At 67.6% G+C, this 56,359-nt stretch carries 54 protein-coding genes and 1 pseudogene (2 of these 55 running past the window's edge); 24 read left to right on the top strand and 31 right to left on the bottom strand.

Features of this window, described 5'->3' with window-relative positions:
• From GO308_RS05225 to GO308_RS05185, 9 genes are all read right to left on the bottom strand, one after another.
• On the bottom strand, positions 1 to 363 hold the 5' portion of the coding sequence (locus GO308_RS05225) for a class I SAM-dependent RNA methyltransferase (RefSeq protein ID WP_240884284.1). It extends 849 nt beyond the left edge of the window; only the first 363 of its 1,212 coding nucleotides appear in the window; its start codon is at positions 361 to 363; its stop codon lies beyond the left edge, outside the window.
• On the bottom strand, positions 360 to 1,757 hold the full coding sequence (locus GO308_RS05220) for an NAD(P)H-hydrate dehydratase (RefSeq protein WP_240884282.1): 1,398 nt from the start codon (positions 1,755 to 1,757) through the stop codon (positions 360 to 362). The genes GO308_RS05225 and GO308_RS05220 overlap by 4 nt, the downstream gene beginning before the upstream one ends.
• Complete coding sequence (locus GO308_RS05215; protein WP_240884281.1) at positions 1,754 to 2,140, bottom strand: hypothetical protein; 387 nt, start codon at positions 2,138 to 2,140, stop codon at positions 1,754 to 1,756. The genes GO308_RS05220 and GO308_RS05215 overlap by 4 nt, the downstream gene beginning before the upstream one ends.
• Positions 2,121 to 3,842 carry a dihydroxy-acid dehydratase gene (gene ilvD / locus GO308_RS05210; protein WP_240884278.1) on the bottom strand — a complete coding sequence of 574 codons (1,722 nt, stop codon included), beginning with the start codon at positions 3,840 to 3,842 and terminating at the stop codon, positions 2,121 to 2,123. Before ilvD ends, GO308_RS05215 begins: the two co-directional genes overlap by 20 nt.
• 9 nt (positions 3,843 to 3,851) lie before the next feature.
• Positions 3,852 to 4,580 (bottom strand): N-formylglutamate amidohydrolase, encoded by a 729-nt coding sequence (locus GO308_RS05205; RefSeq protein WP_240884276.1) that lies wholly within the window; start codon positions 4,578 to 4,580, stop codon positions 3,852 to 3,854.
• A complete protein-coding gene (locus GO308_RS05200; protein WP_240884273.1) occupies positions 4,577 to 5,356 on the bottom strand; it encodes an enoyl-CoA hydratase/isomerase family protein in 780 nt (259 codons plus the stop codon). Before GO308_RS05200 ends, GO308_RS05205 begins: the two co-directional genes overlap by 4 nt.
• 127 nt (positions 5,357 to 5,483) lie before the next feature.
• Positions 5,484 to 6,323 (bottom strand): 4-(cytidine 5'-diphospho)-2-C-methyl-D-erythritol kinase, encoded by an 840-nt coding sequence (locus tag GO308_RS05195; RefSeq protein ID WP_240884271.1) that lies wholly within the window; start codon positions 6,321 to 6,323, stop codon positions 5,484 to 5,486.
• A gap of 4 nt (positions 6,324 to 6,327) precedes the next feature.
• On the bottom strand, positions 6,328 to 7,887 hold the full coding sequence (locus GO308_RS05190) for a tetratricopeptide repeat protein (protein ID WP_240884269.1): 1,560 nt from the start codon (positions 7,885 to 7,887) through the stop codon (positions 6,328 to 6,330).
• 55 nt (positions 7,888 to 7,942) lie between these two features.
• Positions 7,943 to 9,598 carry an electron transfer flavoprotein-ubiquinone oxidoreductase gene (locus GO308_RS05185; protein ID WP_240884267.1) on the bottom strand — a complete coding sequence of 552 codons (1,656 nt, stop codon included), beginning with the start codon at positions 9,596 to 9,598 and terminating at the stop codon, positions 7,943 to 7,945.
• A 143-nt stretch (positions 9,599 to 9,741) separates the two neighbouring features.
• Here GO308_RS05185 and GO308_RS05180 point away from each other — a divergent pair, with 143 nt between their 5' ends.
• Genes GO308_RS05180 through moaB form a run of 3 tightly spaced genes read left to right on the top strand, consistent with a single transcriptional unit; the run spans position 9,742 to position 12,771 of the window.
• On the top strand, positions 9,742 to 10,464 hold the full coding sequence (locus tag GO308_RS05180; protein WP_240884265.1) for a uracil-DNA glycosylase family protein: 723 nt from the start codon (positions 9,742 to 9,744) through the stop codon (positions 10,462 to 10,464).
• A 35-nt stretch (positions 10,465 to 10,499) separates the two neighbouring features.
• Positions 10,500 to 12,254 (top strand): lytic transglycosylase domain-containing protein, encoded by a 1,755-nt coding sequence (locus GO308_RS05175; RefSeq protein ID WP_240884263.1) that lies wholly within the window; start codon positions 10,500 to 10,502, stop codon positions 12,252 to 12,254.
• The gene (moaB, locus tag GO308_RS05170) at positions 12,244 to 12,771 is read left to right on the top strand and encodes a molybdenum cofactor biosynthesis protein B (protein ID WP_240884261.1); all 528 of its coding nucleotides are present in this window, start codon (positions 12,244 to 12,246) and stop codon (positions 12,769 to 12,771) included. The genes GO308_RS05175 and moaB overlap by 11 nt, the downstream gene beginning before the upstream one ends.
• Positions 12,772 to 12,998: 227 nt before the next feature.
• Here moaB and GO308_RS05165 read toward each other — a convergent pair whose 3' ends face one another.
• Both GO308_RS05165 and GO308_RS05160 read right to left on the bottom strand, forming a co-directional pair.
• Positions 12,999 to 13,544, bottom strand: coding sequence for a YbjN domain-containing protein (locus GO308_RS05165; protein WP_197419069.1), 546 nt, complete (start codon positions 13,542 to 13,544; stop codon positions 12,999 to 13,001).
• A gap of 89 nt (positions 13,545 to 13,633) precedes the next feature.
• Complete coding sequence (locus GO308_RS05160) at positions 13,634 to 13,978, bottom strand: VOC family protein (protein ID WP_066479305.1); 345 nt, start codon at positions 13,976 to 13,978, stop codon at positions 13,634 to 13,636.
• A 55-nt stretch (positions 13,979 to 14,033) separates the two neighbouring features.
• Between GO308_RS05160 and GO308_RS05155 the strand changes: the two genes are divergently transcribed.
• The gene (locus tag GO308_RS05155; protein ID WP_066673971.1) at positions 14,034 to 15,104 is read left to right on the top strand and encodes a PA0069 family radical SAM protein; all 1,071 of its coding nucleotides are present in this window, start codon (positions 14,034 to 14,036) and stop codon (positions 15,102 to 15,104) included.
• Here the strand turns inward: GO308_RS05155 and GO308_RS05150 are convergent, their stop codons facing one another.
• The 5 genes from GO308_RS05150 to GO308_RS05130 all read right to left on the bottom strand — a co-directional run bounded on the left by GO308_RS05150 (position 15,105) and on the right by GO308_RS05130 (position 22,917).
• Complete coding sequence (locus GO308_RS05150; protein WP_240884260.1) at positions 15,105 to 15,752, bottom strand: hypothetical protein; 648 nt, start codon at positions 15,750 to 15,752, stop codon at positions 15,105 to 15,107.
• A gap of 42 nt (positions 15,753 to 15,794) precedes the next feature.
• Positions 15,795 to 17,390, bottom strand: a complete 1,596-nt coding sequence (locus GO308_RS05145) for a long-chain fatty acid--CoA ligase (RefSeq protein WP_240884258.1) — start codon at positions 17,388 to 17,390, stop codon at positions 15,795 to 15,797.
• A 21-nt stretch (positions 17,391 to 17,411) separates the two neighbouring features.
• On the bottom strand, positions 17,412 to 20,909 hold the full coding sequence (dnaE, locus tag GO308_RS05140; protein WP_240884256.1) for a DNA polymerase III subunit alpha: 3,498 nt from the start codon (positions 20,907 to 20,909) through the stop codon (positions 17,412 to 17,414).
• Between the two features lie 84 nt (positions 20,910 to 20,993).
• Positions 20,994 to 21,674 carry an ABC transporter ATP-binding protein gene (locus GO308_RS05135; protein ID WP_240884254.1) on the bottom strand — a complete coding sequence of 227 codons (681 nt, stop codon included), beginning with the start codon at positions 21,672 to 21,674 and terminating at the stop codon, positions 20,994 to 20,996.
• Positions 21,667 to 22,917, bottom strand: a complete 1,251-nt coding sequence (locus GO308_RS05130; protein ID WP_066673977.1) for a lipoprotein-releasing ABC transporter permease subunit — start codon at positions 22,915 to 22,917, stop codon at positions 21,667 to 21,669. Before GO308_RS05130 ends, GO308_RS05135 begins: the two co-directional genes overlap by 8 nt.
• A 482-nt stretch (positions 22,918 to 23,399) precedes the next feature.
• Between GO308_RS05130 and GO308_RS05125 the strand changes: the two genes are divergently transcribed.
• Positions 23,400 to 23,864, top strand: a complete 465-nt coding sequence (locus GO308_RS05125) for an Hsp20 family protein (RefSeq protein ID WP_066479348.1) — start codon at positions 23,400 to 23,402, stop codon at positions 23,862 to 23,864.
• Positions 23,865 to 23,993: 129 nt separating this feature from the next.
• Here GO308_RS05125 and GO308_RS05120 read toward each other — a convergent pair whose 3' ends face one another.
• Positions 23,994 to 25,625, bottom strand: coding sequence for a CTP synthase (locus GO308_RS05120; protein ID WP_066479291.1), 1,632 nt, complete (start codon positions 25,623 to 25,625; stop codon positions 23,994 to 23,996).
• 83 nt (positions 25,626 to 25,708) lie between these two features.
• Positions 25,709 to 26,101: a preprotein translocase subunit SecG gene (gene secG / locus GO308_RS05115; protein WP_197417112.1), complete on the bottom strand. Its 393-nt coding sequence runs from the start codon at positions 26,099 to 26,101 to the stop codon at positions 25,709 to 25,711.
• 204 nt (positions 26,102 to 26,305) lie between these two features.
• Between secG and GO308_RS05110 the strand changes: the two genes are divergently transcribed.
• The 9 genes from GO308_RS05110 to GO308_RS05070 all read left to right on the top strand — a co-directional run bounded on the left by GO308_RS05110 (position 26,306) and on the right by GO308_RS05070 (position 34,529).
• A complete protein-coding gene (locus tag GO308_RS05110) occupies positions 26,306 to 26,671 on the top strand; it encodes a MarR family transcriptional regulator (protein ID WP_066546147.1) in 366 nt (121 codons plus the stop codon).
• A gap of 76 nt (positions 26,672 to 26,747) precedes the next feature.
• Entirely contained in the window at positions 26,748 to 27,338 is a 591-nt protein-coding gene (locus GO308_RS05105; protein WP_197419166.1) for an NlpC/P60 family protein, read from the top strand.
• Complete coding sequence (gene argC, locus GO308_RS05100) at positions 27,335 to 28,267, top strand: N-acetyl-gamma-glutamyl-phosphate reductase (protein WP_240884251.1); 933 nt, start codon at positions 27,335 to 27,337, stop codon at positions 28,265 to 28,267. Before GO308_RS05105 ends, argC begins: the two co-directional genes overlap by 4 nt.
• Before the next feature lie 152 nt (positions 28,268 to 28,419).
• A complete protein-coding gene (zwf, locus tag GO308_RS05095; RefSeq protein WP_240884249.1) occupies positions 28,420 to 29,877 on the top strand; it encodes a glucose-6-phosphate dehydrogenase in 1,458 nt (485 codons plus the stop codon).
• Positions 29,878 to 29,926: 49 nt separating this feature from the next.
• Positions 29,927 to 30,631 carry a 6-phosphogluconolactonase gene (pgl, locus tag GO308_RS05090; RefSeq protein WP_066546156.1) on the top strand — a complete coding sequence of 235 codons (705 nt, stop codon included), beginning with the start codon at positions 29,927 to 29,929 and terminating at the stop codon, positions 30,629 to 30,631.
• Between the two features lies 1 nt (position 30,632).
• Entirely contained in the window at positions 30,633 to 32,450 is a 1,818-nt protein-coding gene (gene edd, locus GO308_RS05085; protein ID WP_240884248.1) for a phosphogluconate dehydratase, read from the top strand.
• A gap of 13 nt (positions 32,451 to 32,463) precedes the next feature.
• Positions 32,464 to 33,435 (top strand): glucokinase, encoded by a 972-nt coding sequence (gene glk, locus GO308_RS05080; protein ID WP_066479279.1) that lies wholly within the window; start codon positions 32,464 to 32,466, stop codon positions 33,433 to 33,435.
• A complete protein-coding gene (gene eda / locus GO308_RS05075) occupies positions 33,432 to 34,043 on the top strand; it encodes a bifunctional 4-hydroxy-2-oxoglutarate aldolase/2-dehydro-3-deoxy-phosphogluconate aldolase (protein ID WP_066546164.1) in 612 nt (203 codons plus the stop codon). Before glk ends, eda begins: the two co-directional genes overlap by 4 nt.
• 3 nt (positions 34,044 to 34,046) lie before the next feature.
• On the top strand, positions 34,047 to 34,529 hold the full coding sequence (locus GO308_RS05070; RefSeq protein ID WP_066673983.1) for a DUF5946 family protein: 483 nt from the start codon (positions 34,047 to 34,049) through the stop codon (positions 34,527 to 34,529).
• Between the two features lie 4 nt (positions 34,530 to 34,533).
• Here the strand turns inward: GO308_RS05070 and mltG are convergent, their stop codons facing one another.
• The 3 genes from mltG to GO308_RS05055 all read right to left on the bottom strand — a co-directional run bounded on the left by mltG (position 34,534) and on the right by GO308_RS05055 (position 37,143).
• Entirely contained in the window at positions 34,534 to 35,502 is a 969-nt protein-coding gene (gene mltG / locus GO308_RS05065) for an endolytic transglycosylase MltG (RefSeq protein ID WP_240884239.1), read from the bottom strand.
• A gap of 20 nt (positions 35,503 to 35,522) precedes the next feature.
• Positions 35,523 to 36,782, bottom strand: coding sequence for a beta-ketoacyl-ACP synthase II (fabF, locus tag GO308_RS05060; RefSeq protein ID WP_240884238.1), 1,260 nt, complete (start codon positions 36,780 to 36,782; stop codon positions 35,523 to 35,525).
• A 124-nt stretch (positions 36,783 to 36,906) separates the two neighbouring features.
• Positions 36,907 to 37,143, bottom strand: a complete 237-nt coding sequence (locus GO308_RS05055) for an acyl carrier protein (protein WP_066479272.1) — start codon at positions 37,141 to 37,143, stop codon at positions 36,907 to 36,909.
• 150 nt (positions 37,144 to 37,293) lie between these two features.
• Between GO308_RS05055 and GO308_RS05050 the strand changes: the two genes are divergently transcribed.
• On the top strand, positions 37,294 to 38,538 hold the full coding sequence (locus tag GO308_RS05050) for a glycosyltransferase family 87 protein (RefSeq protein WP_240884236.1): 1,245 nt from the start codon (positions 37,294 to 37,296) through the stop codon (positions 38,536 to 38,538).
• Here GO308_RS05050 and fabG read toward each other — a convergent pair.
• From fabG to GO308_RS05005, 9 genes and pseudogenes are all read right to left on the bottom strand, one after another.
• Positions 38,492 to 39,232: a 3-oxoacyl-[acyl-carrier-protein] reductase gene (gene fabG / locus GO308_RS05045; RefSeq protein ID WP_240884234.1), complete on the bottom strand. Its 741-nt coding sequence runs from the start codon at positions 39,230 to 39,232 to the stop codon at positions 38,492 to 38,494. The two genes, GO308_RS05050 and fabG, sit on opposite strands and share 47 nt — an antisense overlap.
• Positions 39,232 to 39,663: pseudogene (locus tag GO308_RS05040) on the bottom strand (GxxExxY protein). The gene fabG and the pseudogene GO308_RS05040 overlap by 1 nt, the downstream one beginning before the upstream one ends.
• 47 nt (positions 39,664 to 39,710) lie before the next feature.
• Positions 39,711 to 40,646, bottom strand: a complete 936-nt coding sequence (fabD, locus tag GO308_RS05035) for an ACP S-malonyltransferase (RefSeq protein WP_240884232.1) — start codon at positions 40,644 to 40,646, stop codon at positions 39,711 to 39,713.
• A gap of 93 nt (positions 40,647 to 40,739) precedes the next feature.
• Complete coding sequence (locus tag GO308_RS05030) at positions 40,740 to 41,879, bottom strand: cobalamin-independent methionine synthase II family protein (RefSeq protein ID WP_066479260.1); 1,140 nt, start codon at positions 41,877 to 41,879, stop codon at positions 40,740 to 40,742.
• Positions 41,880 to 41,920: 41 nt separating this feature from the next.
• The gene (locus GO308_RS05025; RefSeq protein WP_240884230.1) at positions 41,921 to 42,757 is read right to left on the bottom strand and encodes an alpha/beta hydrolase; all 837 of its coding nucleotides are present in this window, start codon (positions 42,755 to 42,757) and stop codon (positions 41,921 to 41,923) included.
• Positions 42,758 to 42,798: 41 nt separating this feature from the next.
• Positions 42,799 to 43,341, bottom strand: coding sequence for a VOC family protein (locus tag GO308_RS05020; RefSeq protein WP_066479256.1), 543 nt, complete (start codon positions 43,339 to 43,341; stop codon positions 42,799 to 42,801).
• Between the two features lie 66 nt (positions 43,342 to 43,407).
• A complete protein-coding gene (locus GO308_RS05015) occupies positions 43,408 to 45,606 on the bottom strand; it encodes a TonB-dependent receptor (RefSeq protein WP_240884227.1) in 2,199 nt (732 codons plus the stop codon).
• A gap of 194 nt (positions 45,607 to 45,800) precedes the next feature.
• On the bottom strand, positions 45,801 to 46,607 hold the full coding sequence (locus tag GO308_RS05010) for an IclR family transcriptional regulator C-terminal domain-containing protein (RefSeq protein ID WP_240884225.1): 807 nt from the start codon (positions 46,605 to 46,607) through the stop codon (positions 45,801 to 45,803).
• A gap of 69 nt (positions 46,608 to 46,676) precedes the next feature.
• On the bottom strand, positions 46,677 to 47,825 hold the full coding sequence (locus GO308_RS05005) for a CoA transferase (protein ID WP_240884223.1): 1,149 nt from the start codon (positions 47,823 to 47,825) through the stop codon (positions 46,677 to 46,679).
• Between the two features lie 119 nt (positions 47,826 to 47,944).
• Between GO308_RS05005 and GO308_RS05000 the strand changes: the two genes are divergently transcribed.
• The 5 genes from GO308_RS05000 (at position 47,945) to GO308_RS04980 (ending at position 51,165) form a co-directional block, all read left to right on the top strand.
• Positions 47,945 to 48,736 carry a citryl-CoA lyase gene (locus tag GO308_RS05000; protein WP_240884221.1) on the top strand — a complete coding sequence of 264 codons (792 nt, stop codon included), beginning with the start codon at positions 47,945 to 47,947 and terminating at the stop codon, positions 48,734 to 48,736.
• 151 nt (positions 48,737 to 48,887) lie between these two features.
• A complete protein-coding gene (gene rpsF, locus GO308_RS04995; protein ID WP_066479243.1) occupies positions 48,888 to 49,301 on the top strand; it encodes a 30S ribosomal protein S6 in 414 nt (137 codons plus the stop codon).
• 11 nt (positions 49,302 to 49,312) lie between these two features.
• Positions 49,313 to 49,537, top strand: a complete 225-nt coding sequence (rpsR, locus tag GO308_RS04990; protein WP_010543816.1) for a 30S ribosomal protein S18 — start codon at positions 49,313 to 49,315, stop codon at positions 49,535 to 49,537.
• Between the two features lie 13 nt (positions 49,538 to 49,550).
• A complete protein-coding gene (rplI, locus tag GO308_RS04985; RefSeq protein ID WP_066479241.1) occupies positions 49,551 to 50,153 on the top strand; it encodes a 50S ribosomal protein L9 in 603 nt (200 codons plus the stop codon).
• 367 nt (positions 50,154 to 50,520) lie between these two features.
• Positions 50,521 to 51,165 carry a CAP domain-containing protein gene (locus GO308_RS04980; protein WP_240884220.1) on the top strand — a complete coding sequence of 215 codons (645 nt, stop codon included), beginning with the start codon at positions 50,521 to 50,523 and terminating at the stop codon, positions 51,163 to 51,165.
• Between the two features lie 3 nt (positions 51,166 to 51,168).
• Here the strand turns inward: GO308_RS04980 and mutL are convergent, their stop codons facing one another.
• Complete coding sequence (gene mutL, locus GO308_RS04975) at positions 51,169 to 52,944, bottom strand: DNA mismatch repair endonuclease MutL (protein WP_240884218.1); 1,776 nt, start codon at positions 52,942 to 52,944, stop codon at positions 51,169 to 51,171.
• Positions 52,945 to 53,092: 148 nt separating this feature from the next.
• On the opposite strand from mutL, the gene GO308_RS04970 reads away from it, so the two are divergent.
• The 4 genes in view from GO308_RS04970 to mrdA are tightly spaced (at most 14 nt apart) and all read left to right on the top strand, a layout consistent with a single transcriptional unit that may run on beyond the window.
• A complete protein-coding gene (locus GO308_RS04970) occupies positions 53,093 to 54,133 on the top strand; it encodes a rod shape-determining protein (RefSeq protein ID WP_066479234.1) in 1,041 nt (346 codons plus the stop codon).
• A gap of 14 nt (positions 54,134 to 54,147) precedes the next feature.
• Complete coding sequence (gene mreC, locus GO308_RS04965; protein ID WP_240884216.1) at positions 54,148 to 55,029, top strand: rod shape-determining protein MreC; 882 nt, start codon at positions 54,148 to 54,150, stop codon at positions 55,027 to 55,029.
• The gene (locus tag GO308_RS04960; RefSeq protein ID WP_066546216.1) at positions 55,026 to 55,535 is read left to right on the top strand and encodes a rod shape-determining protein MreD; all 510 of its coding nucleotides are present in this window, start codon (positions 55,026 to 55,028) and stop codon (positions 55,533 to 55,535) included. Before mreC ends, GO308_RS04960 begins: the two co-directional genes overlap by 4 nt.
• A protein-coding gene (gene mrdA, locus GO308_RS04955; RefSeq protein ID WP_066673146.1) for a penicillin-binding protein 2 crosses the window boundary here: on the top strand, positions 55,532 to 56,359 show its beginning. 1,152 nt of this gene lie beyond the right edge of the window; only the first 828 of its 1,980 coding nucleotides appear in the window; the start codon lies at positions 55,532 to 55,534; the stop codon falls past the right edge of the window. The genes GO308_RS04960 and mrdA overlap by 4 nt, the downstream gene beginning before the upstream one ends.

Genomic DNA, 56,359 nt, shown 5'->3' with positions numbered 1-56,359 from the left:
CAGATGCACCTGGCGACCGCGCCGCTCGGCGTGGAGCGTCGCGCGGCGGCGGCTGTGCGGCGGCGACAGGATCGGCGCACGGACCGGTGCCTCCAGGTCCTGGGCGGCGAGCGCGGTGGTCACGCGCGCGGCGACGAAGGCCGCGTAGGCAGCATCGTCGAGATGCTGGAGCTGGCAGCCGCCGCATTCGGGAAAGTGCCGGCATGGCGGCGTCTGGTGATGCGGACCGCGCACCAGCGTGCCGTCCGGCGCAACGTGATCGCCCGGCGCGGCGTGGCCGACATGGCGGCCATCGGCGGTCACGCCCTCCCCCCGCGCGGCGACGCGCACGACCGTCGCGGCGGCAGGATCGGGATCGGTCATCGACATTCGGCGATCGCTCCGGGGATCAGGGCTATCAGGTCGTCGGCGGCAAAGGCAGGATCGGCGGTGCGCGCGGCGTGGCCGTGCAGCCACGTCGCGGCGGCTGCCGCCTCTAGCGCGCGATCCGGCGTGACGGCAAGGCGGCTGGCGATCAGGCCGGCGAGCACGTCCCCCGTCCCTGCCGTCGCCAGCCATGGCGTCGCGGCGGCCGCGACGATCACCCGGCCCTTCGGATCGGCGATGACGGTATCGGGCCCCTTGTGCACGACGACCGCACCGCTGGCCCGGGCGGCGGCGAGGGTCGCGTCGATCTTGCTGCCGCGCCACGCCCCGAACAGCGCCGCGAACTCGCCGCCATGAGGCGTCAGGATCGTCGGCGCGACGCGGCGCTTCAACTGGTCGGGACTGCACAGCCCCAGCGCATCGCCGTCGAGCACCAGCGGGCGGTCCCCGGCGATCGCGGTCTCGACCAGCGCGCGCGCGGCCTCGCCCCGCCCCAGGCCGGGTCCGATCAGGAGGACGCGCAGCCGGTCGTCGGCCAGCCACGCAGCCAGCGCCCCGCGATCGACCGCGGCGCGGCCGACTACCGCAGCGTCGCGAGCGATGCCGCCGGCCACCACGACATAGCCCGCCCCGCCGCGCGCCGCCGCGCCCGCAGCCAGCGCGGCCGCGCCCGGCATCGCGCCCGCGACGATGCCGACCAGCCCGCGACGATATTTGTGCGCGTCATGGCGTGGCGGTGCGATCACCGGCCGGGCGATGCTGTGCCAGTCGCTATCGACTGCGATGCCCAGTCCATCGCGCAGGACATGCCCGCATGCCGCGACGCCGAAGGACAGGAGGTGCGCGGGCTTCAGCGCGCCGAGCGCAAGGGTTGCCGACACCCGCGCCGCGCCCAGGTCGTCGCCGCTGTCGGCGTCGAGCCCCGACGGCAGGTCGATCGCGAGGCTGAAGCGCGCAGCCGGAACCAGCTTGCGCAAAGGATCGCGGATCGCGGGGGGGAGCGGGCGGGTCATCCCGGTGCCGAACACGCCGTCGATCAGCATGGCGCGCGGCTGCGCATCGGCAAGCGCCACGACCGGCCCCGTCCAGCGCGCACGCATCTCCAGCGCAGCGGAAGATCTGGGCAAATCGGCCACTGCCACCATGACGTCATGGCCCCATTCGCTCAGGTGGCGCGCGGCGACATAGGCGTCGCCGCCGTTGTTGCCCGGCCCGGCGAGGACCAGCACCGGCGCGCCGGCCGCGAAGCGTCGGGCCGTCCATGCCACCGCAAGCCCCGCTTGTTCCATCAGGTCGGTCTGGGCAACGCCCATGGCAAAGGTCGCGGCCTCGGCGGCGCGCATCGCTCCCGCCGTCAGGATGGGTGCCCCGGCGGGGCAGACCCGGCTCATCGCCCGGCGGCGATCGTCGCCGGCAACTGATAGCGCGCACCGCCGATCGCGACTTCGATCCGCTTGTCGCCGATGATCCGGACCCGCGCGGGTTCGGCGCCGTCGGCGGCGACCACGCCGCGGCCGTCATCGCTCACGCGCAGCCGGTGGAAACCGCCATCGCCACGCGTCACGACCAGGATCGCGCCTTCCGGCCCCTCCCGGCGCTCAAGGGTGCAGCTCGCCGTGAAACGGTCGCTGCCCGGATCGGCGCACGCGATCCGGTCGGCGGGCGCCGGTGCCGCCGCCGCGACGACATTCGATGCTTCGGGCGGCGCCGGGTCGCAGCCCGCCAGCGCCAGCAGCAGCGCGGCAACCGGTCGGCTAGATATCCGCGTAGACATGACGTTCGGCGCTGGCCCCCGGGTGCGTGACCGCGCCCTTATAGGCCGGACCAACCGTCTGCGAATAGCGCCACAACGCGCCCGCCTGATAGTCGTTGACGCGCGGCCGCCAGGCCTCCCGACGCGCGGCGAGCACCTCCTCCGCAACGTCGAGGTCGATCGTGCCCGCCTCTGCATCGATACGGATGACGTCGCCGTCCTCGATCAGCGCGATCGGCCCGCCCTCCGCCGCCTCCGGGCCGACATGGCCGATGCAGAAGCCACGGGTCGCACCCGAAAAACGGCCATCGGTGATGAGCGCGACCTTCTCGCCCAGCCCCAGGCCGTAGAGCGCGGCGGTGGTCGACAGCATCTCGCGCATCCCCGGCCCGCCCTTCGGCCCTTCGTAGCGGATGACGATCACGCTGCCCTCTGCGATGTCGCGCGCCTCGACGGCGGCGAAGGCATCCTCCTCGCAATCGAAAACACGCGCGGTCCCGGTGAATTGCAGCCGCTGCATCCCCGCCACCTTGACGATCGCCCCATCGGGCGCGAGCGAGCCGCGCAGGCCGACGACGCCGCCCGTGGCGGTGATCGGCGTCTTCACGTCATAGATGACCTTCTGGTCGGGGTTCCACGTCACCTCGTCGATATTCTCGCCCAGCGTCCGCCCGGTCACGGTCATGCAGCTCCCGTCCAGGAAACCGCCGTCGAGCATCGTCTTCATCAGCATGTAGACGCCGCCAGCCTCGTACATGTCCTTGGCGACATATTTGCCACCGGGTTTCAGGTCGGCGATGTAAGGTGTTGATTTGAATGCATCTGCGACGTCGAACAGATCGAAGTCGATGCCGGCCTCGCTCGCCATGGCGGGCAGGTGCAGCGCCGCATTGGTCGAGCCGCCGGTCGCCGCCACCACGCGCGCGGCGTTGATGAAGGCTTCGCGGGTGCAGATGTCGCGCGGGCGCAGGCTGCGCGCGATCAGCGCCATGACCTGTTCGCCGGCGGCGACAGCGATCTCCTCGCGGCTGCGATAGGGGGCGGGAACCATGTTGGAATTGGGTAGCGACAAGCCGATCGCCTCGCCGACGCACGCCATGGTGTTGGCGGTGAACTGGCCACCGCACGCGCCGTGGCCGGGACACGCGACCTTTTCCAGCGCGGTCAGGTCATGCAGCGGGCACGTACCGGCGGCGTATCGACCCACCGCCTCGAACACATCGACGACAGTCACGTCGCGATCCTCATAGCGTCCGGGCAGGATCGAGCCGCCATAGACGAAGATCGACGGGACGTTCAGGCGAAGCATCGCCATCATCATGCCAGGCAGCGACTTGTCGCACCCGGCAAAGCCGACCAGCGCGTCGTAGCAATGGCCGCGCATGCTGAGCTCGATCGAATCTGCGATGACCTCGCGACTGACCAGCGACGATTTCATCCCCTGATGACCCATCGCGATGCCGTCAGTAACGGTGATCGTGTTGAAGCGGCGCGGCATTCCCCCGCCCTGAACCACCCCGGCGCGCGCGGCATCCGCCTGGAAATCCAGGGTCGTGTTGCACGGCGCGCTGTCGTTGCCGGCGCTGGCGATACCGACAAAGGGCTTGGCGATGTCCGCCTCGGCAATGCCCATCGCATAGTAATAGCTGCGATGCGGTGCGCGCTCGGGCCCGACCGAAACGTGACGGCTGGGCAGGCGGGACTTGTCGAATTGATGGCTCATGGCGCACGCCTATGTCGCGGTAGGCGCCTGCGGCGCAAGTCTGTTGCGCACATCATCGATCATTTTGCCGACGATCCCGCGCCAACGCGCGACGCCGGCGGGGTCGGCAAGCTGGTCGTTGCACACCTCGATCGCGAGGTAGGGGATGCCGTGCGCCTCGCCGTGCCGGTTGAGCGTCGCATTGAGCAGCCGCCCCGAATAGGGCTGGTTGTCGCCGGTCTCGATCCCCTGCGCACGCAGCGACGCAATCGCCGGGGCGGCGGCGCGCGCGTCGCGGTTGTAGAGGATCCCCGCGTCCCAGACCCGGCGTGCGGTGTCGCCATGCGCCAGCCGGCGCGTGAAGCTGTGAATCGACACGATCAGCGCCGGACGATGCGCGGCGATGTGACGCGCGATCGCGCGGTGATAGGGGGCGTGAAAGCGGGCGATGCGGGCCGAGCGGTCGACATCTCGATTACCGGGAATGTCGTGCCCGTCGCTCACCAGCGGGATCAGCGCCGGATGGTCGGGCTGTCGGTGAAGATCGATCACAAGCCGCGACACCGTCCCCAGAAATGCCAGTGCGCCCGATTGCGCCGCCAGTGCGCGCGTCAGCGCCGCCGCGCCGAGATCGACCGCGATGTGCAGGTCGAGCAGCGCCGGATCGATCGCCAGATCGATGTCGTCGGGCACCCTATTCGATGCGTGATCGCACAACAGCAGCAGCCGGCGATCGGCGCCGTCGATAAACTCCGTCATCCGCGTCCCTCGCGCGCCGCAAAGGCCGCAAGTCCGGCGGCAAACGCGTCGCTGCCGAAACGCGCCAGAAACGCCGCGCGGTGGCCGGGATCGGCGGGGCGGGCCAGCATCGCCTTCAACCCGCGCACCGCGTCCGGATCATTGGCGGCAACGGTCGTTGCAAAGTGCGCGGCAGACGCCGACGCATCGTCCGCAACCTGCTCGACCAGGCCGATCCGCTGTGCCTCCACCGCATCGATCGCGTCCCCGGCGAACAACAGGCGGGCGGCATGGCCGGCCCCGACCTGCGCGGCGAGCCGCGTCACATCCTCGACGGGATAGAGCAGTCCGAGCCGCGCGGGCGGCACCGCGAAACGCGCGCCCGGCCCGGCGATCCGAAGGTCGCAGGCCAGTACGAGCGCGACCGCCGCGCCATGGCATCCCCCGTCGATCACCGCCACGGTCGGGACGGGCAACGCCGCAAGTGCGTCGATCGCCGCCCGCATCGCGTCGAGAAACGCCGGACGCGCGGCCACATCGTCGCGCAGGCGCGCCAAATCGCCGAGATCCGCGCCGGCCGAGAAGATACCGGGCACCAGCGAGCGCAGCACGACGACGCGGGTATCGTTGGACGAAATGGCTGCCAATGTGTCGGCAAGTTCGCGCCAGTGCGGGGTGGCGAGCGCGTTGCGCCGGGCCGGACGGTCCAGCCCGATCGACAGGACCGCGTCGTGACGCGTACACCGGATCACCGGCAGCAATCCGGTCGGGATGGCGCCGGCCTGCGCCAGGACCATCCCCGGACGTTTCGCTCCCGGCGATCGATCCGTGCGTCACGCCCAACAACTTCCGTGCCAGCCGAGCAAAGCCGCCATTTTCCGGGATCGATTGCCCGGCCGGGTGCCGGAACGGGACGACCGGCTGTCACGTCAGCACCGTTTCGAGACACCACCAGTCCGGGTGCCGGTCGCGCGTCATGGTGGCCGCCGCCGCGCATGCCGCGCGATCGTCGAACAGCGCGAAACAGGTCGCGCCCGATCCCGACATCCGCGCCATCGCGGCGCCGGGTAACGCCGACAGGTGACCGAGTACATCAGCGATGACCGGCGCGATCGCACAAGCCGCCGGCTGCAGGTCGTTGCGGCCGGCCTGCGCAATGTCGATCAGCGGGCCTTCGCCGATGCCGCCGCGATCCACACCGTCCCACCCGGCAAACACCCGTGCCGTCGACACCGCGACACCCGGGTTTACCAGCAGCACCGGCCGCCCGGGCAAGCCCGCAATCTCGATCAACTGCTCGCCCCGCCCCGACCCGCGCGCCGCACGGCCAAGGAGACAGGCCGGGACGTCGGAACCGAGCCGCCCGGCAACCGCGTCCAGCCGGGCATCGTCAGGTGCGATTCCCGTCAGTCGGGCAAGCGCGCGCAGCGTCGCGGCGGCATCGGCCGATCCGCCGCCGATGCCGGAAGCAACGGGCAGGCGCTTGATCAGTTCGATCGCTACCGGCGGCGCCGGGGCAATTTCCCGGCGAAACAGGTCGCGCGCCCGCGTCACCAGATTGTCGGCGGCCGGGTCGAGCGCGCTGGCGAACGGCCCGGTGATCGTGAACCGGTCGGCGTCGGCCGGGACGATGCGAAGATCATCGCCGTCGCGCACGAACACGAACAGCGTGTCGAGCTCATGATAGCCGTCGTCGCGCCGGGCGCGCACGTGCAGCGCCAGGTTCAGCTTGGCCGGCGCCACCTCCACGATCTCCACGGTCAATCGCTCAGCGCGCTGCGATCGTGGGACCGGAGGCGAGCTTCATCGCGATCCGGTCGGCATGTTCCCCGGTCGCGTAGAGCGCCGCTGCGCGCCAGGCATAGCGCGCCTCATAGCGCCGCCCCACCCGCCAATAGGCATCGCCCAGATGCTCCTGGATCGTCGGGTCGGCCGGTTCGCCACGCGCCGCGCGTTCGATCAACGGCAGCGCGCGTGTCGCAAAGCCATTTTGGAAATAGGCCCAGCCGAGCGAGTCGGTGATCGCTGCATCATTGGGCTGCAAGGCGCTGGCGCGTTCGAGCAGCGCGAGCGCCTCGGTCAGGTTTTCGCCCCGCTCCGCCTGTGCATAGCCGAGATAATTGAGCGCGGTCGCCTCGTTGGGCGCCAGCTCGACCGCTTTCTTCAGGAACGGCAGCGCCTCGGCCCAGCGCCCCGCGCGTTCGAGCGCGCCGCCGCGCTGCAGCTGCGTCACCCATGCCGGCCCCGCCCCGCCGCGTGTCATCACCAGCGCATAGGCATCCGCGGCCTCGGCAAAGCGTTCGGCGTCGAACAGCAGGTCGGCGTAGGTCCGCGCATCATTGGCCGACGCATCCGGTGCCGTCGCCAGTCGCTGGGCCAGCGCGAGGCTTTCGGCGCCTCGTCCGGCGCGCTGCAGCACAAAGATCTCCGCGACCCGGGCAGGATGCGCGAACAGGCTTTTCGGTCCGATTTCGGCGATCGTCGCCAGCGCACCCGCCTCCGCACCCTCGCGCGCCAGGCCGTCGACGAGGATCAGGCGCGCGCGGTCGTCGGTCGGGTCGAGACGCAGGGCCGAGCGCGCGAGAGCGATCGCCAGCGCCTGGGTCCCGTCGCTGGTCAGGTCGCTGCCCAGCCGGACGAACAGGCGCGAAGCCCCGAAGCGGCTGTCGGCGCGCACCCCGCGCAGCGCCTGTGCCGCGCGGCTGAGCACCGGGTCGTCACCCACGAGCAGCGCACGACCCAGATTGCCCTGGCGCTGGCCGGCGAGCAGCATGGCGGCGTTCAGGCGCAGGTCCAGGCTCGACTGGTCGCCGGCCAGCAGGACGCGCAGCGCGGCGACACCCCCGGCGACGTCACCCGATCCGATCTGCATCAGCGCCCGGCTCTCGCTCGCGTAGCGGCGGGTCAACGCATTGTCGCTGCCGGTTTCCAGCATCGCCAGCGCGGCCGCCGGATCGCTGTCGAAGGTCAGCCAGGCCAGCAGAACCGGCGTCATGAATTCGAGCGGAGAGCCATCGAGCTGAGCGGCAGCCTCGGCGGCACGCACGCGGTTGCCGGTGGCGAGCGCGTCGGCGAACGCCAGCACCGCCGCATCGGCCGGCGCGACCTGCGATCGATCGAGCACCGCGGCGGCACTGAGCGCGAGCGGGATGTCGCCGGCCGCCAGCGCTTCGCGATAGGCACGGATCGCGATCAACTCGTCCTCCGGCCGGGCCGCCAGCGCCTCGGCATAGCCCGCCGCCGCCGCACCCACGTGCCCGTCGGTCGCCGCCAGCCGCGCGCGGGCATAGGCGGACAATGTCCGGATATTGTCGGCATGCGCGGGCAACGCGCCGAACCCCGCGATCGCGAGGATCAGCCCAAGTCGGCCCGCGCGAACGCGATTACATATTGGGATAGTTCGGCCCTCCCCCGCCCTCCGGCACGACCCAGTTGATGTTCTGGGTCGGGTCCTTGATGTCGCACGTCTTGCAGTGGACGCAATTCTGCGCGTTGATCACGAATTTCGGCTCGCCCGCGTCCTCGCCCACCACTTCATAGACGCCCGCCGGACAGTAACGCTGCGCCGGCTCGTCATAGAGCGGCAGGTTGTGGCGGATCGGTACGTCCGGGTCCTTGAGCGTCAGGTGAACGGGCTGGTCCTCTTCATGGTTGGTGTTCGACACGAACACCGAGGACAGGCGATCGAAGGTCAGCACCCCGTCGGGCTTGGGATAGTCGATCTTCTTCGCCAGATCCTTGCGCCACAGGCTCTCGTGGTCGGGATGGTGGTGCATCGTGAACGGCATCTTCAGCCCCAGGCTCTCCGCCCACATGTTGACGCCCGCGAGGCCCGTGCCGATCGTGTCGCCATATTTCTTGACCAGCGGGACGACGTTGCGGACCTGGAACAGCTCCTTGTACACCCAGCTCGCCTCATAAGCCTCGCTGTACGCGGTCAGCTCGTCGCCGCGCCGGTCGGCGGCGACCGCGGCAAAGGCAGCATCGGCAGCCATCATACCCGTCTTCATCGCGGTGTGCGTGCCCTTGATCCGCGGCACGTTCACGAATCCCGCCGAACAGCCGATCAGCGCGCCGCCGGGGAAGACGAGCTTGGGGACCGACTGCCAGCCGCCGTCATTGATCGCGCGCGCGCCATAGCTGACGCGCTTGCCGCCCTTCAGGATCGCCGCGATCGCCGGATGCGTCTTCCACCGCTGCATTTCGTGGAAGGGCGAGAGGTGCGGGTTGGAATAGTTGAGCCAGGTGACGAAGCCCAACGCGACCTGGTTGTTCGCCTGATGATAGAGGAAGCCGCCACCGTTCGCGCCCTCGCTCAGCGGCCAGCCCTGGCTGTGGATCACGCGTCCCGGCACATGGTTTTCCGGCGGAATGTCCCACAGCTCTTTGATACCGATTCCATAGACTTGCGGGTCACAGTTCGCGCGCAGATCGAACTGACGCATCAGCTGCTTGGACAGGTGGCCGCGGACCCCCTCGGCAAAGAAAGTGTAGCGGGCATGGAGTTCGAGGCCCGGCTGATAATCGGGTTTGCGCGTGCCGTCGCGCGCGATGCCCATGTCGCCGGTCGCGACGCCCTTGACCGACCCATCGTCGTTGAACAGCACTTCGGCGGCGGCGAAACCGGGAAAGATCTCGACGCCCATGCCCTCGGCCTGTTCGGCAAGCCAGCGGCAGAGATTGCCGAGCGAGCCGGTATAGCAGCCCTTGTTGTGCATGAATCCGGGCAGCAGGAAGTGCGGGAACTCGCGCTTGCCGGTCTCGCTCAATATCCAATGGTGGTTTTCGGTCACCGGCGTCGCGGCGAGCGGACACCCCATGTCGCGCCATTCGGGCAGCAGCTCGTCGAGCGCGATCGGATCAATCACCGCCCCGGACAGGATGTGCGCGCCGATCTCCGACCCCTTTTCGAGCACGCAGACCGAGAGTTCCTGCCCCTGCCCGGTCGCCAGCTGCTTCAGCCGGATCGCGGCGGAGAGCCCGGCGGGGCCGCCACCGACGATCACCACGTCATAGGGCATTGATTCGCGTTCGCTCATTCCATTCTCCTCGACGCCAATCCGTTGTCAGGGGCGGCGGTGCGGCAAGAGACAGACGCCCTCGTCGCAGCCCGGCCACGCCTGATCCTCCCGCACCTCCGGAGGAATTGACGTTTTCGTCAGCTTCGCACCTTATGAAGCGGATGGGAGCGGAGCAACACGGGAATTGGCGGGTAACCGCCGCGGCGGCGCTCGACTGGTGGATCGACGCCGGCGTCGATACGCTGGTCGCGGACGATCCGCGCGACTGGTTCGGCCGGGTGGGCGCGCCGGCCCCGACCTTGCCGACCCCCGCCGCCGATGACCGCGTCGACCCAGACTTTCCCCGCGATCTCCCGGCGTTCCTCGCCTGGCGCGTCGGCGCGTCCGCGCCGGAAGCGGCGTGGCCCGGCCCGCGTTTTGCACCGCACGGGCCGGTCGATGCCCCGCTCGTCGTCTTCACTGATCATCCCGATGCCGATGATCGCGACGGCGAGATTCTGACCGGCGCCGCGGGCCGGCTGTTCGACGCGATGCTGCGCGCGATCGGACGTTCGCGTCAAAATACGCTCGTCGTGCCGCTGTGCTGGACCCGGCCGTTGGGCGATCATCTGAGCGTCGAACAGGTTGATCGGCTGGGTCGCCTTGCCCAGCATCACCTGGCATTGCTCCCCGCGAAACATGCGCTTTTGCTCGGACAATCGGTGAGCCGTGCGTTTGTCGGGGCAGGCGCCCCTGCGCGCTGGGGTCGTTTGCGTACGCTTAACCCTAACGATCGGATAGTCTCCTCCATTGGTGTTCCACACCCGCGACTGCTGCTGCAACGCCGGCACTTCAAGGCCGAGACGTGGCACGACCTGCAGTTGCTGGCCGGGGGTTTTGAGTGATGAGGATTTCGTTCGCAGTTGCCTTGGCGACATTGATGCTTCCGGTCGCCGCGCAGGCGCGCGACACGGCGGCACCGTCGTCTCCGTCGGCTGCCGTATCCGCAGCCGCCCGCGCGCCCCGGCTGCCGGTGCTGCTCGACGACGCCGCACGGCTCAATTATCGCAAGGTGTTCGCGGCGATCCGTGCCGAACGCTGGGCCGATGCGCAGTTGTTGCTCGACGCAACGAAGCCCGGTCTGCTCCATTCGATCGCGCGGGCGGAGCTCTATACCGCGCGCAATTCGCCCAAGGCGGCGGGACAGGCGCTGGCCGAGCTCGTCGCGCTGGCGCCCGAACTGCCCCATGCCGCACAGCTTGCCCGGCTGGCCAAAAGCCGCGGTATCGAGGATTTGCCGCCGCTCCCCGCCGAGCAGAAGCTGGTCTGGGTCGGCGGCGCACCGGTGCGCGCGCGGTTGAAATCGGTCAAGAGCGACGCGGCCGCCGCAGAGCTCGCCGTAGCGATGCGCCCCCATATCAAGGCGGACGACGGCGCCGCGGCCGAGGCGCTGCTCGATACGCGCGACGGCGACCTGACGCCGGAGGCGCGGGCCGAATGGGCGCAGCGCGTCGCGTGGATTTATTACACCGCCGGCGACGACGCCAATGCGCGCCGGATGGCGGCACGCGCCCGGCGTGGCGAAGGCGACTGGGTCGCACAGGCCGACTGGGTCGACGGCCTGGCGGCGTGGCGGCAACAGGATTGCGGCGCGGCGCAGGCGGCGTTCCAGTCGGTCGCCCAGCGCGCGACGCACTCCGAAATGCGATCGGCCGGCCTGTATTGGGCGTCGCGCGCCGACATCGCCTGTGGTCATCCCGAACTGGTGCAGGCGCGGCTGCAGAGCGCGTCGCAATATGGCGAGACCTTTTACGGCCTGCTCGCGCGCCATGCGCTCGGCATGGACGACGCGCCCGTCAGGACCGCTGACGCGATGACCGCCGACTGGCACGCGCTCGGCGCGCTGATCAACGTTCAGGTCGCGTCGGCACTGATCGAGATCGACGAAACCGCGCTCGCCGATCGCGTCCTGCGCCACCAGGCCAAGATCGGCGATGTGCGCGATTTCGCCGCACTCAGCCGGTTGGCCGGGACGCTCAATCTGCCCCAGACGCAATTGTGGCTCGCGCAATATTGCCCGCCCGGCGCCAGCCCGGCGGTCGAGGCGCGCTACCCCGCGCCGAACTGGACCCCCGACGGCGGCTGGCGTGTCGACAAGGCGCTGGTCTATGCCCACGCGCTGCAGGAATCGCGGTTCGATGCCGATATCGTCAGCCCGGCGGGCGCGTTCGGGCTCATGCAGATCATGCCGGCGGCCGCCACCGACATCGCGCGGGCGCGCGGCGTGACGATCGACCGGTCGGCACTCGCCCGGCCGTCCACCAATATCGAGGTCGGGCAAAGCTATCTTGAAAAGCTGCGCGACATGGCCGCGACCCAGGGCCTGCTGCCCAAGGTGATCGCGGCCTACAATGCCGGCCCCTCGCCGGTCGAGGCGTGGAATGTGCAGACCCACGATAACGGCGACCCGCTCCTCTATATCGAGAGCATCCCGTACTGGGAAACGCGGGGCTATGTGATGACGGTGCTGCGCAACTACTGGATGTACGAGCGCAAGGAGGGCAAGGCGTCGGCCAGCCGCGCCGCGCTCGCGCAGGGCCTCTGGCCGAAATTCCCCGGCCTGCCGGGCGAGAAGGCGGTGCGCATCAGCAAGACGCGCGGGACACGGGCAGGCAGCGCGACCGGTGCCCGTTGATCCCGACCGCGCGTTTCTTCCCGTCCGCATCGCCGTCCTGACCGTTTCCGACACCCGCACGCCCGCGGACGACCGGTCGGGCGACACGCTCGTTGCGCGAATTGAGGCAGCCGGGCATGTCGTGGCCGCGCGTGACATCGTCCGCGATGATGTGCCGGCACTGGTCGCGCGGCTGACCGCTTGGATCGACGATCCGGCGATCGATTGCGTGATCTCGACCGGCGGCACCGGCGTCACTGGACGCGATGTCACGCCGGAGGCGGTCGAACAGGTGCAGGACAAACCGATTCCCGGCTTTGGCGAGCTGTTCCGCTGGCTCAGCTATCAGACGATCGGCACGTCGACGATCCAGTCGCGCGCCTGTGCCGCGGTCGCGCGTGGCACCTATCTTTTCGCGTTGCCGGGATCGACCGGCGCGGTGAAGGACGGGTGGGACATGATCCTCAAGGATCAGCTCGACAGCCGCTTTCGGCCCTGCAACTTCGTCGATCTGATGCCCCGCCTGCGCGAACGCTGAAGCATGATGGCTTTGCACGGCGTCAACTGTCATCACCCCGGCCCTGTGCCCGGGGGCCAAGGGGCGACACATCACAACCGTCGGGACTGCGCGGCACGGTGAACCCCGGCATAAGGCCGGGGTGATGAGGAAGCCGTTAGAGCGCGCGTCGATTTAACGTCATCAGGCTCAAGGTCGGCTTCGTCCGTTACGGGGTTGGCGCGCGCCGGCTCGCTTTGGGCGTCGCGTCATGATGCCGTCGGCGTCACGACCGGATCGGCAGCCGGCGCATCGGCCGGTTTTTCGTCCTTTGGCCGGTTCGCATCGAAGAAATTGCCGACTTCGTCCAGCATCACCTGCCACCACACCAGCACGTCGTCGAAATTGTCGGCGCTGACGCCGCCGACAGTGGTCAGGTCATAACTGAACGCGAGCACGCCGTTTTCGCGAATTCCGGCCTGCAGGAACCGCTTGCTGACGTTCCATTTGTTGGCGAATTCGGTGTCGAGTTCGGGCGATGCCGAAAACGAGACCTGGAACTGAAGCGAATCGCACTGCTTCTTGTTCTCGCAGCCGTAAAAGAACACGTCGAACTTGTATCCGGCACCTTCGCCTTCGATCGACGGATCGCCCTGGCGGTCGACGCCCAGCTTGGCGGTCAGGCCAGCATCGGTCATCGCGCGCAGCACGCCCTCCGGATAGCTGGCGCAGACGAAGCCCGCGCGGCATAGAGTCTCGTCCTTGGCCAGCGCTGGGGTTGCACCCCCGCCCATGACCAAAAACGTCGCGAGCATCGCCCGCGGCATCCGCGCAACTCTCATCCCAACCCCATGAACCTATATTATTTCCGGCATCATTGGCGACGGACTGCCGCGGCGCAAGCTCAACTTTCCGCGTCGGTCTGCGCCACCGCCAGTTCATGGCCGTGCGGATCGCGGAAATGAAACCGACGCCCACCGGGAAAGGCGAAGATCGGCACGGTCACCGACCCACCCGCCTGCTCCACGCGCGCCTGCGCGGCCTCGAGATCGTCGACCCCGATGACGGGCAGCATCGCCTTCACCTGGGTTTCCGGATCACCATCCAATCCGATGTCGACATCGCCCGTGGTGGTCGCGGCATAGCTCGGCCCGAAGTCGGTGAAACGCCATCCGAACGCCTCGCCATAGAAATATTTGAGCCCCGGCAGATTGCCGACCGGCAGTTCGAGATAGTTCAGCCGCGCCATCGATGACCTCCAGATTGTTCTTGATATGTTCTGACACGCCTCCTACAGATTGGCAATGACCAAAGTGCGCCCCGCCCGCGGTGCCACGCTCAACCGGGCGAGCATGCGCTTCGGCCTGCCCCAGCATGAAGAAGACGGCGACTGGCGCGACGCGCGCGGCGTGATCGATGGCGATCCACCCCGCCTGCGCACGGAAGTGACGGTGGAGACGCCCCGCACGATCCTGACCCGCAATCAATCGCCCGATGTGCCGTTCGACCGTTCGATCAATCCCTATCGAGGATGCGAGCATGGCTGCATCTACTGTTTCGCGCGGCCGACCCATGCGTTTCTCGACCTATCGCCCGGTCTCGATTTCGAAACGCGGCTGTTCGCCAAGCCCGACGCAGCGCGGCTGCTGCGCGACGAACTGAGACGGCCGGGCTATACGTGTCGCCCGATTGCTTTCGGCACCAACACCGATCCATACCAGCCCATCGAGAACGAGTGGCGGATCACGCGGGCCTGCCTGGAGGTGCTGGCGGCCTGCGACCACCCCGTGACGATCACGACCAAGTCCGATCGCATCCTGCGCGACATCGACCTGCTGGGCCCGATGGCGAAGAAGGGGCTGGCCGCGGTGATGGTCTCGGTCACGTCGCTCGACGCCGCCATCGCGATGACAATCGAACCGCGCGCGCCCCACCCGGAGCGGCGGCTGCGTGCGGTGCGGCTGCTTGCCGACGCGGGCGTGCCCGTGCAGGTTTCGATTTCACCCGTCATCCCCGCGGTAACCGATCATGAGATGGAGGCGCTGATGGCGCGCGCGGCCGAAGCGGGGGCGCGGGCGACGTCGTTCATCCCGGTCCGGTTGCCGCATGAAGTCGCGCCGCTGTTTCGCGCATGGCTCGACACGCATTTTCCGGATCGCGCCGGCAAGGTGATGGCGATCATCCACGCGTTGCGCGGCGGCCGCGACAATGATCCCCGTTTCGGCTCACGAATGCGCGGCGAAGGCCCCTGGGCGGCGCTGCTCCGCACGCGTTTCCACATCGCCGCGCGCAAGCTGGGGCTCGACGCCGAACGGATCGAATTGCGCACCGACCTGTTCCGCCCGCCCGCGGGCGCGCAGGGCGAGCTGTTCTGATCAGCGATTGGGGAACTGCACCGCGCGAAATTGGCCCTCGCCGGACAGGATGCCGTATTCGACGTCATCGGGGACGTCGCCCGAATTGCCCGTCGCATAGATCAATCGGATGAATGCCGACGTCCCGGCATGGGCGGCCAGGAACATTTCGATCGCGCGCCACAATCGGCCATTGTCCGATCGCGCCTGGTTGAGCCGCCGGGCCTGCTGGAAATAGTTCGGCCCGCCTTCGCGCCCGCCCTGGGCGTGCGACCACGCGTGACCCTTGTCAAAACCGTCGGCGGCGCGCGGATAACCGGCGTGATAGGCATCGTCGCGGGTCCCCGGCGCCGCGGGTCGGCTCACGCCCCAGACCATCGCGACGCGGCTGCGCGTAAAATCGAACAGGTAGTTGCAGCTGCCGTCGCCAAAGGTCAGCAGCTGCGCGCCGGGTTGGCCATTGGCGCGATACTGCGCGCCGACCTGGTCGAGCAGCCGCTCGAGAAACAGGGTCGGATCGCCGGTCCGTTCAAACTCGCGGAACATCCAGACATAGGCCGCCGTGCCGTTGCGCAGTTCGGTGTTGAGGCCGAATTCACGGTCGATGATCTGGTCGATCGGAATGCTCGACCAGTCGCGCCTGGCGGCACGGCTGCGGGTTTGCGGCATGGCAGTCCCCTAACGTGCAGTGATCCGACCTGATCCCCCGCCTCAAGCGGCGGCGAGCTTGTAATCCTTGTACTGCGCGCGCAGCGCGGTCTTCAACAGCTTGCCAGTCGCGGTGTGGGGCAATTGATCGACGAAAAGGATTTCGTCGGGCAGCCACCATTTCGCAACGTGGCGAGCCAGATAGGCGCTGACCTGTTCCGGGGTCACGTCGGAGCCGGGCTTGCGGACCACCAGCAGCAGCGGCCGTTCCTCCCATTTCGGGTGGTAGACCCCGATCGCGGCGGCCTCCGCCACGCCGGGACAGCCGACCGCGGCGTTTTCGAGCTCGACCGAGCTGATCCACTCGCCACCCGACTTGATCACGTCCTTGGCACGATCGGTGATGTGCATCGTGCCGTCGGGGTGGAGCACCGCGACATCGCCGGTGTCGAACCAGCCGTCGGCGCTCAGGCACGGTCCGCCCGCATCCTGGAAATATTGCTTGATGATCCATGGCCCACGGATCTGGAGCCGCCCCGACGATTCACCGTCGCGCGGCTGCACGACGCCTTCGTCGTCAACGATGCGCAACTCGACGCCGAACGGCACGCGGCCCTGCCGGACCACCTGGTCGACCTGCTGGTCGAAGCTCAATTCGTCCCAGTCGACCGAGCGCGCGCCAATCGTGCCGATCGGCGAGGTTTCGGTCATGCCCCAGGCGTGATTGACGCGGATTCCCATCCGCATCAGCCGCTCGATCATCGAGCGCGGTGCCGCCGAGCCGCCGATGGTGACGAGCTGAAGATGCTCTGGCGCGACTCCCGCCGCATCCATGTGCTGGAACATGGCGAACCACACCGTCGGCACGCCCGCCGAATGCGTCACGCGTTCGCGGTTCATCAACTCGCACAGCACCGCCGGATCGTTGATCGCGGAAAAGACCAGCTTGGCGCCGACCGCGGGGGTCGAAAAGGGCAGGCCCCAGCCGACCGCGTGGAACATCGGCACGATCGGCATTGCCACCGCGCGCGACGACAGGTCGAAGACCGAAGGCTGAAGCGCCGCCATCGCGTGGATCATCGAGGAACGATGGGTGTAGACCACGCCCTTCGGGTTGCCGGTCGTGCCGCTGGTATAGCACAGCATGCACGGATCGCGCTCGTCGCCCTCGACCCATACAAAGCCGTCGTCGCCCTCCGCGATCAGCGCCTCGAACCCGTCGGGGCCGTCGCTGTCGTACACGACATAATGTTCGATGGTCGGCCATTGCGGCTTGAGCTTGTCGACCAGCGGTTGGAAAGCGCGGTCATAGAACAGCACGCGATCCTCGGCATGGTTGACGATATAGGCGAGCTGATCCTCGAACAGGCGCGGATTGACGGTGTGGACGATCCCACCCATGCCGATCGCCCCGTACCAGGTGACCAGGTGCCGGCTGTGATTCATCGCTAGCGTCGCGATGCGATCGCCCGGCTTCATCCCCAGCCGTGTGAGCATGCTGGCGAGGCGGCGCGAATCGCGTGCGATGCCGGCCCAATCGGTCCGGGTCTCGCTTCCGTCGGCCCAGCGGCTGACGATCTCGCGCGTGCCATGCTCGCGTTCGGCATGATCGACCAGCCGCATGATCCGCAGCTCGAAATCCTGCATCGATCCAAGCATCGTTGCATCCATCTCCCGTTATCAGCCGGCGGCGGCGAGCCGCGCGGTCTCAGCGGTCTTCAGCGCCGCCCATCGAACACCCTGCAGCTTCTCGATCCGCGCGGCAAGTTCCCCGTCGAGCAGGAAGCCTCGCCCGAGCACGACCTGCGCCTCGCCCGGGCCGTCGATCGGGGCATGGAGCCGCACCTCGCCGCGCCCGCCGGTATGGCCGCCAAGCAAAACGGCGAGCGCGGCGACGGCGTCGGCGTGATCGACCGCCACGTCGAGCAACAGGCGGGTGTTGTTGGCAAGCCCCTCCAGCGGCTGGATGCGCTTGACCGTGACCCGGACGCTATCCTCGCCCGCGCGGCGGTCGAGCTCGGCAGAGACCAGCGCGCAGCCGCCTTCGCGCGCGGCTTCCTCGAGCATCGCGGCGACCGGCTCGTCGAAACAGGTCGCGATGCACTGACCCGACGAATCGGACAGCGTCGCCATCATGTATCGCTTGCCGCGTGCGGAGGTACGCCAGCGCACATCCTCGACCAGCGCCGCAAAGCTCGCGACCGTGCGCCCGCCCTCGGCCACATCGACATCGTTGAGCGCGACGATCGGGCGCGCACCGTGCACGCGCGCGAGATGCGCGAAGCGGTCGAGCGGGTGCGCCGAGAAGTAGAATCCGAACGCCTCGCGCTCGGCGGCGATGCGTTCGGTCAGCGACCAGTGCGCATCGGCGGGAAGGCGGATGGCGGCCTCGGCAACCGGGTCGTCGCCGAACAGCCCGCTCTGCCCGCTCACCCGGCCTTCATGCGTACGCTGCGCGACCGCCAGGATCGTTTCCGCCCCGGCATGGATCGCGGCGCGGTTGGGCTCGACCCCGTCGAATGCGCCCGCGCCGGCCAGCGTCTCGATCTGCCGCTTGTTGAGCAGGCGCGGATCGACGCGCGCGGCAAAATCGTCGATCGAGCGGAAGGGACCCTTGGTCCGGCGCTCCGCAACCAGCTCCGCCATCGCACGCTCGCCGACCCCCTTGAGCGCGCCCAGCGCATAACGCACCGCCAGCGCCCCGCCCTCGTCTTCGACCATGAAGCTCGCCGAACTCGCGTTCACGCAGGGCGGGCGGCAGGCAATGTCCAGCCGCCGCATGTCGTCGACGAAAATCGCGAGCTTGTCGGTCTGATGGATGTCGAAGCTCATCGACGCGGCAAAGAACTCGTGCGGATGATGCGCCTTCAGCCACGCCGTCTGATAGGCGAGCAGCGCGTAGGCCGCCGCGTGCGACTTGTTGAAGCCATAGCCGGCGAACTTGTCGATCAAGTCGAACAGCTCGTTGGCCTTGGCCGCCGGGATGTCGTTATGCGCGGCGCAGCCCTCGACGAAGGTCGCGCGCTGCGCATCCATCTCCGCCTTGATCTTCTTGCCCATCGCGCGGCGCAGCAGGTCGGCGCCGCCCAGCGAATAGCCCGCCAGGATCTGCGCGGCCTGCATCACCTGTTCCTGATAGACGAAGATGCCATAGGTCTCGGCCAGGATCGGCTCGAGCAGCGGGTGGGGATAGGTGATCGCCTCCTGCCCGTTCTTGCGCCGGCCGAAGGTCGGGATGTTGTCCATCGGACCCGGGCGATAGAGCGAGACGAGCGCGATGATGTCGCCGAAATTGGATGGTCGCACTGCGGACAGCGTGCGCCGCATGCCTTCCGATTCGAGCTGGAACACCCCGACCGTATCGCCACGCTGCAGCAGCTCGTAGACCCTGGGGTCGTCCCAGCCGAGCGCATCGAGATCGACATCGACGCCGCGCACCGCCAGCAGCTCCACCGCCTCGCGCAGCACCGACAGCGTCTTGAGGCCCAGAAAGTCGAACTTCACCAGCCCCGCGCCCTCGACATATTTCATGTCGAACTGGGTGACGGGCATGTCGGAACGCGGGTCGCGATACAGCGGCACGAGCTCGGCGAGCGGTCGGTCGCCGATCACCACGCCGGCTGCATGGGTCGAGCTGTGGCGCGGCAGCCCTTCCAGCTTCATCGCCAGGTCGAACAGGTGGCGGACCTGGTCGTCATTGGCATATTCGCGCGCCAGTTCGCTGACGCCGTTCAGCGCGCGCTCCAGCGTCCACGGATCGGTCGGATGATTGGGCACCAGCTTGGCGAGCCGGTCGACCTGGCCATAGCTCATCTGAAGCACGCGGCCGGTGTCCTTGAGCACCGCGCGCGCCTTCAGCTTTCCGAAGGTGATGATCTGCGCCACCTGGTCGCGGCCATATTTTTCCTGGACGTAGCGGATCACCTCGCCGCGCCGCGTTTCGCAGAAATCGATGTCGAAGTCGGGCATCGACACGCGCTCGGGATTGAGGAAGCGTTCGAACAGCAGCCCCAGCCGAATCGGGTCGAGATCGGTGATCGTCAGCGACCAGGCAACGACCGACCCCGCGCCGGATCCGCGACCCGGACCGACCGGAATCCCGTTGTCCTTCGCCCATTTGATGAAGTCGGCGACGATCAGGAAATAGCCGGGGAAGCCCATCTGGATGATGACGTCGAGCTCGAACTCAAGCCGGTCGCGATAGACCTGGGTCCACGCGCCGTCCGCGTCGGTGCCCTCGCCCCTCGCGATCTTGGCCAACCGCCGGGCGAGCCCCTCGCGCGCATCCTCGCGCAGCTTCTGCGCCTCGCCGGCGCGGTCGCCGGCCAGGCTGGGCAGGATCGGCTTGCGCTTCGGCGCGACCGCCGCACAGCGCTGCGCGATGTGCAGCGTCATGTCGATCGCCTCGGGCAGGTCGCCGAACAGCGCGCGCATCATCGGCGCGGATTTCATCCACGCGTCAGGCGAGCTGCGCGCGCGGTCCTCGGACGCGACATAGGTCGAGGCGGCGATGCACAGCATCGCGTCATGCGCCTCGTGGAACGCGTTGTCGGCGAAACAGCACGGGTTGGTCGCGACCAGCGGCAGATTGCGATCATAGGCGAGATCGACAAGCGCGGGTTCGGCGGCCTGCTCCACTGCATCCCCGCGCCGCGCGAGCTCGATATAAAGGCGTCCGGGGAAAAGCGTTTCCAGCCGGTCGGCGTAGCGGCGTGCGTGGTCATGCTGGCCGTCGGCGAACATCCGGGCCAGCGCGCCCTCGCCCGCCCCGGTCAGCGCAATCAGCCCGTCGGTGCGCCCGGCGAGCGCGTCGATCGTCACATAGGCCGGATGCTCGACCGGGCGGTCGAGATGCGCCATCGACACCAGCGCGCAGAGATTGGCATAGCCGACATCGTCCTGCGCATAGAGTGCCAGCCAGTCGAGCACCGGCTTGAACTCGCCTTCATGGCCAGGCCGGATGATCGAGAGGAATACGCCGGTGATCGGCTGAACCCCCTCCGCCTTGCACGCATCGGAAAAGGCCATGGCCGCATAGAGACCGTTGCGGTCGACCAGCGCGACCGCAGGAAAGCCGAGCGCGCGCGCCTGCTTGGCGATCGCCTTGGGCTCGATCGCGCCCTCCAGCATGGTGTAGGAGGAAAAGACGCGCAGCGGCACGAAACCGGAATGGGGCATGACGCCAGCCTAGGGTGCCAACGCCGATTCCAAAAGCCGTCGCCGCGATTTAGTTGTGGATGACCCGGTCCCCGGTCGCGCGGCTCAGCCCAGCACGCCGTCGTGCAGACGGGTCAGCCGGTCCATCCGCGCCGCCAGCCTTTCGTTATGCGTGGCGACGAGCGCGGCAGAGCCTTCGTCGCGCACGAGCCGAATAAACTCCGCGAACACCACGTCGGCGGTGGCTTCGTCCAGATTGCCCGTCGGCTCGTCGGCGAGCACGAGCGCGGGCCGGTTGGCAAGCGCACGCGCGACCGCGACGCGCTGTTGCTCGCCGCCCGACAGCTGGTTGGGCCGATGGGTCAGCCGCGCGCCCAGGCCGAGCGACGTCAGCAGCGACACCGCGCGCGCCTCCGCATCCGGGCGTGACGCGCCATGAATCAGCTGGGGCAGCACGACGTTTTCGGTCGCGTTGAAGTCGGGCAGCAGGTGGTGGAACTGATAGATGAAACCCAGCCGGTCGCGACGCACCGCAGTCCGGCCATCCGCACCCAGCTTCGCGACTTCCTGGCCGGCGATCCGGATAGAACCCTCGAACCCGCCCTCGAGCAGCCCGACCGCCTGGAGCAATGTCGACTTCCCCGACCCGGACGGGCCGAGCAGCGCGACGATCTCACGCGGGGCGACGCGGAGATCAACGCCGCGCAGCACGTCGATACGCTGGCCGCCCTGGATGAAGCTGCGCTTCAACGCTACGGTTTCGAGAACCGGACCCGGCTCACTCATAGCGCAGCACCTGCACCGGATCGGTGCTCGCCGCCTTGAACGCCGGATAGAGCGTGGCGAGCAGCGAGAAGACGAAGGCCATCACCACGATGCCGATCACCTCATAGGGGTCGGTACGTGCAGGCAGCTCGGTCAGGAAGCGCATTTCGGGGTTCCACACCTGCTGGCCCGTCACCAGCCCGATCACGCTCACCACCTGCTGGCGAAACGTCAGGATCACGAAGCCAAGGACGAGCCCGGCAACGATCCCCAGCGCGCCGATGGTCGTTCCGACGGTGACGAAGATGCGGACCAGGCTGCTGCGGCTCGCCCCCATGGTGCGCAGGATGGCGATGTCGCGGGTCTTCGCGCGGACCAGCATGATCAGCGACGACAGGATGTTGAACACCGCGACCAGGATGATCAGCGACAGCACCGTCATGCTGACGATACGGTCAACCGACAGCGCCTCGAACAGGCTGGCGTTGAGCTGGCGCCAGTCGGTCAGCTGGCCCCGCGCACCGATCTTGGGCGCGAGCGGCGCCAGAATGCCCTCGATCCGGTCGGCATCGACCGTGTCGATCTCGACCATGCCGACGCTGTCGCCCATCAGCAGCAGCGTCTGGGCATCGGCCAGCGGCATGACGATGAACGCCTTGTCATAGTCGTACACGCCGACCTCGAAGATCGCGCCGATGCGATAGGACACGATGCGCGGCACCGTCCCGAACGGCGTGGAGGGGCCCTGTGGACTGATCAGTGCGATCTGTGTCCCCAACGTTGCCCCGAGCTGGCGCGCCAGGCGCGAGCCGATCGCGATGTTGCCGCTGCCCGGACGCAGGCTGTCGAGCGAACCCTGGATGATGTTGGAGGCGATGGTCGCATTGCCGCGAATATCCTCGACCCGCATGCCGCGAACCAGCACCGCTTCGACCCGGCCGTCGAACGAGGCCATCAGCGGCTGCTCGATGAGTGGGGTCGCCGACGTCACGCCCGGCGTCGCGCGCGCCTGAGCGACGATGTCGCGCCAGTCGCGCAGCTGGCCGCCATAGCCGTTGACGATCGCGTGGCCGTTGAGGCCGACGATCTTGTCGAACAATTCGGCGCGAAAGCCGTTCATCACGCTCATCACGACAACGAGCGCGGCGACACCCAGCATGACCGCGGCCAGGCTGATCGACGCGACCAGAAAGATGAAGGCTTCGCCACGTCCGGGCAGGAGATAGCGCCGCGCGATCATCCGTTCATATCGCGACAGGAACATCGGGTCCGGAACTCCGTGGGTGCAATCGAATGCGATGAAAGCTGGGCCAGCGGCGGGCCGGGCGATGCTTTAGGTGGATGGACGAAGTCGCGCAATCCATGCTGTTGCCGAATGAACACAGGATGAAAGCTTTCGCCCCGGCGGGCGCGCATTTCCGGTGACAAGCCGGTAAACTGCGCATAGCAAAGCCCCACGAAACGTCGGCAATGGCCGTGGTTCGGGGAGGCTTCTGATCCCGTCTGTGTACGACACGGATGTGCGGAGCGGAGCCAATCAAGGGGGCTGACGCGCAGTCGTCACGCAGGCGCCCGGGTTGGAAACAGCCCGGGCGTTTGTGCGTCACATGGGCTGACCCCGCCCTTGAAACCCGCGAAATCAATCCCAAATTTCAGTCATGCGATCGCCGATCGGGATCGCATTTACGGTGTCGCGCCGTCGCGGACACCGTGTGACGTTCATGTTGCTCAATGGAGGATTTGAAGATGCGTCAGCTGGATTTCACCCCCTATCGCCGTTCGGCCATCGGCTTCGACCGGCTGTTCGACATGCTGGAAGCGAGCGCGCGCCAGGCGTCGAACGAAAACTACCCGCCCTTCAACCTCGAGCGGCTGGCGGAGGACCGTTACCGGATCACGCTGGCGGTCGCCGGGTTCAAGGCGGACGAGATCGACATTACTGCGCAGCAGAACCTGCTGCTCATCACGGGCAAGAAGAGCGATGAACGGAATACGGAGGCGGGCCAGTTCCTGCATCTCGGCATCGCCAACCGCAGCTTTGAGCGGCGCTTCGAGCTCGCCGATTTCATTCGCGTCGAGGCTGCGAACCTCAGCGACGGTCTGTTGATCGTCGACCTGGTGCGCGAAGTGCCCGAAGCGATGAAGCCCAAGAAGATTCCGGTCGCCACCTCGACCCCGGCGGCCCCGATCGAGCATCGCGACGCGGCCTGACCGCGATCGCCACGACCTGGCGGCGTCTTTCTCCCTTGGATGCCGCGGCAGGAGCGCCCGGGCCTCTGGCTCGGGCGCTTTTTGCATCATGACCGCGGATCGGATGCAGGCGTGGCAGTCCGCCTGTAATCAGACCAGTCGCGACTGGCGCACCGCCGCTTCGATGAAGCTTGCAAACAGCGGATGCGGCTCGAAGGGGCGCGACTTGAGCTCGGGGTGGAACTGCACGCCGACGAACCAGGGATGATCGGGCCGCTCGACGATTTCGGGCAGCGCACCGTCGGGCGACATGCCGGAAAAGACCAGCCCGTCGCGTTCGAGCACGTCACGATAATGGGTGTTGACCTCGTAGCGGTGGCGATGGCGCTCGCTGATGTCGGTCTCCCGATAGATCGAGGCGACGACGCTGTTCCCCGCCAGCTTGGCGGGATAGGCGCCCAGCCGCATCGTGCCGCCCAGATCGCCGCCGGCATCGCGCTTTTCCAGTCCCTTGGCGCTCATCCATTCGGTGATCAGCCCGACCACCGGCGCTTCGGTCGCGCCGAATTCGGTGGTGGAGGCACCCGCAACCCCCTGATCGCGTGCGGCCTGGATACACGCCATCTGCATCCCCAGGCAGATGCCAAAGAACGGAACCTCCCGCTCGCGGGCGAACCGGACGCTGGCGATCTTGCCCTCCGATCCGCGCTCGCCAAAGCCGCCGGGGACGAGGATGCCGTGCATCGGCTCGAGATGCGCCGCCACCTCATCGGCATCGCGCTCGAACAGTTCGGCGTCGAGCCAGCGGACATTGACCTTCACCCGGTTGGCAATGCCGCCATGGACCAGCGCCTCGTGCAGCGACTTGTACGCATCGGGTAGCCCGACATATTTGCCGACGACACCGATCGTCACCTCGCCTTCGGGATTCGACAGGCGATCGACGATTTCGCGCCATCGGCTCAGCTCGGGCGCGCTTTCCGCCGGCATGCCGAACGCGCGCAGCACCTCCCGGTCCAGCCCCTCGGCATGATATTGCAGCGGCACGGCATAGATGCTGCGGGCATCGAGCGCGGGGATCACCGCTTCCTTGGGCACGTTGCAGAACAGCGCGATCTTGGCGCGCTCGCCATCGGGCAACGGACGTTCGCACCGGCAGACCAGCACTTCGGGCTGGACGCCGAGCGCGGCGAGCTCGCGCACCGAATGCTGGGTGGGCTTGGTCTTCAGCTCGCCCGCAGCCGAGATATAGGGCACCAGCGTGACGTGGATGCTGATCGACTGGCCACGGCCCAGTTCGTTCTTCAACTGGCGGATCGCCTCGATGAACGGCAGCGACTCGATGTCGCCCACCGTCCCGCCGATTTCGCACAGCACGAAATCCAGATCGTCCGTTTCCGCCTGCGCAAACGCCTTGATCGCGTCGGTGACGTGGGGAATGACCTGAACCGTTGCGCCCAGATAGTCGCCGCGCCGCTCGCGCGCGATGATCTGGCTGTAGATGCGGCCCGAGGTCACATTGTCGGACTGTCGCGCCGACACGCCGGTGAACCGCTCGTAATGGCCCAGGTCGAGGTCGGTCTCGGCCCCGTCATCGGTGACGTAGACCTCGCCATGCTGATAGGGCGACATCGTGCCCGGATCGACGTTCAGATAGGGGTCGAATTTCCGGATGCGAACGCGATAGCCGCGCGCCTGGAGCAGCGCCGCGAGGCTCGCCGCCATCAATCCCTTGCCAAGTGACGACACCACGCCGCCGGTGATGAAAATATACCGCGCCATGGGAATAACGGCGTAATCCTTGAGAGCAACATCGCGCAAGCGCGCGAATCCGCGCGCCGCGAAAAAAATCGGTCGGAACGGGTTTACTGGACGACGGGAACTGCGTCGTCGGTGCCGTTCTGGGCGGCGACGATGTTCGCCGCCGCCTCGCCCAGCGGGTCATCGGCACCAGGGCGCGCGGCCGCAGGCGGCGTGGCTGGCGCGGTGGCGGCGGGGTCGCGAGCCAGGCTGGTGTCGATCCGGTCGCTGCCGCGCGTCGCCGCAACCACCGCCAGCACGATGCTCATCGCGATGAACAGTCCGGCCAGGATCGACGTCGCGCGCGTCAGGAAATCGGCGGCACCGCGCGCCGACATCAGTCCCGACGGGCTGCCGCCCGAGGTCAGCCCGCCGCCCTCCGACCGCTGCATCAGGATCACCGTCACCAGCATGGCGGCGATGATGGCGTGAACGACGAGCAGGAAAGTGAACAGCATGGCGTTGGATCAATCGTTTCGGGGAAGTGTCGGCGGCGACATAGGCGGTGTGCCTGCCACGATCAACCTGCGGCGATCACCCCGCGCGACGGCGACCGTAACATTTCGGCTGCGCGCGGAAACTTGCCTGTCGGTTCGGCGTTCATCTCGCGTGGAAAGCCGCACCTATCCCAAGACGAGTTGGAACCTGATGTGAATGCGTTGATGCCCAAGCCTCTGTCGTCATGGAAATTGGCGTTGGTCGAATATGTGCGCTCGGGTGAACCCGACCTCACCAATCGACAAATGGCCCTGCTGTTGCTCGTCTATCTCGACCCGGGCCCACATACCGTGCGTGGACTCGCCAGCGCACTGAATGTATCGAAGCCCGTGGTGACGCGCGCCTTGAACCGCCTGGGGGGGCTGGGCTATCTGCGCCGCCAGCGTGACGAACGCGACAAACGAAACATCTTCGTCGCGCGAACGGATGAGGGGGCAGATTTTCTTGCAGAATTCGGGCAGTTCCTTGTCGGCAAACGATTTGCCGACCCCCCGGCCCATCGCACCAACGCCGAACCGGTTCGCGCTTAGCCAGCATTCGGTCGCCATCGATCGTCGGATCGACGCCGTTCGCGGCGACCTGGCCCATATCGATTTTGCAGGACGCGTGTTCGTGCCGAGCTATGCCCAGCCGATTCGTCGGGTGGTGATGACGCGCGGCGAGGTTCGTGCCGACGTGCGCGGCGACAGCGAGATCCTGTCCGAAATCCTGCCCGGCGAAGCCTTTGACGTGCTGGAAATCGCCGCGCACCGCGCGTGGGGACAATCGCCGATCGATGGAACCGTGGGTTATGTCGATGCGAGCGTGCTCGGCGGCGTCGGTGCCGATGACCGGATAACGCACCGCGCATCCCCCGAACCGGCGACGATTGCGGAAATCGCGGCCGGCTTCGTCGGTATCCCGTATCGCGCGGGCGGACGATCGTCAGCGGGAATGGATGGCGGCGGGCTTGTCTTTGCCGTGCTGCGCGACGCAGGGGTTCCGGCCCCGCGCTTCGTCGACCTGCAGCGGGAACTCGGCGTGGCGGTGGCGGGTGAGCCCGAACCGGGCGACCTGTGTTTCGCAGGCGACCGCGTCGGCGTCCTGGAGACGTCCACGACCCTGATCTGCGCGGACCCGGTTCGGGGCGTCATCCGTCTCGACCTGGCGACTGTCGGGCCGGCGGACGCGGACCGCATCTGGCGGCGAGTGGCATGACGACGACGGTGTTCATCGATGGGGCGGTCGGCACGACTGGCCTCGAAATCCGCGAGCGGCTGGCCGAGCGTGCCGAGATCGACGTCGTCACCCTGGACGACGCGCGCCGCAAGGATGCTGCCGCGCGGTCGGAGGCGCTGAACGACGCCGACATCGTCATTCTCTGCCTTCCCGACGACGCCGCGCGCGAGGCGGTCGGTCTGATCGCCAATCCGCGCACGCGGGTGATCGACGCGTCGAGCGCCCACCGGATCGCGGAAGGATGGACCTACGGCTTCGCCGAGCTTGAGCCCGCCCAGGCGCAGGCGATCGCTGCCGCGACGCGGGTCAGCAATCCGGGCTGCTACCCGACCGGTTTCCTCGCGCTCGTGCGGCCACTGGTCCGCGCCGGGCTGGTGCCGCATGATTTTCCGCTCAGCGTCAACGCCGTCTCGGGCTATTCGGGCGGCGGCCGCGCGATGATCGAGGCGTTCGAGGGCGGAACCGAACCGACCGCGTTTCGCGCCTATGCCATGGCGCTCGGCCACAAGCATGTGCCCGAGATGCAGCGCCACGCCCGGCTGGAGCATCCGCCGATCTTTCAGCCCGCGGTCGCGCGCACCTATCGCGGCATGGTCGTCGAAGTCCCCCTGCCCCTGTATGCGCTGCCGCGCCGGCCGGGACTGGCGACGATCGAGGCGACGTTGCGCGATGCCTATCGGGACAGCCCGCTCATCCGCGTCGAGAGCGACCCCGACGACGTCCCCGTGCCGATCGAGGTCGATGCCGGCAGCGACCGGCTGACCCTGCGCGTCTATGGCAATGCCGAGCGCGGGCACGCCCGCCTGGTCGCGACGCTCGACAATCTCGGCAAGGGCGCGGCGGGTGCCGCGGTCCAGAACCTCAACCTGATGGCCGGGTTCGACCCCGTCGCGGGGCTGACCGTCTAGACACGGGCTGGACGCGCCGCACCTCCATACGTATGCCGCGGGGCGAACCTTGATCTTTGCCGCGGCATCGTGTCGACCGGCAGAGCCAGCCAAACGGCATCAGCCGCAGCGCCAACCGGCGCCGCACGAGCGGACAGGAGAATGACAACGCGATGAGCCAGGCAGTCGGCAAGCTTCTGGTGTTCGGCGCGACGGGCGACCTTGCCCAGCGCATGCTCCTCCCCTCGCTCTACGGGCTGCACGTCGACCGGCTGTTGCCGGCGGGGCTGGAAATCTATGGCACCGCCCGGTCGGAACATGACGATGCCGGCTATCGCGCCTTCACCGCGACCGCGCTCGAGGCGCATCTGCCGGCCGATCGCAAGGATGCAGCGGAAGTCGAATCGTTCCTGAAGCGGGTGCACTACCAGCCGCTCGACGCGTCGACGATCGAGGGCTTCGATGCGCTGGCGGCGAAGCTGGGCGACATCTCGGGCGGGCTCGCCATCTTCCTGTCGACCGCGCCGTCGCTGTTCGGCCCGACGATCAAGGGGCTGGAATCGGCCGGACTGGCGGGGCAGAATGTCCGGATCGGGCTGGAAAAGCCACTCGGCCACGACCTCGCGTCGAGCTGCGAGATCAACGACATCGTCGCCTCCGCCTTTCCGGAGGACCGCACCTTCCGGATCGACCATTATCTCGGCAAGGAAACCGTCCAGAACATCCTGGCGCTGCGCTTCGGCAATTCGCTGTTCGAGCCGAGCTGGAACGCGCGCGGGATCGACCATGTCCAGATCACCATTTCGGAGACCGTCGGGCTGGAGGGGCGCGCGGGCTATTATGACGGCTCTGGCGCGCTCAGGGACATGGTGCAGAACCACATGCTGCAACTGCTCGCGCTCATCGCGATGGAGCCGCCGGCGCGCGTCGACGGCACCGCGATCCGCGACGAGAAGGTCAAGGTGCTGCGCTCGCTGCGCCCGATCCGCGCAACCGATGTCGAGAAGCTGACCGTCACGGGCCAATATACCGGCGGCGCGGTCGACGGGCGGATCGTCACCGGCTATGGTGAGGAGCTGGGCCGCACGTCGAACGCGGAGACGTTCGTGGCGATCAAGGCGCATGTCGACAATTGGCGGTGGCAGGGCGTGCCCTTCTATCTGCGCACCGGCAAGCGGATGGCGGAACGCCGTTCGGAGATCGTCGTTCAGTTCAAGCCGGTGCCGCATTCGATCTTTGCCGAACGCGGCGGGTCGCTTCAGCCCAATACGCTGGTCATCCGCCTCCAGCCCGAGGAATATGTCCGCTTGCTGGTCATGGCGAAGGAACCGGGCCTCGACCGTGAGGGCATCCGCCTGCGCGAAGTGCCGCTCGACCTGTCGCTCACCACGGCCTTTGCGGGTACGCGGCGGCGGATCGCCTATGAGCGCCTGTTGCTCGACCTGATCGAGGGCGACGCGACGCTGTTCGTGCGCCGGGACGAGGTCGAGGCGCAATGGCAGTGGATCGACGGGATTCGCGACGGCTGGGCCGCGCATGGACAGGCGCCCAAGCCCTATGCGTCGGGCGGCTGGGGCCCGTCCGCCGCGATCGCGCTGACCGAGCGCGACGGCGTGACCTGGAACGAATGAACGGCTCCGGCCCACGTGGCGCGGCGACGGAACACGACAAGGAAACGAGATGACCGAGATCGAATGGTGGGATTATGACGACGCCACCGAAATGGCCGATGCGGTCGCGGGCGACGTGCAGTTCATCATCGAAAGCGCAATCGACGCGCGCGGTGCCGCAGTCATCGCGCTGCCCGGTGGCAAGACCCCGCTGCCGATCTACGATCGCCTGGCGAAGGCCAAGCTCGACTGGAAGCGCGTGACGATCGTGCCGACCGACGACCGGCTGGTGCCGATGGGCGACCCGCTGAGCAACATCACCGCGATCGGCAAGGTCTTCGTGCCCAAGGGCGCGCGCGTGTTCCCGATCACCAGCGAGAAGGCGGAGGATTACAAGGCGGCGGGCCGCGCGGCCGACGCGCGGTTGCAGGACCTGCACTGGCCGCTCGACCTGTGCCTGCTGGGCGTGGGCGGCGATGGCCATACCGCGTCGATCTTTCCCGGCCCCGATCTCGACGAGGCGCTGAACGGCCCGCGCGAGCGCCGCGCGCTGGGGGTTATGCCCGACCCGCTGCCGCCCGAGGCGCCGGTGGCCCGCGTCACCCTGTCGCGCGCGTCGATCATCACGGCCAAGGCGCTGATGATCGCGGTCAGCGGCCAGGCCAAGCGCGACGTGATCGAGCAGGCGATCGAACAGGGTCAGTCCTCCCCCTTCCCCATTGGCCGCGTGCTCGCGGAAGCCGAGTTGCCGGTCGACATCCACTGGAGCGAATAAGATGTCCCTCCACCCCGTCATCGCCGCGGTCACCGACCGGATCATCGAACGCTCGCGCCCCGGCCGCGCCGCCTATCTCGACCTGATGGACCGTCAACGCGACCATGGCGTCGGTCGGCCCCGGCTGGGCTGCGCCAATCTGGCGCATGGCTATGCCGGCACCGATGAGCAGCGCGACGCGATGAAGGACGGCGCGCGCATGAACATCGGCATCGTCACGGCGTACAACGACATGCTGTCGGCACACGCGACCTTCTATCGCTATCCCGAGCAGATGAAGGTCTGGGCGATCGAGGCGGGGGCGACCGCGCAGGTCGCGGGCGGCGTGCCTGCAATGTGCGACGGCGTGACCCAGGGTTATGAGGGCATGGAGCTGTCGCTGTTCAGCCGCGACGCCATCGCGCTCTCGACTGCGGTGGCGCTCAGCCACGCGATGTTCGAGGGCATGGCGATGCTGGGGATCTGCGACAAGATCGTGCCGGGGCTGCTGATCGGCGCGCTGCGCTTCGGGCATTTGCCGGCGGTGATGATCCCCGGCGGACCGATGCGCACCGGACTGCCCAACAAGGAAAAGGCGGCGGTCCGCGAACGCTATGCCGAGGGCAAGGCGACGCGCGAGGAGCTGCTCGACGCCGAGATCGCCGCTTATCATTCCAAGGGCACGTGCACCTTCTATGGCACTGCCAATTCCAACCAGATGATGATGGAGGCGATGGGCCTGCACGTCCCCGGCGCGGCCTTCGCCAATCCGGGCACCAAGCTGCGCCAGGAACTGACGCGCAAGGCGGTGCATCGCCTCGCCGCGATCGGCTGGCAGGGCAATGACTATCGCCCGCTGTCGGCGTGCGTCGACGAGCGCGCGATCGTCAATGCGGCGATCGCGCTGCTGGCGACCGGCGGCTCGACCAACCACCTGATCCACCTGCCCGCCATCGCGCGCGCGGCGGGCATCGTCATCGACTGGGAGGATTTCGACCGGCTGTCAGGCGTCGTCCCGCTGCTCGCGCGCGTCTATCCCAACGGGTCGGCCGACGTGAACCAGTTCGAGGACGCCGGCGGCCCCGGCTTTGTGATTCGCGAGCTGCTGCGCGGCGGGCTGATCCATGGCGATATCCTGACCATCGCCGAGGGGGGCTTTGCCGAATATGGGCGCAAGCCGGTGATCGCGGACGACCAGCTCGTCTGGCAGGATCATCCCGCCACCAGTGGAAACGACGCGATCGTGCGCACGATCGACGCGCCCTTTTCGCCCGAAGGCGGCTTCCGCATCGTCCAGGGCAATCTGGGCCGTGCCTGCATCAAGGTGTCGGCGGTCGAGCGCGATCGCTGGATCATAGAGGCGCCCGCGCGCGTCTTCACGACGCAAGCCGCGGTGCAGGAGGCATTCAAGGCGGGCGAGCTCGACCGGGACGTGGTCGTCGTGGTCCGGCTGCAAGGGCCGAAGGCGAACGGGATGCCCGAACTGCACAAGCTGACGCCGCCGCTCGGCGTGCTCCAGAACCGGGGGTTCCGCGTCGCGCTCGTCACCGACGGTCGCATGTCGGGGGCGAGCGGCAAGGTACCCGCCGCGATCCACCTGTCGCCCGAGGCATTGGGCGGTGGCCCGATCGGCAAGGTGCGCGATGGCGACGTCATCCGCCTCGACGCCGAAGCCGGCACGCTGAACGCGCTGGTCGACGCCGCCGAATGGGATGCACGCGACTCGGTACTCGAAGCGCCGGTGTTCGAGGGCACAGGCCGCGAGCTGTTCAACCTGTTCCGCGCCGCCGACGAGGCCGAACGCGGCGCGTCCGCCATGCTGGCGGCGGCCGGGCTGTAGGGAGGGCGTGCCGATGGAAATCGTCACCGTCGATATTGGCGGCACGCATGCCCGCTTCGCCATCGCGGAGGTCGATGACGGTCGCGTCATCTCGCTCTCCGAACCGATGACGCAGAAGACCGCCGAGCACGCCAGCCTGCAGACCGCGTGGGAAGCGTTCGGCGTCGAGCTTGGCCGCCCCCTGCCCCGCGCGGCGTCGATCGCCGTCGCTTCGCCGATCGGGGGCGAGATCATCAAGCTGACCAACAATCCCTGGATCATCCGCCCGGCGTTGATCAACGAGCGGCTGGGCGTCGACAACTGGACGCTGATCAACGATTTCGGCGCGATTGCCCATGCCGTCGCGCAGGCCGCGCCCGAATGGTTCACGCATCTCTGCGGCCCGGACGAGCCGTTTGCCACCCGCGGCTCGATCACGGTTTGCGGCCCCGGCACCGGGCTGGGCGTCGCGCAGGTCCATTTTTCCGGCGATGGTCGTTATCACGTGATCGAAACCGAGGGCGGGCATACCGACTTCGCGCCACTCGACGGGCTGGAGGATGCAATCCTCAAGCGGCTGCGCAAGACCTATACCCGCGTGTCGGTCGAGCGGATCGTTGCCGGCCCCGGCATCGTCGCCATTTATGAAACGCTGGCGGAGATCGAGAACCGTCCGATCCAGCGTTATGACGACAAGACGATCTGGACGATGGCGCTGGAGGGCAGCGACAGCCTGGCCACCGCCGCGCTCGATCGCTTTTGCCTGAGCCTGGGTGCGGTGGCGGGCGACCTCGCGCTTTGCCACGGTCCCCGTGGCGTGGTGATCGCCGGCGGGCTTGGCCTCAGGCTCAAGGACCACCTGATCCGCTCGGGCTTCGAGCAGCGCTTCACGGCCAAGGGGCGGTTCCAGTCGCTGATGAAGTCCGTGCCGGTCAAGATCATCAGCCACCCCCAGCCGGGCCTTTATGGCGCGGCGGCGGCCTATGCGCAGGAGCACACGCGATGAGCGACATCCAGACCATCATGCGCACCAGCCCGGTCATCCCGGTGCTGGTGATCGAGGATGCGGCGACTGCCCGGCCGCTGGCGCAGGCGCTGGTCGCAGGCGGGCTGCGCGTGCTCGAAGTGACGCTGCGCACCGGCGCGGCACTGGAAGCGATCGCCGAGATGAAGCAGGTCGAGGGCGCGATCGTCGGCGCGGGCACGGTGGTGACCACCGAACAATTTGCGCAGGTGATGGACGCGGGCGCCGAGTTCATCGTCTCGCCCGGCCTCACGGAAAAGCTCGCCGACCCGATCATCGCCAGCGGCGTTCCCTTCCTGCCGGGCGTCGCCACTGCCGGCGACATCATGCGCGGCTATGACCTGGGGCTCAGGCACTTCAAATTCTTCCCTGCCGAAACCTCGGGCGGGCTGAAGGCGCTGAAGGCACTCGCCGCACCCTTCTACGAAGCGCGCTTTTGCCCGACCGGCGGGATCACGCCGGCGACCGCGACTGATTGGCTGAGTTTCGATCCGGTGCTTTGCGTCGGCGGCAGCTGGGTGACGCCAAAGGGCGCGAGCATGGCCGAAGTCGAGGCGCTGGCGCGGGATGCGGCGACGCTGCGGGGGTGAGCGATGATGCGCGCCCCCTGTCAGGGCTGCGGCGGCATGTTTTCAGCCGACCGCCCCGGGGCGACGCATCCCTATATGCTGGGGAGTGCCGGATGCTGGGCGACCTATGGCGAGGTGTTGGCGCGCGAATATGAACAGCCGCCATTATTTCAGGCCGTGCACCGGCTGACCGTCGACGCCTATGCCGTCCAGCATCCCGGCGATCCCGACGACCGGCGTGCGCGGCAATCGGTATGGATCCACGCGGCAGCCCTGTTCGTGATCTTCGAGCGGGGAGCCGACCATGCCGAAGCGCGAAAGCTGCTTTCCGCGCTCGCCCATCGCGAGTTTCCGCTTCTGCCGGCCCATCAGCCCTTTGCCATCACGACTGCGGAGGTCGCGGCAGCGCCGCCCGCGCGTCACGTGGAGATGGTCGAAGCCTGGGCGCGCGATGCGCATCGGTGCTGGGCCGGGCTGCGCCCGGACATCATCGCACTGCTCGGCTGATCGTTCAGATCTCGCCCCGCGCCCGCCGGATCGCGCGCCACTTGGCGACATTGGCGTTGTGCTCCGCCAGCGTGCGGGCGAAGACATGCCCGCCCGTGCCGTCAGCCACGAAATAAAGCGCATCGCTGTCCGCCGGATCGAGCACTGCGTCGATGCTCTCGCGCCCCGGATTGGCGATCGGCCCGACCGGAAGACCCACCATCGCGTAGGTGTTGTAGCCATTCTGCGCACGCAGTTCGGAGCGCAGGATGCGGCGGCCGAGCGGACGCCCCCTGGTGACCGGATAGATGACGGTCGGGTCGGCCTGGAGCGGCATGCCCATTCGCAGCCGGTTGGAATAGACCGCCGCGACCCTGCGCCGTTCCTCGGGCTTGCCGGTTTCCTTCTCGACGATCGAGGCGAGAATGATCGCCTCCTGCGGTGTCCTGACGGCCGTGGCCGGCTTGCGGCGCTTCCAGGCTTCGGCCAGGTAGCGGGTCATCGCCGCCTGCATCCGCCCGACCACCTCGGCGCGCGTGTCGCCGCGCTGATAACTGTAGCTGTCGGGCAGCACCGAGCCCTCCGCCGGCACCGCCACGCTTCCGGTCAGCTGCGGCGCCTTCATCACCGCGTCATGCACCATGACGGACGGCCAGCCCTCGGGCACGCGCACCAGCCGCTGCAGTGTCTCGCCGCGCTGGAGCAGGTTCAGGATCTCTGCCTGGCTCATACCCTTGGCGAGGCGATACTCGCCCGCCTGGATCGCGGTGTCGTCGCCCAGCACGCGGGCGAGCAGGACGAAACGGCGCGCGGACGTGACGGCGCCAGCCCGTTCGAGCGCGCTCGCCGCACCCGACAGGCTGGACCCGCGTGCAATCAGGACGGTCGTGTTTGCCTCCAGCGGTCCCGCGCCGCGCCAGCTGTTCAGCGCGAGCGCCACGCCGGCGACCAGCGCGAGGACGAGGACAAGTCCGAAACAGCCAAGCCTGCGCATCGACCCACTCTATCCGGCGATCAGATCGCCCGCATCACCAGGCTGGCGTTGGTACCGCCGAAACCGAAGCTGTTGTTGAGCACCGCCTTCACCCGCCGCTCCTTGGCGACGTGCGGGACGAGGTCGACGCCTTCGCAATTCTCGCTCGGGTTATCGAGGTTGAGCGTCGGCGGCACGATCTGGTCGCGCATCGCGAGGATGCAGAAGATGCTCTCCACCGCGCCGGCCCCGCCGAGCAGATGGCCGATCGCCGACTTGGTCGAGCTCATCGACATCGTCTCGATCGCGTTGCCGAACAGGCGACGCACCGCGCCCAGCTCGAGCTCGTCGCCCAGCGGCGTGGACGTGCCGTGCGCGTTGACATAGTCAATATCGGACAGGCTGAGGCCGGACTTGCGCATCGCCATCTGCATCGCGCGGAACGCCCCCGATCCCTCGGGATGCGGCGCGGTAACGTGATAGGCGTCGCCCGACAGGCCATAGCCGATCACCTCGGCATAGATTTTCGCGCCGCGCGCCTTGGCGCGCTCATATTCCTCGAGCACGATGACGCCTGCGCCTTCGCCCATGACGAAGCCGTCGCGGTCGCGGTCATAGGGGCGGCTGGCACGCGACGGATCGTCGCGAAAGCCGGTCGACAGTGCGCGCGCCTGGCCAAAACCGGCAATGCCGATCGGACAGATCGCGCCCTCCGCACCGCCCGCCAGCATGACATCGGCGTCGTCCATCGCGATCATCCGCGCGGCGTCGCCGATCGAATGCGCGCCGGTCGAACATGCGGTGACGACCGCGTGATTTGGGCCCATCAGCCCGTATTTGATGCTGACCTGGCCCGAGATCAGGTTGATCAGCCGGCCATGGACGAAGTGGGGCGACACGCGCTTGGGTCCGCGTTCGGCCAGCACCAGCGATTCGCTCTCGATGCCCGGCAGGCCGCCGATGCCCGACCCGATCGAGCAGCCGGCACGCAGCCGGTCCTCCTCGGGCATGTCGGTCAACCCGGCATCCTCCAGCGCCTGGCCGGCGGCGTCGATGCCATAGACGATGAATGGGTCGACCTGGCGCTGCACCTTGTGGTCGACACGCTTGCCGGGATCGAAGCCATATTCATGGTCGGCCGGCTTCACTTCGCAGGCGTAGTTGGTGTGATAGTCGGTCGCGTCGAAGCGCGTGATCGTGCCCGCGCCGGATTTCGACGCGATCAGGTTCCGCCATGCGGTTTCCACTTCGGCCCCCAGCGGGGTGACCAGACCCAGACCGGTCACGACAACACGGCGCATCCCGATTCTCCGTCCTTCAATCCAGTAACGACAAACGGCCCCCCGCCCCTGATTTGCCCGGGTGCGGGAAGCCGTCTCATGTCATCCCGGCCCGTATCGGGGCCGGGGTCAATCCGTTCCGCGCTCAGCCCTGATGGCTGTCGATGTAGCTGATCGCGTCCTTGACGGTCGTGATCTTCTCGGCGGCTTCTTCCGGAATCTCGACGCTGAATTCTTCCTCGAACGCCATCACCAATTCGACGATGTCGAGGCTGTCGGCGCCCAGATCGTCGATGAAGCTCGCATCCTCGGTCACCTTCTCGGCTTCGACACCGAGATGCTCGACGACGATCTTCTTCACGCGATCGGCAGTCTCGCTCATTCCCTGTTCCTCTTCAATCTGGCTAGAAACTCGGAATCGCACCTAGAACGCCGTTGGCGCGGTGGCAAGTCCCGCCGCCCAGCCCGGGGCAATCGGCCGACAAAAGCGGCGGTTTGCCATCCGTTAACCCTGGTCGGTCATATTTGTCGGGTGACGGGGGCATTGGACAGGATTGCGGACGGTCGCTGGCTGACCGCGCAGCGCGCACGGCGGCTGGCGCTCGTGTCGTTCGCCGTCACCACGGCGTCGCTGCTTTCGCTGCTAATCACCGCGTCGGGCACGCTCGACTGGATGGGTCGCCCGATCGGGACGGACTTTTCCAATGTCTATGCTGCCGGACGGATGGCGCTGGATGGCCATGCCGCCGCCGTCTGGGACTGGCCGCAACACTATGCCGCTCAACAGGCACTGCACGGGCGCGCCGACGTGCCCTTTTACGGCTGGCACTATCCCCCGCCCTTCCTGATGGTTGCGGCGCTGCTCGCGCTGATGCCCTATCTCGTCGCATTGGTCGCGTGGCAGGGGGTGACGGCGGCGCTGGCACTTGCGGTCGTGCTGCGCGTCGCGCCGGGACGCTGGACATTGCCGATCGCGCTCGGTTTTCCCGCCGTGTTCGTTTGCCTGGGGCATGGCCAGAACGGTTTCCTGACCGCCGCATTGCTCGGCGGCGCCATGCTCGCACTCGACCGCCATCCAAACCTCGCCGGGGTGCTGATCGGCCTGATCGCCTACAAGCCGCAATTCGGCTTTCTGCTGCCGCTCTTGCTGATCGCCGGCGGGCAGTGGCGCGTGGCATGGGTGGCGACGCTGACCGTGCTGACGCTCTATGCCGTGCCGATCGTCGTGCTCGGGCCGGACGTGTGGCCCGCCTTCGCGACCTCGATCGGCCTGACCCGCGACGTCGTGATCGGCGAGGCGCAGACCGGCCCGGCGAAGATGATCACGCCCTATGCCGCCATCCTGCTCAACGGCGGTTCGGCGGGGCTTGCCTGGAGCGTCCAGAGCACCGCCATAGTCCTGGCCGCCGCGCTTGTCGTGATGGCGGCCCGGGCGCCCGCCCCGCTGCGCGGCGCGGTCGTCATTCCCGCGGTGCTGATCGCCACCCCCTATGCGTTCGATTACGACATGGTTGCGCTCGGCATGGCGATCGCCTTTCTGGCGGAGCAGGCCCGGCGCTACGGCTGGCGACGCTATGAGCGGTCGGCGCTTGCGCTTGCCTATGCGGCACCGCTGATCGGCCGGCAATTCGCGGAAGTGAGCGGCGTGCCGCTCAACCTCATCGCGATCGTCGCGGTGCTGCTGATCGCCACGCGCCGGCTGATGACCGCCGGAAGCGTCGCGCCGCGGCTTACAGCATCGCCATACCGCCATTCACGTGCAGGGTTTGCCCGGTAACATAAGCCGCCTCGCGGCTGGCCAGATAGACCGTCGCGGCTCCGACATCGTCGCCCTCGCCCAGCCTGCCCGCCGGGATACGCCCCATCAGCGCATCCTTTTGCGCATCGGGCAGCGCATCGGTCATCGCCGAACGAATGAAGCCCGGGGCCACGCAATTGACCGTGACGTTGCGGCTCGCCAGTTCCTGCGCCAGCGCCTTCGACATGCCGGTCAGCCCGGCCTTCGACGCCGCATAATTGGCCTGGCCGGGATTGCCGGTCGCGCCGACCACCGAGGTGATCGAGATGATGCGGCCGAACCGCGCCTTCATCATCGGGCGCGCTGCGGCACGGCAAAGCCGGAACGCGGCCTCCAGGTTGACGCGGATCACCTGGTCCCATTCCTCGTCCTTCATCCGCATCGACAGGTTGTCGCGCGTCACGCCGGCATTGTTGACGAGGATGTCGAGCCGCCCGCCCAGCGCCTCGACCGCCTGGGGCACCAGCGCGTCGACCGCCGCTACGTCGGACAAGTCACAGGCGAGCGCGACGTGATCGCCACCCAGTTCGGCGCGAAACGCGTCGAGTTTGGCCACGTTCGAACCCGAAAGCGCCAGCCGTGCTCCCTGCCCCGCCAGCGCGCGCGCGATCGCCGATCCGATTCCCCCCGATGCGCCGGTCACCAGTGCGGTCATGCCAGACAAATCGAACATCATTCACTCCTATTATTCTGATTCACGCAAAGGCGCGAAGACGCGAAGGCGATGTGATTGTTGACGATCCGTCGCACACCTTCCTTCAAGGTCTCCCCGCCGAAGTTGACGCGAAGGCCGAGCGATCGCCCCGTAAGACGGAGATAAGTCAGCAGCTGCTTCGCATGGACCGGACTTAATCACTCGAGCGACTTCACCTCGACGATCAGGGCATCCTCAACGAGAATGTCGATTCGAAAGGCGGCCTCGAAATGTAGCTCTTCAAACTCGATGCTGATCGGCACTTGCCGCGTTACTCGATAGCCTTCGCGTTCGAGCGCCTTCGCCAGCACGGTCTCATAAACGGTCTCCAACAGGCCCGGACCAAGCTGACGATGAATGCGCAAGGACGTATCCACGACGGCGGTGGCGAGATGCTCGACATCAATCATCGAGACGCCTCTTAGCGCCTTCGCGCCTTTGCGCGATTCCTCTTTTTCTAAAGCCGCTTCAGCAGTTCCTCGATATCGGCCATCGACACCACGCTGACGCAATCCAGTTCGGGCGCGGTGCGCTTGACCATGCCGGCCAGCACCTTGCCGCCCAGCTCGACGAGGTGGGTGACGCCGCCCGCATGCATCGCCAGCACGCTTTCGCGCCAGCGCACCATGCCCGTCACCTGCTCGACCAGCAGCGTGCGGATCGTGTCCGCATCGGCGACGGGTGCCGCGGTCACATTGGCATAGAGCGGGACCAGTGGCGCGCGCAGGTCGGCATTCGCCAGCGCTTCGGCCATCGCATCGGCGGCCGGCTGCATCAGCGGCGAATGAAAGGGCGCGGACACGGGCAGCAGTACCGCGCGCTTGGCCCCGAGGCCCTTGGCAATCGGGAGCGCGCGCTCGACTGCGGCGTGAACGCCAGAAATCACCACCTGCCCGGGATCATTGTCGTTGGCGACCGCCAGCACATCGCCCTGCGCGGCTGCGTCGGCGATTGCGCGCGCCTTGACAAGGTCGGCGCCGAGCAGCGCGGCCATCGCGCCTTCGCCGACCGGCACCGCGGCCTGCATCGCCCGGCCGCGCAGCTTGAGCAGGCGCGCCGTCGTCGACAGGTCGAGCGCGTCCGCCGCGCACAATGCGCTATACTCACCCAGGCTGTGGCCGGCGACGAAATCGGCCTTTTCGGCGAGGCGGACATTGCCCTCGCGCTCAAGCACGCGCAGCACCGCGATGGCATTGGCCATGATCGCGGGCTGGGCGTTTTCGGTCAGGGTCAGGTCCGCCCCTGGCCCCTCGCACATCAACCGGAACAGGTGCTGGCCGAGCGCATCGTCGACTTCCTGGAAGACCTCGCGCGCCGCCGGGCTGGCGTCGGCGATCGCCTTGCCCATGCCAACGGCGTGGCTGCCCTGGCCCGGAAAGATGAATGCGCGCATGTGATGCTCCCGTTCGACTGGCCGGTGCGGTTAGGGCCGAACCGCCCCCGGGTTCAAGTGCGAAGCGACGCGGTGCCGATGCGCGAAGCGATTTCACCAATAGCGTGATGATGCGATCCGGGCGCCCTCGCTCAACGCCGCCAGCTTCGCCCAGACCAGGTCGGGTTCGACCCCGCCCGATCCGACATGGATCGAAAAGCCGCAATCGACCCCGGCCATCACGCTGTCGCGCCCGACCAGATCGGCATAGCGACCGATGCGCTGGGCGATCAGCTCCGGATGCTCGATATAGTTCGACTGGCATTCGATGACGCCGGGGACCAGCACCTTGCCCTCGGGCGGCCGCACATCCTGAAACACGGTATATTCGTGCGCATGGCGCGGGTTTGCGGCCTCGAACAACAGGTAGCGTGGCCGCGCCTCCCATACCCGATCGATGATGTCGGCGAGCGGCACATCGCAATGGTGCGGCCCCGGGTAATTGCCCCAGCATAGGTGCATCCGCAGCTGTTCGGGCGGGATGTTCGCGGTCGCGCGGTTGATCGCCTCGACATGCAGCGCCATGCGGTCGCGGAACTGGGTGAGGGTCAGATCGGCATATTGGGTGTGCCGGCCCATCGCCAGGTCGGGGCAGTCGATCTGCAGGGTGATCCCGGCCGCCGCGATCGTCTCATATTCATGGCGCAGCGCATCGGCGACCGCGAACAGATAGTCTTCGTGGCGATCGTAATAATCGTTGCGGAAGAACAGTGTCGTCACGCCCGGCGACGCCGCGCTCATGAACGGCCGGTGGCCCGGATGATCCGCCAGCACCGCATTGAGCCGCTGTGCGTCCAGCCGCGGCGCCTCCATGTCCTTGACCGTGATCGGCGCGTCGCACGCCGGGGTGCGGCGATGCTTGCGGCCCGGATCGTCGAAAATCCGTGCCTTGGTGGCGGGAAAGTCCTCGATGTCCTGAAAGACGTAGCTCGTCCCGGTGCCGCCGAACCCGGTCAGCCGATCCTTGATATAGGTCGCATAGCTCGGCTTCGACATCTCGCCGTCATTCACGATGTCGATGCCCGCCTCCACCTGCCTGGCGACGATCCGCCGGGTCGCATCGTCGATCGCGTCAGCGACCGCGGCGGGATCGAGCGGCAACCCGTCCTCGCGCGCGAACATGATCGACACCAGCGCCTCGGGCCGGGGCAAGCTGCCGACGTGCGTGGTCAGGAAGCGGTCAGGCGAAGACATGGCGGGCTCCAGTCATGCGGGGAAGAGGATTGGGGGCGGGTTCAGGCGGCGGCGTGGTGCGCGGCGGCGGTGAGCAGGAACGCCTTCACCTCGGCATTATAGGCTTCGGGGTGGGTCATGTTGCACAGGTGGCCGGCTCCGGGAATCAGGACGGCGCGGCCATCCGGCGCGCAGCTGCCCGCCGCCTGCGTCACCTGCCGCCGCCACGCCGTATCGCGCGCGCCCGTGATCGCCAGCACCGGCATCGGCAGGTCGCGCACATCGTCCCGCCCCGCGCCGGGTGCGCCCGGGCCGGCCGGCGCGATCAGGTCGCGCGCGTCATAATCGACCAGCATGGCCATGCATCGATCCCGGCTCGCCCCCGACAGGCCCGCCATCAGCGCATGGCGTTGCCAGTGCGCGCGGAGATCGCCCAGCCGCCCGGCGCGCGCCCAGCGCGTGTAGCTGTCGAGCGGAATGCGCTCGTCCTCCGGCCCGGTATCGGGCACGTCGGCAAGCGAGATTCCCTGCAGCACCAGCGCCGCGACGCGGTCGCGATAGTGGCGCGCGCAGAGGATCGCGGCGCTGCCTGCCTGCGACATGCCGATCAACGCGAAGCCATCCAAACCCAGCGCGTCGGCGATCCGCACAATGTCGTCGCCTTCATGCGAGGGCGCAAAGGGCGCAGTCGACTGGCCGAAGCCGCGGCGATCCAGCGTGACCATCTGGAACCTGGACGACAGGGCACCATGCTGCGCGGCCCACATCCGCCGATCGAGCGTCCAGCCGTGCAGGAGGATCAGCGCCGGCCCCGTTCCCGACACCTCGACCGCGATCCGGCCGCCCGCGACGCCGACCCATCGCGTCACGCCGCCCAGCCGGGCTTCCGGCCCGCTCACCACGCCACGCCGGGCGGCTCAGCCAGCGCCGAGCGCACCACTCATGCCGCCTCGACGTGGCGGAAGCGGTTGTTGTTCGAATGGTCGCCGGCCAGCCAGCGTTCCAGCTCGCGGTGCGCCTTCGCGCGCAGTTCGGGTTCGTCCGCCAGCGCCTCGGGCGCGTCGCAGGTGAATTCCAGGATCATGTTGTTGGGATCCTTGACATAGACCGACCGGCAATAGCCGTGCTCGAGCACATAGGTCTGCGGCTCCACGATGCCTGCCGCGGCGATCCGCCGCTCGATCTCGGCCTGCGCGTCGACATCGACCTGAAGCGCGATGTGGTGGAACGGCGATTCCGGGATCGGCGGGCTGAATTCGTCGGCGTCGGCCGGGTCCGCGAACTGGAAAAAGGCGAGCGCGCTGCCGTCCTTCATCGCGAAGAAGCAATGGCAGTAGACGCGCTCCTTCCCGAACAGCTCGTCCTTCTCGCAATAGGTCGCGACCAGCGGGAAGCCGAGGACGTCCTCATAAAATGCGCGCGTCTTTTCGAGATCGCGGGTCGTGTAGGCGGTGTGGTGCAATCGGTTGACCAGGATCGTCATCGGCTCGGCTCCCTTGCTCCGGAACCGGCCGCCGCGTGTGAAGGGGACCACGCGGCGGCCGGCAAGTCAGAATTTGTACGTCGCTTCCATGCCATAGATGCGCGGCCGCGCCTTGAACACGAAGCCACCCGGCGAGAATTCGGCATTATAGCGTTCGTCGAACAGATTGTCCGCAAAGCCCGTCAGCGACCAGGCACCGCCGTCGATCGTCAGGCGCGCATTGACGAGATCGACCGGATCGCGGCTGGTCGAATTGGGGACGTCGAACCAGGTGCGGCCGGTACGGCTGTAATCGACGCGCAACCGTCCCTTCAGGTCACCCGCACCCAGCCGCGTTTCGTACTGCGTGCCGAGGTTGATCGAATAGCGCGAGATGAACGGCGCCTCGTTGCCGATCACGGTCGGGTCCGGAAACGCCTTGATCTCGCTATAGGTGACGCCGAGCCCGAAATTGATATCCAGCCCGCGCGCGGGGCGGAGCGTGCCGTCGACCTCGAAGCCTTTCAGCCGCACCTCGGGCACATTGCCCAGGTTCTGCGTCGAGTTCGCCGCGAGAAAGACGAAGAAATAGCCATTCTCCGACTTTGTCGTATAGGCGCTGGCATTGAGGGTCAGCACCCGGCCGAACAGCGTCGATTTCGCCCCGATCTCGAACGTGTCGGCAGTCTCCGCCTCATAGATGTCGGCAACCCCGACCACGCCCGTCCCCGCCGCGACCGCGCCCACGCCGGTCTGATTGAACCCGCCCGACCGGAAGCCGCGGCTGTAGCCGCCATACAACGTCACATTGTCGACCGGCTTGTAGGTCAACGTCACCTTGGGCTGCCAGGCATCGAACGTCTCGCGCCGCACCTCGCCCGTCGTCCCGGCGGGAAAGCCGGGCACGACCGGAATGAACCCGGGCGGCGTCAGCGTCGTGTTGCGGCGACGGTCGCGGTCGTAGCGCAGCGACGCGTCGATGCGCAGCGCGTCCGAGAATTTGTACCCCGCATTCGCATAGATCGCCCAGGCGAAATTGCTTTGCGAATCCGCCAGGAAGGAGAATTGCGGGTTGGCCGGATTGGTGCTGGGCGTCCGGAACACCGGGAACACCCCCGCCCCGGTATCGATCATGTTACCGGTCGAGATATAGCGATTGGTGTCGATGAAATAGCCGCCCACCGACCATTCGAACGCGCGGCCGGTCGGCGACTGGATCCGCAGGTCCTGACTGATCGCTTCCACATCCAGAAACTGGCTCTGGTTGAGGTCGAAGCCGAAGATCGCGAAGAACAGCGATTCGGGGATCGGCAGGAAGTTGAAGGCGTCGCCGGTCAGAATTTCGCTCAACGTGTCATAGGACGTGACCGAGGTGATCGAGCCCCAATCGGCCTCGTAATCGACCTTGGCCGAGACGTTGTAGATGTCGCGGTCGTTCTGGCCGGCGTTATTGACCCGCACCGGCAGGCTGGTGTCGTTCACGTCGGCGACGATGTTGTAATAGAGCGCCTGGGTCCGCAGCAGCGAGAGCGAGGCGCGCAGGTCGACGGTCAGCTCGGGCGTCGGCGTCCACAACAGCTTGCCGCGCAGCGAGATGTCCTCGAGCGGATCGGCGTCCTCGCCCAGGAAGGTGTTGGGGATATAGCCTTCGGTGTCGCGATACGACCCCGACAGGCGGAAACGCAGCGTGTCGCTGATCGGCCCCGAGACGCCGGCGCGCAGCGTGTAGCCGAAACCATTGTCGATGCCGGCGAATACGCGGCCCTCGAACTGGTCGGTCGGCTGCTTGGTGTTGATGATGATCGCGCCGCCGATCGCGTTGCGGCCGTAAAGGCCGCCCTGCGGTCCCTTCAGCACCTCGATCTGCTCGATATCGAACAGCTCCTGGCTGAACTGGGCGGCATTGACCTGCTGGACACCATCGACGACCACCGCGACCGAGGGTTCCGAATTCCGGTTCTGGGTGATGCCGCGGATGATGACGAAGGCGTTACCCGCATTCTGCGTTTCGATCAGCTGAACGTTCGACGTCAGCCCGATGAAGTCGGCCGCCTTGTCGATCCCCGCATCCTCGATCAGGTCCGCGTTGAAGGCGGTGATCGCCGCGGGCGTGTCCTGAAGCTTCGCGTCGCGCCGCAACGCGGTGACGACGATTTCGCCCTCCTCAGCGGCGGGTGCGTCGGCGGCAGGGGTTTCCTGAGCCTGCGCGTAAGCGGGCTGGATTGCCGCGATCAGCATGGCCGGCATCGACGCCGCCCAGAATGCCCTTTTCGAAAGTGCCCGCATGCGCCTGCTCCTCTCCCCGAGATCGCCGGGCATTATGTCATCGCGCCCACAGGCACGCCCCGGTCCTGTTCGCGACGCTAAGCACTTCGATTGTCGAAGTCAACTTCGATATACGAAGTTTTGGCAATATCGGACTAGCGTCGAGCCGGGGTGACCGGCTCAATCGATTGCCATGTGGCGGTCTGGTGAAGAGGCTATTGGAGCGAGCGGAGAAGCGTCGGCCAGCGTTGCAGCGCAGCGCCGATTTCGATCGCCGCCTCGCGCAGCAGCGGCAGGCGGGTCCGCACCAGCTCGTCCTGCGAAATCCGCGTCGTCGAGGTCGAGCAGTTGATCGCTGCGATTGCGCGGCGGCTGGCATCGAACACGGGGACCGCGACCGACACGATGCCGTAGTCGAGCTCGTCGAGCGCGGAATCATAGCCATTCGCCAGGACCTGATTCAGCCGCGCCCGAAGCGCGTCGCGATCGGTGACGGTGCGTTCGGTGAAGCGCTGGAAATCGGTCGTCGCCAGGAATTTGGCGATCGCGTCCTCGGGCTGGCATGCCATCAGCACCTTGCCGAGCGAGGTCGCATGGAGCGGAAAACGCGTGCCGACCGTCGCACCCAGGCGAATGTGTCGCTGGGTCGAGACATGCGCGACATACAGGATGTCGGAACCGGACAGTACCGCCATCGATGCGCTGTCGCCTGTAATGTCGCGCAGGTTCTGGAGCGGCGGCAGCACGACCTGCTCGACGTTCATCGACGACAGATACGCGGTGCCGAAGGACAGCACCTCGGGCCGTAACAGGAACTTGCGACCGTGCTGGGCGACATAGCCGAGCTGGACCAGCGTGTTGAGGCACCGCCGCGCAACCGCCGGACTCAGCCCGGTCGCGGCCGCCACCTCGCTCAGCTGCATTTCCGGGCGCGCGGCGTCGAACGACCGCAGGACCTTCAGGCCGCGATCGAGGGTGGAGAGATATTCGCCGTCCTTGGCCGGCCGCACGGGCTTTTCCATGATGCCTTCCGCGCTAGCCGGGCGCGCTGCGGCAGGCAAGCTGCCCGCGCCGAACCCTGCCCGGATGCCTCATTCCGCCGCGTCGGCGCGGTGGCGGTCGCCAAGCAGCTCGTCATTGTGCTGGCCCAGCACCGGCGGCGCGGTGACGCTGCGCATCGTCTCGCCGTCGAAGCTGATCGGCGAGCGGATGGTGCGAAACCGACCATGCGGGCCCGACGGATCCTCGACGCAGAGGCCGAGATCCACCGCCTGCGGCGTTGCCACGACCTCGGGCGCGGTGTGGACCGCGGAATGCGGCACTTCGAACTGCGCCAGGACTTCGCACCATTCGGCGCGGGGACGCATGGCAAAACGCGGCGCGAGGAACGCCGCGACCTGCTCGTAATTGGCGATCCGCGCGTCGCGGCTGGCAAATTCGGGTCGCGCCAGCATGTCCGGGGCGCCGATCGCTTCGGCAAGGCTTTCCCAGAATTTGGGCGGCGAAGACATGTGCAGCGCGATCCAGCTGCCGTCGGCGCACTGGAAGACATAGGATTGCGACACGTTCGGCCGACTGTACGGGCCCATCACCTCCCCTTGCGAGAAATAATGGGTGAAATCGTCGAGGTTGAAATGCGTCATCGCCTCGAACATCGACAGTTCGACCAGGCGTCCCCGCCCGGTGGTCGTCCGCTCGTGCAAGGCCGCGAGCGCGCCCTGTGCGGCATAGAAGCCCGTGATCGCATCCGCCAGCGCCGGTCCCACGACCCGCGGGTTCGCCGGGTTGAGCAGCAGGCGCAGAAAACCGCTCGCCGCCTGTGCAACGGTGTCGAACGCGGGGCGGTCGCGGTCCGGGCCGCTCGACCCGAAGCCGGAGATCGACACATAGATCAGCCGCGGGTTGATCGCGCGCAGGCGATCGGGATCGACGTTCAGCCGCTGGGCGACGCCGGGCCGGAAATTTTGGATGAAGATGTCGGCATCCGCGACCATCCGGTCGAATGCGGCCAAGTCGTCAGCGTCGCGCGTGTCGAGCGTGATCGATCGCTTGTTTCGGTTATAGGTCTGGAAATGCGGGCTATACAGCCCGCCCCGGAACGCCCGGAACGGGTCGCCGCCATCCGGCCGCTCGACCTTGATGACATCGGCACCCAGATCGGCCAAGAGCATTCCCGCCGCAGGGCCCGTGATGAACGTGCCCATTTCCAAGACGGTGACGTTGGCGAGCGGCGTGGCCATGTTGACATCTCCTGACCCGATAAGCATAGAAAGTTCGATATACGAAATCAACTTCGCATTACGAAGTTTTGTGAGATCGAAAAGTCGGCAATGCCCGGCCAAGGCTGAGGAACCCAGCGATGCGTATCGGGAAACAGGACGCGCCCTTTTCCGCCATCTGCACGTCGGATGCCGAACGGATCACCGTTCGCGGCCGCGACCTGTGCGGCGAACTGATCGGCAAGGTCGACTTCACCAGCTACTTCTGGCTGCTCGTCACCGGCGAGATGCCGACGGCGACCCAGAAGTTCTTCGCCGACGCGGTACTGGCGGCGATTGCCGAACACGGCCTGGTACCCAGCGTCGTCGCGGCGCGCATGACCTATGCCGCCGCGCCCGAGGCGTTTCACGGCGCGGTCGCCGCCGGGTTGCTGGGCTGCGGATCGGTCGTGCTGGGCAGCGCGGAGGTCGCCGGCCGCTTCTATGCCGACCTGGTCGCGCGTGCAGCCGCGGATGGGGAAGGCGTCGACACGGTGGCGGCCGCGGGCATCGCCGAGCTTCGCCGCGACAAGCGCGCGATCCCGGGCTTCGGCCATCCCCAGCACAGCAGCGGCGATCCGCGCGCGAACCTGCTGCTGGCGCTGGCGGACGATCATGGCCTGGCGGGACCGCACATCGAAATGCTGCGCGCGCTGCACGCAGCGCTGCCGGCGGTGCTGGGCCGCGCGCTGCCGATCAACGTCAACGGGGCGATCCCGGCGGTGATGCTCGACGTCGGCTTCCCGCTCGGCGCGCTCAAGGGCATTTCCCTGCTGGCACGCACCGCCAGCCTGATCGGCCATCTTCAGGAGGAAAGCGAGCGTCCGATCGGCTTCATCCTGTCCGGCGCCGCGGCACGCGCGATCGAATATGACGGGCCCGCGCCTGCCTGAGCGGCGCGCTTGCCTTTTGCCCCCAAATCTGTATGAGCGCCGTTCCCGGGCTCGCGGCATCGCGCCGTCGGCCCGGACAAGCTTGAGACGACAGCCGGAGGGGCGTCCGCACGGGGCGGCGTCAGCGATCGGCCAAGAGAAGGTACAAGACATGGCTCTTTACGAGCACGTGTTCCTTGCGCGCCAGGATCTGGCACAGGCGCAGGTGGACGCGCTGGCGGAAGCCGCAACCAAGATCGTCGAGGATATGCAGGGCAAGGTCGTCAAGACCGAGACCTGGGGTCTTCGTTCGCTTGCCTATCGCATCGCGAAGAACCGCAAGGCGCATTATGTGATGCTCGAAATTGACGGCCCCGCGGGCGTCGTTGCCGAGCTGGAGCGCCAGACCGCGATCAACGAAGACGTGATCCGCTACATGACCGTCAAGGTCGACGAGCTCGAGCAGGGTCCGTCGGTGATGATGCGCAAGGGCGACCGCGACCGTGAGCGTCGGCGGGATCGTGACGATCGTGGCGGCGGCGGTGATCGTCCGCGCCGCGACCGCGATGGCTTTGACGGCGAGTAAGGAGCAGACACATGGCACGACCGTTTTTCCGCCGCCGCAAGAGCTGCCCCTTCAGTGCGAAGGACGCGCCGCGGATCGATTACAAGGATGTCCGTCTGCTGCAGGGCTTCGTGTCCGAGCGCGGCAAGATCGTCCCGTCGCGCATCACCTCGGTGAGCGCCAAGAAGCAGCGCGAGCTGGCCCAGGCCATAAAGCGCGCCCGTCATCTGGGCCTGCTGCCCTATATCGTGAAGTAAGGGAGGCAGTCCGATGGAAGTGATTCTGCTGGAACGCGTCGAAAAGCTCGGCGCCATCGGCGACGTGGTCAAGGTCAAGGACGGCTTTGCCCGCAACTACCTGCTGCCGCGCAAGAAGGCGCTGCGCGCCAACGATGCCAACCGCAAGGTGTTCGAGGCCAATCGCGAGCGGATCGAGGCGGACAACGCCGCGCGCCGCACCGAGGCGGAAAAGGAAGCCAAGACGCTCGACGGCGTTTCGGTCACGCTGATCCGCCAGTCGTCGAACACCGGCCAGCTCTATGGCTCGGTCGCGGTTCGCGACTTGGTCGACGCGCTGGTCGCCGACGGGCACAAGGTCAACAAGAGCCAGATCGTGCTCGACCGTCCGATCAAGGCGATTGGTCTGTACGAGGTCAAGCTGGGTCTCCACCCCGAGGTCGCGGTGACGATCAAGGTCAATGTCGCCCGTTCGCCGGAAGAGGCCGACATGCAGGCGCAGGGCGTCGACGTGATGGCGGCGATGTTCGAGAAGGACGAGGCCGGCTTCACCGAGGATTACGATCCCAATGCCGAGCCGGGCGAGATCGCGGCGGAAGCCGCCCCGGCCGAAGCGGAGACCGAAGCCGAGGGCTGATCGTCCGACGCCGACGCGATACCAAGAAAAAGGGGCCGTCCGGCGATCCGGGCGGCCCTTTTTCATGCTTGCGAGAAAATGCGTTGAGGGTTCAGGGCGCCATGACGCACGCGCTGATGACCGCGCCGAGCGGCACCAACGCCAGGATGATCGGCAACAGCTTGTTCATCGGATGATCCAATCCTCATTCATCTCGCAGCAACAATGCCGCATGAAGACAAAGGTTTCCGCGAGGCGCTCCAGGATTTTTTCGCCGATCACGCGGAACAATCACGCTTTTTGCGTGCAGCTGCCCCGGACCGGTCATCCCCGGTAAATCTCGCGCGCGCTAACCCCGTCAGCCAGCAAGCGCGCGGGCGGGGTTCGGATGCGGCAGGGTTTCGGCGTCATTGGCATCGCGATCGGCGCGGCATGGCTGCTCGCCAACGCGCCGCCCGGTGACATCGAGCGCGCGATCATCGCGGAACTGAATTTCGCGCGGGCCAATCCGCGCGATTATGCCGAAGAGCTGCGCGACTATCGCGGGTATTTCGAGGGGCGCGTGGTCTATCCGCCCGACGATCCGGAGGGACAGTCGACGCGCGAGGGCGTGGCTGCGGTCGATGATGCGATCCGTTTTCTGGAGCGCCAGCCGCCCCTGCCCGCGCTCGACGACGCCCGCATCCTCGATCTTGCGGCGCGCGATCATGCCGACGATCAGGGCGCGACCGGCGCGATCGGCCATGTCGGGCGCAACGGATCGACCCCCGGCGATCGCGTGCGACGGCGCGGCGGCGACATCTATGTGGGGGAGTTGATCTCCTACGGCCAGCGATCCGCCCGTGCCGTCGTGCGCCAGCTCATCGTCAATGATGGCGTGCCGGGGCGCGGTCATCGCCAGCTGGTCTTTTCCAGCCGCTATCGCTTTGCCGGGGCGGGGTGTGGCACGCATCCGCGCCAGCGCACGGTGTGCGTCGTCAAGCTGAGCGCCACGCCCGACGGCAATCCAGTGCTGCCGACCGGCGGCAATTGACGGTCACGCCCGTCCGAACAGCTTTTCGATGTCGCCGTGCGCCAGCTTGATCCAGGTCGGGCGGCCATGATTGCACTGGCCCGAATGCGGCGTCACCTCCATCTCGCGCAGCAGCGCGTTCATTTCGGCGACCGACAGGACGCGCCCGGCACGCACCGATCCGTGGCACGCCATCGTCGCCGCGACATGGTCGAGGCGTTCCTTGAGGCTCAGCGCCTCGTCATAGGCGGCCAGTTCGTCGGCGAGGTCGGTGACGAGGCCGGTCACATCCCCCTGCCCCAGCATCGCCGGGGTCGCGCGGACCAGGACGGCACGGGGCCCGAACCGCTCCACCTCCAGCCCGAATGCGAGCAGCTCCGCCGCGCGTGCTTCCAGCCGGTCGCACGCGATTTCGTCGAGCTCGACGACCTCGGGCAGCAGCAGCGCCTGACGCGCCACCCCGCCATCCGCCATCGCGCGTCGCATCCGTTCGAGCACGAGACGCTCGTGCGCGGCGTGCTGATCGACCAGAACCAGCCCGTCGTCGGCCTCGGCGACGATATAGGTGCGCGCCACCTGTCCCCGCGCGACGCCTAGCGGGTGCACCGTCGCGTGCAACGGTGCCGCATCGGCGGGTTCGGCGCGCGCCTGGGGCGGCGAGGCAAAAAAGGTCGGCCGACGATCGGCGACCGCATGGCGCGACGCGGCATTCGGCGCGTCCCAACCGGCCAGCGGATCGGCCGACGACGTCGCGGGCATCGATGCCTCGCGCTGCCACATCGCCATGGCGCCCGCATCCGCACGCTGGGCGCTGCGGTGACCCGCCTCGTCCAGCGCGCGCCGCAGGCCGCTGACGATCAGGCCGCGCACCAGCGCGGGATCGCGGAAGCGCACCTCGGTCTTGGCCGGATGGACGTTGACGTCGACCAGTTCGGTCGGCAGGTCGAGGAACAGCGCGACGACGGGATGGCGATCGCGCGCCAGCATCTCCGCATAGGCGCCACGCAAAGCGCCGACGAGCAGCCGATCCTTCACCGGCCGCCCGTTGACGAACAGATACTGGTGATCCGCCACCCCGCGGTTGAAGGTCGGCAGCCCGGCAATCCCGGTCAGGTGCAGCGCCTCGCGCGCCAGGTCGACCAGGATGCTGTTGTCGGCGAGCGCCCGGTCGGTCAGCGCCGCGACGCGATCGAGCCGGCTCTCCCCCGCCTGGGTGCCCAGCACGCGGCGACCGTCATGCTCGACCGAAAAGGCGATGTCGGGCCGCGCCATCGCCAGCCGGCGCACGACATCCATGCTGGCGGCATATTCGGCGCGGGCGGAGCGCAGGAACTTGCGCCGCGCCGGCACCCGCGCGAACAATCCCTCCATGCGCACCCGCGTTCCCGGCGGCAGCGCGGCCGGCCCCTCGCCCGTCAGGACGCCGTGATCGACGATGCGCGACCAGCCCTCCGCGCCGCGCACCCGGCTTTCGATCGTCAGCCGCGCGACGCTGGCGATCGAGGGCAGCGCCTCGCCGCGAAAGCCCAACGTCGTGACCGCGTCGATCGCTTCGTCGGGCAGCTTTGACGTCGCGTGGCGTTCGAGCGCGAGCGCGATCTCGTCGGGGCGCATGCCGCAGCCGTCGTCGGCGACCTCGACCAGTTCGGTGCCCCCCGCCGCGAGCCGGATCGCGATGCGCGTCGCCCCGGCGTCGATGGCATTCTCGACCAGTTCCTTGAGCGCGCTGGCGGGGCGTTCCACCACTTCACCGGCCGCGATGCGATTGACGAGATGTTCGGGCAGGCGGCGTATTGACATGGTCGTTGCTCTAGCCCAAGCGACGGCATCCCGCGACCCGAATCCGCCAGTCTTCTCAAGGCCGGAGATGTCCGGTTTTTGGGATATGGGCTGATAATTTGTGCGAACTCCCGCGCAGCATGACGGCGCGGACCGGAACGGAACGACGATGGTATTTTCCCGCTTCTTCAAATTCATGTCGCACGACATGGCGATCGACCTCGGCACGGCGAACACGGTTGTCTATCTGCGCGGTCGCGGGGTGGTGCTCAACGAACCTTCGGTGGTGGCGGTCGAAACGCTGAACGGGGTGCGCCGCGTCAAGGCGGTCGGCGACGACGCCAAGCTGATGATGGGCAAGACGCCCGGCACGATCGAGGCCATCCGCCCGCTGCGCGACGGCGTGATCGCCGACATCGACGTCGCCGAACAGATGATCAAGCATTTCATCCAGAAGGTGCACGGCCAGCGTCGCTTCATGCGCTGGCCCCAGATCGTGATCTGCGTGCCGTCGGGTTCGACCAGCGTCGAACGCCGCGCGATCCGCGACGCCGCCTCCAACGCGGGCGCGAGCCAGGTGTGGCTGATCGAGGAACCGATGGCGGCGGCGATCGGCGCCAACATGCCCGTTACCGAACCGATCGGCAGCATGGTCGTCGACATCGGCGGCGGCACGACCGAAGTCGCGGTGCTCTCGCTGCGCGGCCTGGCCTACTCGACCAGCGTGCGCGTCGGCGGCGACAAGATGGACGAGGCGATCGTCAGCTATGTGCGCCGCAACCACAACCTGCTGATCGGCGAAGCGACGGCGGAGCGGATCAAGCAGGAAGTCGGCATCGCCAAGCCGCCGGCGGACGGCATCGGCCTGACCATCCACATCAAGGGCCGCGACCTGGTCAACGGCGTGCCCAAGGAAATCCAGATCAACCAGGGCCAGATCGCCGAGGCGCTGAGCGAGCCGGTCGGCACGATCGTCGAAGGGGTGCGCATCGCGCTTGAGAACACCGCGCCCGAACTCGCCGCCGACATCGTCGATCAGGGCATCGTGCTGACCGGCGGCGGCGCGCTGCTCGAAGGCATCGACGAAGTGCTGCGCGACGAGACCGGGCTGCCCGTGTCGGTAGCCGAGGATCCGCTGACCTGTGTCGCGCTGGGCACCGGACGCGCGCTGGAGGACCCGGTGTTCCGCGGCGTCCTCATCTCCGTCTGAGAAGGCGCTGAGCAATGGCGCCGCCGCGGGATCGGCGCCCGGGTTTCTCGCGTCGGGCGCAATATGGCGTATTCATCGGCTATGTGCTGCTCGCGACCGGCGCCGTGGTCGGCGCGGTGCTCCTGCTGCTGTCCAGCATCAGCCCCCAGGCGCTGTCGTGGCCCCGCGGGGCGTTGCGTGAGATCACCGTCCCCGTTTCCTACGCGGCTGGATGGGTATGGAACGGGATCAGCGGCGTGCCCGCGAGCATCGGCACCTATTTTCACGTCCATGGCGAGAACCGCGTGCTCCGCGCCAGGCTGGCGCGCGATGAGCAGCTTGTGTTGCGCGCGCGCGCGCTGGTGGCGGAAAACCGCCGCCTGAAAGCGCTGCTTGCCGTGCGCGATCGCGCTCCGGGGAGCATCGTTACCGCGCGCGTGGTCAGTTCGTCGGCATCGAGCACGCGTCGCTTCGCCACCCTGAACGCCGGATCGCGCCAGCGCGTGCGCGCGGGCCAGCCGGTGCTGGGCCCCAACGGCCTGATCGGCCGAGTAATCGAAACCAGCCTGAACACGGCGCGCATCCTGCTGATCATCGATCCGGAGAGCATCGTTCCGGTCCGCCGTGCGCGCGACAATCTGCCCGCGATCGTCGTCGGCCGTGGCGACGGCCTGGTCGACGTGCGCAGCGCGAGCGTCGCCAACGCCCCCCTGCTGGCGGGCGACACCTTCGTCACCTCCGGCGCGGGCGGCATCTTTCCGCCCGGCGTGCCGGTCGCCCAGGTGCTGAGGTCGGCGCGCGACAGCACGACCGCGCGTCCCTTCGCGAATGTCGATGCGCTCGACATCGCAATCGTGCAGCCCGCCTATTTCCCGGAGGCCGCCGCACCACCGGCACCCGCGGGGGCGACGCCGTGACCGATCGTCGCACCGCGCCGTGGGAGAGCGATCTGCCGCGTCGCACCGGCTGGCGGCCGCCAGCGTCGATCATGGCTGGATCGGCGCTTACCGTGCTCCCCGTCGTCGCATCGGTGCCGCTGCTGCCGCCCGCCGGGCTGCTGATGCTGCTGGGCTGGCGGCTGACGCGCGCGGACCTGCTGCCGCGCTGGGCGCCGCCGCTGCTGGGCCTGTTCGACGACCTGCTGAGCGGTCAGCCGCCGGGCAGCGCGATGTTGTTGTGGGCCCTGTGCGTTCTGGGCATCGATGTGCTAGACACACGCCTTGTGTGGCGCGATTTTTGGCAGAATTGGCTGATTGCGGCGGCAGCCATCGGGTTTTGCCTGATCGCTGGGCGATTGCTCGCGACCGATTTCACGGCGCATGTCGATAGCTGGCTGTTGATCCAGATCGTGGTGTCGATCGCCTGCTTTCCCCTCGCCGCGCGGCTGTGCGCAGCACTCGATACCCCGGCGCGCGAGCGATGAGCGGCCCGGTCAAGATCGTCACCGAAGCCGCGCAGGCGTTCAGCTTTTCGCGCCGGGCCATGTTCCTGACGAGCGCACAGGCCGCCGTCGGCGTGGTGCTGGCCGGACGGATGGCGTGGATCTCGGTGGCCGAGAACGAGCATTATCGGCTGCTCGCCGAAAGCAATCGCGTCAACCTGACGCTGGTGCCGCCGCGTCGCGGCTGGATCGTCGATCGTCACGGCGCACCCATCGCCAACAACCGGACCGATTTTCGCGTCGACATCATCCCCGATCGTCTGCCCAAGGACGATCGGCCACGCGTGCTCGGGCTGCTGCAGTCGGTGCTGGCGCTGACCGCCGACGATCTGGAGAAGGTCCAGACCGACCTGAAGCGCGCCGCGGGCTTTCAACCGGTGCCGGTCGCCGAAAATCTCGACTGGGAACGCTTTGCCGCGGTCAGCGTCCGCCTGCCCGAATTGCCGGGCGTGGAACCGACGCGGGGTTTCGCCCGCAACTATCCCGGCGGGGCAGCGGTCGCGCACCTTGTCGGCTATGTCGGCGCCGCATCGGCCGAGCAGTTCGAGAAGGACAAGGATCCGTTGCTCGTCACGCCGGGCTTCAAGCTGGGCAAGGACGGGCTGGAAAAGATGCTCGAGCCCCAACTGCGCGGCGAACCGGGGGCCAAGCGTGTCGAGGTCACCGCGCGCGGGCGGCTGGTGCGCGAGCTCGCCACCCGACCCGACCGTCAGGGCCAGACAGTCAAGCTGACCGTCGACCTGGGGCTGCAGGAATATGCCGCCCGGCGGCTGGGCGAGGAATCGGGGTCGGTCGTCGTATTCGAT

Source organism: Sphingomonas sp. SFZ2018-12 (assembly GCF_022496715.1).
Classification (GTDB): domain Bacteria; phylum Pseudomonadota; class Alphaproteobacteria; order Sphingomonadales; family Sphingomonadaceae; genus Sphingomonas.
This window is presented reverse-complemented; position numbering and strand designations above follow the sequence as displayed.

Coding starts and splice junctions, on each gene's coding strand:
- GO308_RS05220 (WP_240884282.1), bottom strand. CDS start 1,757: ATGAGCCGGGTCTGCCCCGCCGGGGCACCCATCCTGACGGCGGGAGCG.
- GO308_RS05215 (WP_240884281.1), bottom strand. CDS start 2,140: ATGTCTACGCGGATATCTAGCCGACCGGTTGCCGCGCTGCTGCTGGCG.
- ilvD (WP_240884278.1), bottom strand. CDS start 3,842: ATGAGCCATCAATTCGACAAGTCCCGCCTGCCCAGCCGTCACGTTTCG.
- GO308_RS05205 (WP_240884276.1), bottom strand. CDS start 4,580: ATGACGGAGTTTATCGACGGCGCCGATCGCCGGCTGCTGCTGTTGTGC.
- GO308_RS05200 (WP_240884273.1), bottom strand. CDS start 5,356: ATGGTCCTGGCGCAGGCCGGCGCCATCCCGACCGGATTGCTGCCGGTG.
- GO308_RS05185 (WP_240884267.1), bottom strand. CDS start 9,598: ATGAGCGAACGCGAATCAATGCCCTATGACGTGGTGATCGTCGGTGGC.
- GO308_RS05180 (WP_240884265.1), top strand. CDS start 9,742: ATGGGAGCGGAGCAACACGGGAATTGGCGGGTAACCGCCGCGGCGGCG.
- GO308_RS05175 (WP_240884263.1), top strand. CDS start 10,500: ATGCTTCCGGTCGCCGCGCAGGCGCGCGACACGGCGGCACCGTCGTCT.
- GO308_RS05165 (WP_197419069.1), bottom strand. CDS start 13,544: ATGCTCGCGACGTTTTTGGTCATGGGCGGGGGTGCAACCCCAGCGCTG.
- GO308_RS05160 (WP_066479305.1), bottom strand. CDS start 13,978: ATGGCGCGGCTGAACTATCTCGAACTGCCGGTCGGCAATCTGCCGGGG.
- GO308_RS05155 (WP_066673971.1), top strand. CDS start 14,034: ATGACCAAAGTGCGCCCCGCCCGCGGTGCCACGCTCAACCGGGCGAGC.
- GO308_RS05150 (WP_240884260.1), bottom strand. CDS start 15,752: ATGCCGCAAACCCGCAGCCGTGCCGCCAGGCGCGACTGGTCGAGCATT.
- GO308_RS05145 (WP_240884258.1), bottom strand. CDS start 17,390: ATGCTTGGATCGATGCAGGATTTCGAGCTGCGGATCATGCGGCTGGTC.
- dnaE (WP_240884256.1), bottom strand. CDS start 20,909: ATGCCCCATTCCGGTTTCGTGCCGCTGCGCGTCTTTTCCTCCTACACC.
- GO308_RS05135 (WP_240884254.1), bottom strand. CDS start 21,674: ATGAGTGAGCCGGGTCCGGTTCTCGAAACCGTAGCGTTGAAGCGCAGC.
- GO308_RS05130 (WP_066673977.1), bottom strand. CDS start 22,917: ATGTTCCTGTCGCGATATGAACGGATGATCGCGCGGCGCTATCTCCTG.
- GO308_RS05125 (WP_066479348.1), top strand. CDS start 23,400: ATGCGTCAGCTGGATTTCACCCCCTATCGCCGTTCGGCCATCGGCTTC.
- GO308_RS05120 (WP_066479291.1), bottom strand. CDS start 25,625: ATGGCGCGGTATATTTTCATCACCGGCGGCGTGGTGTCGTCACTTGGC.
- secG (WP_197417112.1), bottom strand. CDS start 26,101: ATGCTGTTCACTTTCCTGCTCGTCGTTCACGCCATCATCGCCGCCATG.
- GO308_RS05110 (WP_066546147.1), top strand. CDS start 26,306: ATGCCCAAGCCTCTGTCGTCATGGAAATTGGCGTTGGTCGAATATGTG.
- argC (WP_240884251.1), top strand. CDS start 27,335: ATGACGACGACGGTGTTCATCGATGGGGCGGTCGGCACGACTGGCCTC.
- zwf (WP_240884249.1), top strand. CDS start 28,420: ATGAGCCAGGCAGTCGGCAAGCTTCTGGTGTTCGGCGCGACGGGCGAC.
- pgl (WP_066546156.1), top strand. CDS start 29,927: ATGACCGAGATCGAATGGTGGGATTATGACGACGCCACCGAAATGGCC.
- edd (WP_240884248.1), top strand. CDS start 30,633: ATGTCCCTCCACCCCGTCATCGCCGCGGTCACCGACCGGATCATCGAA.
- glk (WP_066479279.1), top strand. CDS start 32,464: ATGGAAATCGTCACCGTCGATATTGGCGGCACGCATGCCCGCTTCGCC.
- eda (WP_066546164.1), top strand. CDS start 33,432: ATGAGCGACATCCAGACCATCATGCGCACCAGCCCGGTCATCCCGGTG.
- GO308_RS05070 (WP_066673983.1), top strand. CDS start 34,047: ATGATGCGCGCCCCCTGTCAGGGCTGCGGCGGCATGTTTTCAGCCGAC.
- mltG (WP_240884239.1), bottom strand. CDS start 35,502: ATGCGCAGGCTTGGCTGTTTCGGACTTGTCCTCGTCCTCGCGCTGGTC.
- fabF (WP_240884238.1), bottom strand. CDS start 36,782: ATGCGCCGTGTTGTCGTGACCGGTCTGGGTCTGGTCACCCCGCTGGGG.
- GO308_RS05055 (WP_066479272.1), bottom strand. CDS start 37,143: ATGAGCGAGACTGCCGATCGCGTGAAGAAGATCGTCGTCGAGCATCTC.
- fabG (WP_240884234.1), bottom strand. CDS start 39,232: ATGTTCGATTTGTCTGGCATGACCGCACTGGTGACCGGCGCATCGGGG.
- fabD (WP_240884232.1), bottom strand. CDS start 40,646: ATGCGCGCATTCATCTTTCCGGGCCAGGGCAGCCACGCCGTTGGCATG.
- GO308_RS05030 (WP_066479260.1), bottom strand. CDS start 41,879: ATGTCTTCGCCTGACCGCTTCCTGACCACGCACGTCGGCAGCTTGCCC.
- GO308_RS05020 (WP_066479256.1), bottom strand. CDS start 43,341: ATGACGATCCTGGTCAACCGATTGCACCACACCGCCTACACGACCCGC.
- GO308_RS05015 (WP_240884227.1), bottom strand. CDS start 45,606: ATGCGGGCACTTTCGAAAAGGGCATTCTGGGCGGCGTCGATGCCGGCC.
- GO308_RS05010 (WP_240884225.1), bottom strand. CDS start 46,607: ATGGAAAAGCCCGTGCGGCCGGCCAAGGACGGCGAATATCTCTCCACC.
- GO308_RS05005 (WP_240884223.1), bottom strand. CDS start 47,825: ATGGCCACGCCGCTCGCCAACGTCACCGTCTTGGAAATGGGCACGTTC.
- GO308_RS05000 (WP_240884221.1), top strand. CDS start 47,945: ATGCGTATCGGGAAACAGGACGCGCCCTTTTCCGCCATCTGCACGTCG.
- rpsF (WP_066479243.1), top strand. CDS start 48,888: ATGGCTCTTTACGAGCACGTGTTCCTTGCGCGCCAGGATCTGGCACAG.
- rpsR (WP_010543816.1), top strand. CDS start 49,313: ATGGCACGACCGTTTTTCCGCCGCCGCAAGAGCTGCCCCTTCAGTGCG.
- rplI (WP_066479241.1), top strand. CDS start 49,551: ATGGAAGTGATTCTGCTGGAACGCGTCGAAAAGCTCGGCGCCATCGGC.
- GO308_RS04980 (WP_240884220.1), top strand. CDS start 50,521: ATGCGGCAGGGTTTCGGCGTCATTGGCATCGCGATCGGCGCGGCATGG.
- mutL (WP_240884218.1), bottom strand. CDS start 52,944: ATGTCAATACGCCGCCTGCCCGAACATCTCGTCAATCGCATCGCGGCC.
- GO308_RS04970 (WP_066479234.1), top strand. CDS start 53,093: ATGGTATTTTCCCGCTTCTTCAAATTCATGTCGCACGACATGGCGATC.
- mreC (WP_240884216.1), top strand. CDS start 54,148: ATGGCGCCGCCGCGGGATCGGCGCCCGGGTTTCTCGCGTCGGGCGCAA.